Origin of the sequence: Clostridium sp. CMCC3677 (genome assembly GCF_023845585.1) — a bacterium.
GTDB lineage: Bacteria > Bacillota > Clostridia > Clostridiales > Clostridiaceae > Clostridium > Clostridium aquiflavi.
In genome coordinates, this window is record NZ_JAMQHS010000003.1 from 115,343 (window position 1) to 173,013 (window position 57,671).

General features: G+C 28.0%; 59 protein-coding genes, 1 other RNA gene and 2 riboswitches (2 of these 62 running past the window's edge). Of the genes, 8 read left to right on the forward strand and 52 right to left on the reverse strand.

Annotated features, from left to right (window positions below):
- The 3 genes in view from NG901_RS04345 to NG901_RS04355 are tightly spaced (each overlapping or abutting the next) and all read left to right on the forward strand, a layout consistent with a single transcriptional unit that may run on beyond the window.
- Positions 1–129 carry the final stretch of an ABC transporter permease gene (locus tag NG901_RS04345; protein ID WP_252212523.1) on the forward strand. Its footprint begins 714 nt before the window's first position, so the window shows 129 of its 843 coding nt (coding positions 715–843); the start codon falls outside the window, past its left edge; its stop codon occupies positions 127–129.
- On the forward strand, positions 123–923 hold the full coding sequence (locus NG901_RS04350; protein ID WP_252212524.1) for an ABC transporter permease: 801 nt from the start codon (positions 123–125) through the stop codon (positions 921–923). The genes NG901_RS04345 and NG901_RS04350 overlap by 7 nt, the downstream gene beginning before the upstream one ends.
- Positions 910–1,974: an ABC transporter substrate-binding protein gene (locus NG901_RS04355; protein ID WP_252212525.1), complete on the forward strand. Its 1,065-nt coding sequence runs from the start codon at positions 910–912 to the stop codon at positions 1,972–1,974. The genes NG901_RS04350 and NG901_RS04355 overlap by 14 nt, the downstream gene beginning before the upstream one ends.
- Before the next feature lie 93 nt (positions 1,975–2,067).
- Here NG901_RS04355 and ndk read toward each other — a convergent pair whose 3' ends face one another.
- The 4 genes from ndk to NG901_RS04375 form a co-directional block, all read right to left on the reverse strand.
- The gene (gene ndk / locus NG901_RS04360; protein ID WP_003370585.1) at positions 2,068–2,487 is read right to left on the reverse strand and encodes a nucleoside-diphosphate kinase; all 420 of its coding nucleotides are present in this window, start codon (positions 2,485–2,487) and stop codon (positions 2,068–2,070) included.
- A gap of 258 nt (positions 2,488–2,745) precedes the next feature.
- Positions 2,746–4,173 carry an alanine/glycine:cation symporter family protein gene (locus NG901_RS04365; protein WP_252212526.1) on the reverse strand — a complete coding sequence of 476 codons (1,428 nt, stop codon included), beginning with the start codon at positions 4,171–4,173 and terminating at the stop codon, positions 2,746–2,748.
- A 72-nt stretch (positions 4,174–4,245) separates the two neighbouring features.
- A riboswitch (glycine riboswitch) is annotated at positions 4,246–4,330 on the reverse strand.
- Between the two features lie 2 nt (positions 4,331–4,332).
- Positions 4,333–4,416: riboswitch (glycine riboswitch) on the reverse strand.
- Between the two features lie 258 nt (positions 4,417–4,674).
- Positions 4,675–5,115, reverse strand: a complete 441-nt coding sequence (locus NG901_RS04370; RefSeq protein ID WP_252212527.1) for a GNAT family N-acetyltransferase — start codon at positions 5,113–5,115, stop codon at positions 4,675–4,677.
- 115 nt (positions 5,116–5,230) lie between these two features.
- Positions 5,231–5,968, reverse strand: a complete 738-nt coding sequence (locus NG901_RS04375; RefSeq protein ID WP_252212528.1) for a phosphatase — start codon at positions 5,966–5,968, stop codon at positions 5,231–5,233.
- Positions 5,969–6,179: 211 nt separating this feature from the next.
- On the opposite strand from NG901_RS04375, the gene NG901_RS04380 reads away from it, so the two are divergent.
- On the forward strand, positions 6,180–6,968 hold the full coding sequence (locus NG901_RS04380; RefSeq protein ID WP_252212529.1) for an HAD family hydrolase: 789 nt from the start codon (positions 6,180–6,182) through the stop codon (positions 6,966–6,968).
- Positions 6,969–7,332: 364 nt separating this feature from the next.
- Here NG901_RS04380 and NG901_RS04385 read toward each other — a convergent pair whose 3' ends face one another.
- On the reverse strand, positions 7,333–8,292 hold the full coding sequence (locus NG901_RS04385; RefSeq protein WP_252212530.1) for a D-2-hydroxyacid dehydrogenase: 960 nt from the start codon (positions 8,290–8,292) through the stop codon (positions 7,333–7,335).
- A gap of 211 nt (positions 8,293–8,503) precedes the next feature.
- Between NG901_RS04385 and NG901_RS04390 the strand changes: the two genes are divergently transcribed.
- The gene (locus NG901_RS04390) at positions 8,504–9,367 is read left to right on the forward strand and encodes a 50S ribosomal protein L11 methyltransferase (protein WP_252212531.1); all 864 of its coding nucleotides are present in this window, start codon (positions 8,504–8,506) and stop codon (positions 9,365–9,367) included.
- A 217-nt stretch (positions 9,368–9,584) separates the two neighbouring features.
- Here the strand turns inward: NG901_RS04390 and NG901_RS04395 are convergent, their stop codons facing one another.
- The 36 genes from NG901_RS04395 to NG901_RS04570 form a co-directional block, all read right to left on the reverse strand.
- Positions 9,585–10,292 (reverse strand): response regulator, encoded by a 708-nt coding sequence (locus NG901_RS04395; protein WP_252212532.1) that lies wholly within the window; start codon positions 10,290–10,292, stop codon positions 9,585–9,587.
- The gene (locus NG901_RS04400) at positions 10,285–12,987 is read right to left on the reverse strand and encodes an ATP-binding protein (RefSeq protein WP_252212533.1); all 2,703 of its coding nucleotides are present in this window, start codon (positions 12,985–12,987) and stop codon (positions 10,285–10,287) included. Before NG901_RS04400 ends, NG901_RS04395 begins: the two co-directional genes overlap by 8 nt.
- Before the next feature lie 167 nt (positions 12,988–13,154).
- On the reverse strand, positions 13,155–13,760 hold the full coding sequence (kdpC, locus tag NG901_RS04405) for a potassium-transporting ATPase subunit KdpC (RefSeq protein ID WP_252212534.1): 606 nt from the start codon (positions 13,758–13,760) through the stop codon (positions 13,155–13,157).
- Between the two features lie 17 nt (positions 13,761–13,777).
- On the reverse strand, positions 13,778–15,844 hold the full coding sequence (kdpB, locus tag NG901_RS04410) for a potassium-transporting ATPase subunit KdpB (protein ID WP_252212535.1): 2,067 nt from the start codon (positions 15,842–15,844) through the stop codon (positions 13,778–13,780).
- 15 nt (positions 15,845–15,859) lie between these two features.
- A complete protein-coding gene (kdpA, locus tag NG901_RS04415) occupies positions 15,860–17,599 on the reverse strand; it encodes a potassium-transporting ATPase subunit KdpA (protein ID WP_252212536.1) in 1,740 nt (579 codons plus the stop codon).
- 369 nt (positions 17,600–17,968) lie between these two features.
- Positions 17,969–20,329 carry a glycogen/starch/alpha-glucan phosphorylase gene (locus tag NG901_RS04420; RefSeq protein ID WP_252212537.1) on the reverse strand — a complete coding sequence of 787 codons (2,361 nt, stop codon included), beginning with the start codon at positions 20,327–20,329 and terminating at the stop codon, positions 17,969–17,971.
- Positions 20,329–21,816 carry a 4-alpha-glucanotransferase gene (gene malQ / locus NG901_RS04425; RefSeq protein WP_252212538.1) on the reverse strand — a complete coding sequence of 496 codons (1,488 nt, stop codon included), beginning with the start codon at positions 21,814–21,816 and terminating at the stop codon, positions 20,329–20,331. The genes NG901_RS04420 and malQ overlap by 1 nt, the downstream gene beginning before the upstream one ends.
- 146 nt (positions 21,817–21,962) lie before the next feature.
- Positions 21,963–22,982, reverse strand: coding sequence for a LacI family DNA-binding transcriptional regulator (locus tag NG901_RS04430; protein ID WP_252212539.1), 1,020 nt, complete (start codon positions 22,980–22,982; stop codon positions 21,963–21,965).
- 161 nt (positions 22,983–23,143) lie between these two features.
- Positions 23,144–24,085 carry a PucR family transcriptional regulator gene (locus NG901_RS04435; protein ID WP_252212540.1) on the reverse strand — a complete coding sequence of 314 codons (942 nt, stop codon included), beginning with the start codon at positions 24,083–24,085 and terminating at the stop codon, positions 23,144–23,146.
- Positions 24,086–24,106: 21 nt separating this feature from the next.
- A complete protein-coding gene (locus NG901_RS04440; protein ID WP_252212541.1) occupies positions 24,107–25,216 on the reverse strand; it encodes an ABC transporter ATP-binding protein in 1,110 nt (369 codons plus the stop codon).
- A 152-nt stretch (positions 25,217–25,368) separates the two neighbouring features.
- The gene (locus tag NG901_RS04445; RefSeq protein ID WP_252212542.1) at positions 25,369–26,406 is read right to left on the reverse strand and encodes a hypothetical protein; all 1,038 of its coding nucleotides are present in this window, start codon (positions 26,404–26,406) and stop codon (positions 25,369–25,371) included.
- An 18-nt stretch (positions 26,407–26,424) separates the two neighbouring features.
- The gene (locus tag NG901_RS04450) at positions 26,425–27,471 is read right to left on the reverse strand and encodes a phosphodiester glycosidase family protein (protein ID WP_252212543.1); all 1,047 of its coding nucleotides are present in this window, start codon (positions 27,469–27,471) and stop codon (positions 26,425–26,427) included.
- Positions 27,472–27,720: 249 nt separating this feature from the next.
- Positions 27,721–28,257, reverse strand: coding sequence for a hypothetical protein (locus NG901_RS04455; RefSeq protein ID WP_252212544.1), 537 nt, complete (start codon positions 28,255–28,257; stop codon positions 27,721–27,723).
- Positions 28,258–28,550: 293 nt separating this feature from the next.
- Positions 28,551–29,345: a GH25 family lysozyme gene (locus tag NG901_RS04460; protein WP_252212545.1), complete on the reverse strand. Its 795-nt coding sequence runs from the start codon at positions 29,343–29,345 to the stop codon at positions 28,551–28,553.
- 62 nt (positions 29,346–29,407) lie between these two features.
- The gene (locus tag NG901_RS04465) at positions 29,408–29,608 is read right to left on the reverse strand and encodes a BhlA/UviB family holin-like peptide (RefSeq protein WP_012423645.1); all 201 of its coding nucleotides are present in this window, start codon (positions 29,606–29,608) and stop codon (positions 29,408–29,410) included.
- An 85-nt stretch (positions 29,609–29,693) separates the two neighbouring features.
- Complete coding sequence (locus NG901_RS04470; protein ID WP_252212546.1) at positions 29,694–31,037, reverse strand: Vps62-related protein; 1,344 nt, start codon at positions 31,035–31,037, stop codon at positions 29,694–29,696.
- A 296-nt stretch (positions 31,038–31,333) separates the two neighbouring features.
- Positions 31,334–32,041, reverse strand: coding sequence for a hypothetical protein (locus NG901_RS04475; protein WP_252212547.1), 708 nt, complete (start codon positions 32,039–32,041; stop codon positions 31,334–31,336).
- Between the two features lie 256 nt (positions 32,042–32,297).
- Positions 32,298–32,432 (reverse strand): XkdX family protein, encoded by a 135-nt coding sequence (locus NG901_RS04480; RefSeq protein ID WP_252212548.1) that lies wholly within the window; start codon positions 32,430–32,432, stop codon positions 32,298–32,300.
- Positions 32,425–32,805, reverse strand: coding sequence for a YomQ N-terminal domain-containing protein (locus NG901_RS04485; protein ID WP_252212549.1), 381 nt, complete (start codon positions 32,803–32,805; stop codon positions 32,425–32,427). The genes NG901_RS04480 and NG901_RS04485 overlap by 8 nt, the downstream gene beginning before the upstream one ends.
- Positions 32,806–32,821: 16 nt before the next feature.
- Entirely contained in the window at positions 32,822–33,943 is a 1,122-nt protein-coding gene (locus tag NG901_RS04490; protein WP_252212550.1) for a phage tail-collar fiber domain-containing protein, read from the reverse strand.
- A gap of 55 nt (positions 33,944–33,998) precedes the next feature.
- Positions 33,999–34,145 carry a hypothetical protein gene (locus NG901_RS04495; protein ID WP_252212551.1) on the reverse strand — a complete coding sequence of 49 codons (147 nt, stop codon included), beginning with the start codon at positions 34,143–34,145 and terminating at the stop codon, positions 33,999–34,001.
- A 37-nt stretch (positions 34,146–34,182) separates the two neighbouring features.
- A complete protein-coding gene (locus NG901_RS04500) occupies positions 34,183–34,452 on the reverse strand; it encodes a hypothetical protein (protein WP_252212552.1) in 270 nt (89 codons plus the stop codon).
- A 27-nt stretch (positions 34,453–34,479) separates the two neighbouring features.
- On the reverse strand, positions 34,480–35,640 hold the full coding sequence (locus tag NG901_RS04505; protein WP_252212553.1) for a phage tail protein: 1,161 nt from the start codon (positions 35,638–35,640) through the stop codon (positions 34,480–34,482).
- Between the two features lie 6 nt (positions 35,641–35,646).
- Positions 35,647–36,258: a putative phage tail protein gene (locus NG901_RS04510; RefSeq protein ID WP_252212554.1), complete on the reverse strand. Its 612-nt coding sequence runs from the start codon at positions 36,256–36,258 to the stop codon at positions 35,647–35,649.
- Entirely contained in the window at positions 36,245–37,291 is a 1,047-nt protein-coding gene (locus NG901_RS04515; RefSeq protein WP_252212555.1) for a baseplate J/gp47 family protein, read from the reverse strand. Before NG901_RS04515 ends, NG901_RS04510 begins: the two co-directional genes overlap by 14 nt.
- Positions 37,292–37,293: 2 nt before the next feature.
- The gene (locus NG901_RS04520) at positions 37,294–37,701 is read right to left on the reverse strand and encodes a DUF2634 domain-containing protein (RefSeq protein WP_252212556.1); all 408 of its coding nucleotides are present in this window, start codon (positions 37,699–37,701) and stop codon (positions 37,294–37,296) included.
- Complete coding sequence (locus tag NG901_RS04525) at positions 37,694–38,023, reverse strand: DUF2577 domain-containing protein (protein ID WP_252212557.1); 330 nt, start codon at positions 38,021–38,023, stop codon at positions 37,694–37,696. Before NG901_RS04525 ends, NG901_RS04520 begins: the two co-directional genes overlap by 8 nt.
- A gap of 3 nt (positions 38,024–38,026) precedes the next feature.
- Complete coding sequence (locus NG901_RS04530) at positions 38,027–38,998, reverse strand: XkdQ/YqbQ family protein (protein ID WP_252212558.1); 972 nt, start codon at positions 38,996–38,998, stop codon at positions 38,027–38,029.
- Between the two features lie 11 nt (positions 38,999–39,009).
- The gene (locus NG901_RS04535) at positions 39,010–39,672 is read right to left on the reverse strand and encodes a LysM peptidoglycan-binding domain-containing protein (protein ID WP_252212559.1); all 663 of its coding nucleotides are present in this window, start codon (positions 39,670–39,672) and stop codon (positions 39,010–39,012) included.
- Entirely contained in the window at positions 39,672–41,624 is a 1,953-nt protein-coding gene (locus NG901_RS04540) for a tape measure protein (protein WP_252212560.1), read from the reverse strand. The genes NG901_RS04535 and NG901_RS04540 overlap by 1 nt, the downstream gene beginning before the upstream one ends.
- A 195-nt stretch (positions 41,625–41,819) precedes the next feature.
- A complete protein-coding gene (locus NG901_RS04545; RefSeq protein WP_252212561.1) occupies positions 41,820–42,233 on the reverse strand; it encodes a phage tail assembly chaperone in 414 nt (137 codons plus the stop codon).
- A gap of 349 nt (positions 42,234–42,582) precedes the next feature.
- The gene (locus tag NG901_RS04550; RefSeq protein ID WP_012450094.1) at positions 42,583–43,050 is read right to left on the reverse strand and encodes a phage tail tube protein; all 468 of its coding nucleotides are present in this window, start codon (positions 43,048–43,050) and stop codon (positions 42,583–42,585) included.
- Between the two features lie 18 nt (positions 43,051–43,068).
- On the reverse strand, positions 43,069–44,379 hold the full coding sequence (locus tag NG901_RS04555; protein WP_252212562.1) for a phage tail sheath family protein: 1,311 nt from the start codon (positions 44,377–44,379) through the stop codon (positions 43,069–43,071).
- The gene (locus NG901_RS04560; RefSeq protein WP_252212563.1) at positions 44,380–44,535 is read right to left on the reverse strand and encodes a hypothetical protein; all 156 of its coding nucleotides are present in this window, start codon (positions 44,533–44,535) and stop codon (positions 44,380–44,382) included.
- A complete protein-coding gene (locus NG901_RS04565; RefSeq protein WP_252212564.1) occupies positions 44,525–44,941 on the reverse strand; it encodes a phage tail terminator family protein in 417 nt (138 codons plus the stop codon). The genes NG901_RS04560 and NG901_RS04565 overlap by 11 nt, the downstream gene beginning before the upstream one ends.
- Before the next feature lie 363 nt (positions 44,942–45,304).
- Positions 45,305–45,814, reverse strand: coding sequence for a helix-turn-helix domain-containing protein (locus NG901_RS04570; RefSeq protein ID WP_252212565.1), 510 nt, complete (start codon positions 45,812–45,814; stop codon positions 45,305–45,307).
- A gap of 254 nt (positions 45,815–46,068) precedes the next feature.
- Between NG901_RS04570 and NG901_RS04575 the strand changes: the two genes are divergently transcribed.
- Together NG901_RS04575 and NG901_RS04580 are read left to right on the forward strand one after the other, a co-directional pair.
- On the forward strand, positions 46,069–46,434 hold the full coding sequence (locus NG901_RS04575; protein WP_252212566.1) for a helix-turn-helix domain-containing protein: 366 nt from the start codon (positions 46,069–46,071) through the stop codon (positions 46,432–46,434).
- Positions 46,435–46,439: 5 nt separating this feature from the next.
- Positions 46,440–46,913 (forward strand): ImmA/IrrE family metallo-endopeptidase, encoded by a 474-nt coding sequence (locus NG901_RS04580; RefSeq protein ID WP_252212567.1) that lies wholly within the window; start codon positions 46,440–46,442, stop codon positions 46,911–46,913.
- Between the two features lie 41 nt (positions 46,914–46,954).
- On the opposite strand, the gene rnpB is transcribed toward NG901_RS04580, so the two are convergent.
- The 7 genes from rnpB to NG901_RS04615 form a co-directional block, all read right to left on the reverse strand.
- Positions 46,955–47,299: RNase P RNA component class A (gene rnpB / locus NG901_RS04585), an RNA gene on the reverse strand.
- A 103-nt stretch (positions 47,300–47,402) separates the two neighbouring features.
- On the reverse strand, positions 47,403–47,639 hold the full coding sequence (locus NG901_RS04590; RefSeq protein WP_252212568.1) for a hypothetical protein: 237 nt from the start codon (positions 47,637–47,639) through the stop codon (positions 47,403–47,405).
- A 57-nt stretch (positions 47,640–47,696) separates the two neighbouring features.
- Positions 47,697–48,488 carry a Nif3-like dinuclear metal center hexameric protein gene (locus tag NG901_RS04595; RefSeq protein ID WP_252212569.1) on the reverse strand — a complete coding sequence of 264 codons (792 nt, stop codon included), beginning with the start codon at positions 48,486–48,488 and terminating at the stop codon, positions 47,697–47,699.
- A gap of 34 nt (positions 48,489–48,522) precedes the next feature.
- Positions 48,523–49,209, reverse strand: coding sequence for a tRNA (adenine(22)-N(1))-methyltransferase (locus NG901_RS04600; protein WP_252212570.1), 687 nt, complete (start codon positions 49,207–49,209; stop codon positions 48,523–48,525).
- A gap of 92 nt (positions 49,210–49,301) precedes the next feature.
- Entirely contained in the window at positions 49,302–50,426 is a 1,125-nt protein-coding gene (rpoD, locus tag NG901_RS04605; protein WP_252212571.1) for an RNA polymerase sigma factor RpoD, read from the reverse strand.
- Positions 50,427–50,431: 5 nt separating this feature from the next.
- Positions 50,432–52,210, reverse strand: coding sequence for a DNA primase (dnaG, locus tag NG901_RS04610; protein ID WP_252212573.1), 1,779 nt, complete (start codon positions 52,208–52,210; stop codon positions 50,432–50,434).
- A gap of 250 nt (positions 52,211–52,460) precedes the next feature.
- On the reverse strand, positions 52,461–53,489 hold the full coding sequence (locus NG901_RS04615) for a deoxyguanosinetriphosphate triphosphohydrolase (RefSeq protein ID WP_252212575.1): 1,029 nt from the start codon (positions 53,487–53,489) through the stop codon (positions 52,461–52,463).
- A 186-nt stretch (positions 53,490–53,675) separates the two neighbouring features.
- Between NG901_RS04615 and NG901_RS04620 the strand changes: the two genes are divergently transcribed.
- Entirely contained in the window at positions 53,676–54,743 is a 1,068-nt protein-coding gene (locus tag NG901_RS04620; RefSeq protein ID WP_252212577.1) for a CotS family spore coat protein, read from the forward strand.
- Positions 54,744–55,091: 348 nt separating this feature from the next.
- Here the strand turns inward: NG901_RS04620 and NG901_RS04625 are convergent, their stop codons facing one another.
- The 4 genes in view from NG901_RS04625 to NG901_RS04640 are tightly spaced (at most 22 nt apart) and all read right to left on the reverse strand, a layout consistent with a single transcriptional unit that may run on beyond the window.
- The gene (locus tag NG901_RS04625) at positions 55,092–56,045 is read right to left on the reverse strand and encodes an NrtA/SsuA/CpmA family ABC transporter substrate-binding protein (RefSeq protein ID WP_252212578.1); all 954 of its coding nucleotides are present in this window, start codon (positions 56,043–56,045) and stop codon (positions 55,092–55,094) included.
- A 22-nt stretch (positions 56,046–56,067) separates the two neighbouring features.
- The gene (locus NG901_RS04630) at positions 56,068–56,781 is read right to left on the reverse strand and encodes an ABC transporter ATP-binding protein (protein WP_252212579.1); all 714 of its coding nucleotides are present in this window, start codon (positions 56,779–56,781) and stop codon (positions 56,068–56,070) included.
- Complete coding sequence (locus tag NG901_RS04635) at positions 56,774–57,538, reverse strand: ABC transporter permease (RefSeq protein WP_252212580.1); 765 nt, start codon at positions 57,536–57,538, stop codon at positions 56,774–56,776. Before NG901_RS04635 ends, NG901_RS04630 begins: the two co-directional genes overlap by 8 nt.
- On the reverse strand, positions 57,539–57,671 hold the 3' end of the coding sequence (locus NG901_RS04640) for a hypothetical protein (RefSeq protein WP_252212581.1). It continues 485 nt past the right edge of the window; 133 of the gene's 618 nt are visible here — the last part of the coding sequence; its start codon lies off the right edge, out of view; the stop codon is at positions 57,539–57,541.

A 57,671-nucleotide genomic window follows, 5' to 3' on the forward strand; every position in this document is an offset into this window, starting at 1 on the left:
ACCATGGGTGATTGGAATTTTGGATCTGCCATTTCAATATTAATGATGATAATTATATTAATATTTATGGGTATTACTTCTAGATTCGAAAATGATGACAGCAAAGAAGGTGGTGGACAATTATGGTAAGTAGATTAGAGAATTTTATTAAAAAATCCTATTTAGTTATTATATTTTTATTCTTATATACTCCTATCATCACTTTGATGGTATTTTCATTTAATAAATCAAAAACCATGGGAAGATGGACTGGCTTTACACTTAAATGGTATAAGGAATTATTTGGTAATGAAAGACTTATGTCTGCACTTTATTATACTTTATTAATTGCTGTTATAGCCTCAATTATAGCCACTATAGTTGGTACAATAAGTGCAATTGGTATACATAAAATTAAAGGCAAAAAAAAGTCTCTTATTTTAAATGTTAATTATTTACCTGTTTTAAACCCAGATATAGTTACAGGTATTGCACTTATGTCTATGTTTATATTTATTAATTTAAAATTTGGATTTATTACTATGTTATTAGCGCATATTACATTTGATCTTCCTTATGTAATTCTTTCAGTTCTTCCAAAATTAAAACAGTTACCTGAAAATACTGTAGAAGCTGCGGAAGATTTAGGTGCTACTCCACTATATGCTATTAGAAAAGTTATACTACCTCAAATAAAGCCTGGTATAATTTCAGGATTTCTTATGGCCTTTACAATGTCAATAGATGATTTTGTTATAAGTTTCTTTACAACAGGTCCTGGAGTTACTAATTTATCTATAGAAATTTATTCTATGGCTAGAAGAGGCATTAAGCCAGAAATTAATGCTCTTTCAACATTAATGTTCTTGACTGTTTTGACTTTATTAATAATAGTAAATAAGAAGCAAAATCTTACAAGGGGTGAACAATTTGAAAAAATTTAAAATATTCAGTGCTTTAGCATTAACAAGTTTATTGACTATAAGTCTTTTTTCTGGATGTTCTGATAAAAATGTAGGACAAAATGGTACAGTTTATTTTTATAATTGTGGTGATTATATTGATGAAGATTTATTAGCTAAATTTCAAGATGAAACTGGTATTAAAGTTGAATACTCCACTTATGATACAAACGAAATAATGTATCAAAAATTAAAAAGCAGCCCAGGTAGTTACGATCTAGTAATACCTTCTGATTATATGATTGAAAAAATGACAAAAGAAGATATGATTGAAGAATTAGATTTTAATAACATACCAAATTATAAGTATATAGATGATCGCTATAAAAATTTATCTTATGATCCAAATAACAAATGCTCTGTTCCTTATATGTGGGGTACTATAGGAATAATATATAACCCTGATTTAGTTACAGAACCTGTTAATAGTTGGGATATATTATGGAATGAAAAATATAATAATAAACAAATAATAATGTTTGATTCAATGAGAGATACTCTTGCTATTGGATTAAAGAAACTTGGATATTCTATAAACAGTAGAAATCCTGATGAAATAAATGCTGCTACTGAAGAGTTAGTGAAACAAAAGCAATCAATTTCACCACTTTATTATGTAGATGAAGTTAAAGATAAAATGATAAGTGAAGAGGCTATTATGGCAACTGTTTGGTCTGGAGATGCTGCTTATATAAGATCAGAGAATCCTAAATTAGAGTACGTTATTCCTGAAGAAGGAGCTAATAAATGGTTTGATGGTATGGTTGTTCCCAAAAGTGCTCCAAATAAAGAAAATGCTGAAAAATTAATCAACTTTCTATGCGATCCTGAAAATGCAAAACAAAATGTTGATTACATAGGATATTCAACACCTAATAAAGGTGCTTATGATATGTTAGAAGATCCTGTTAAAGATGACAAAGGCATTTATCCATCAAAAGAAGTTCTAGATAAATGTGAAATTTTTACTGATTTAGGTGATTCATTAAAATTATATGATGATGCTTGGATGAAAATCAAAACAGCTAAATAATAAAAAATCCTTAGATAAATTTTACTTTATCTAAGGATTTCTTTATTATAAGGCACGTTCAAATAAATAACTAGTTAGTATGCTAGTTTATTTTTATATACCTAAATTAACTTCTGGAAACCACAATTTTAATTCTGATTCTGCACTCTCTGCATTATCTGATGCATGAACACAGTTTTCAGTCTTGCTTCTAGCATATCTATGTCTTATAGTTCCTTCTTCAGCATCATCAGGACTTGTTGCCCCATTTATTTTTCTAACCTTATTTATTGCATCTTCTCCAGTTAAAATCATAGCACATAATGGACTTCCAGTTATAAATTCTATTAATTCTTCATAAAAGTTTTTTCCCTTATGTTGTGAATAATGTTGTTCTGCTATCTCTCTTGTTGCTTTCATCATTTTTATTTCAACGACTTTTAAGCCATTAGCTTCATAGCAACTAATAATATTACCTATTATATTTCTTTTTACTCCATCTGGTTTGATTAAGACCATAGTTTTTTCACTCATATTGATACCCTCCTTTTATGCTACATAATTATTATATGCATTATAATAATTATTATATACCTTTTCACAAGGTTTACATACCTTATGTTATAATATACTATAACATATTATAACATAAGGGAGTGTGTTTATGAAAAGGTATTCTATAAAAATTTCTGGTAGAGTTCAAGAGGTGAGTTTAGATATCTTTCTCATTTAATATTTATATAAAACAAAGGAGCTATCTTTCAGATAACTCCTTTAAACATTAAAACTATATTAAGCTACTACTTCTTCAATTGAATCTTTTGCTTTAATTTCTTCAAAGAATTTTTCAGTCTCTTTAATTACAACTTTTCTAAGACCTATTAATGCTATTAAATTAGGGAACGCCATACAACCATTAACTATATCTGCTATTATAAATATTAGTTCCAATGGTAAGAATGGTCCTATAGCAACTAATATTATATAAACTATTCTATATGGCATAATTGATTTAATACCAAATAAATATTGAATACATTTTTCACCATAATAATTCCATCCAAGAATAGTTGTAAATGCAAAGAATATTAATCCTATGTTAACAATATATTTTCCTAAAATTGCAATTGGTAATCCTATTTCAAATGCTGCTGATGTAAGACCAGCCCCTTCTATTGTTGCACCAACTTCAAATATCCCAGTAGATCCACTTGTTATTACTATTGCAAGACCTGTCATTGTACAAACAATTATTGTATCAAAAAAAGTACCTGTCATTGATATTAATCCTTGTTTAGCTGGTGAATTTGTCTTTGCTGCTGCTGCTGCTATTGGTGCACTACCAAGGCCTGATTCATTAGAGAATACACCTCTGGCTATACCATTTCTTATAGCCATTGTAACTGTAATACCTAAAACGCCACCGCCTATAGCTTGTGTATTAAAAGCACTTTCAAATATTAATCTTATTGCACTAGGAACAGCTGTATAATTAAATGCAAGAACTAATAGTGCTCCAATTATATATGCTACAGCCATAAATGGCACAAGAGTTTCTGAAACTTTAGATATTCTCTTTATTCCACCTAAAGTTACTAATGCTACTAACGCTGTTACAATTACTGCTGTTACAATTAACGGTATATTGAAATTAGCTGCTGCTGCTGCTATTGAATTTACTTGACCAAAAGTTCCAATTCCAAAAAATGCAACTCCAACACCAAAGAATGCAAATAATTTTGCAAGCCACTTTAATCCAAGACCATTTTGTATATAATACATTGGTCCTCCACACATTTCTCCATTTTCATCTACTTCTCTATATTTTATAGCAAGTAAACCTTCTGCATACTTTGTTGCCATTCCCAAAAATGCTGCTATCCACATCCAAAGCAATGCTCCAGGTCCTCCAGCTTTTATTGCTGTAGCAACTCCAACTATATTTCCTGTTCCTATAGTAGCTGATAAAGCTGTACATAAAGCTGCGAAACTAGATACATCTCCTTGTGCATCTTCATCTTTAGCTTCTTCATCTTTTCCAAAAACAAATTTTAAAGCCATAGGTAATTTGAATACTTGAAGTAATTTAAGACGAAAAGTTAGGTATAGACCTGTTCCAACTAAAAGAATTAGTAATGGTGGTCCCCAGATAATGCTGTCTATTTTTTCAAAAAAACTTTGAACTCCAGCTGTTGATAATAAGAAATTTGATAATAACATAAAAAAATCCCCCTTAATTTTTGATTATGGAGGAGAATAAGAATTAACTCAAAATGAGTTTAATAATCCTATCCCCTGTCCTTTTACCTGAGAGTTTCAGCAAATAAAATTTGCCTTGCTCCTTCGGTGCTCATATAACTATGAGTCTCTCCAGAGGCTCGTCCAGTAGCGGTCCTAATACCTGAAAGATTTCCCTCTTCGGTGTATTATTATAAATAATAATAACTCTCCCACTACCTTCATCCGAACGTTCTATAAATTTGTTACTTAATTATATATTCATTTTTAAATTAATGCAAGTATTTTTTAACTTTTTAATATATATAATATACATTTAATATATTTAGTGCTATTTTTTTTATTATTTAATTTTTATTTTATAATAATACGAACATTATCATTCTGATTCAAAATAAAGTTTACCATTTCTAATAATTAATTATAAAATAAGATAGGAAAATATCCAATTTCACATTTTCCTATCTTACAAAAAATTTTAGTTTAATTTTGAATTTTTTTTGACATTATGCACAAAGAATTAGTTTCTTTAAAATCATGTTTTAAATAAAAATTCTTTAAATTATTATTTTGAGTTGATAAAAACATAAAATCTACACCCAATTTCTTTACTTTACTTTCAGCACTATTAATTAATTTACTTCCAATGCTTTTTCCTTGAATTCTCTTTGAAACAAATACTTCTTTTATATTAAATTGTCTTCCTTCAAACCACTCTTCGCAATTTCCAAAAAGTGCTCCAAAAATTTCATTATTTTCAGTATACTTAACCCCTATAAAATTAGGAGATTCATATATATCATGCAATCTTCTATATGCACTTTCTATAGTCCAATTATCATTCCATGGTTCTTCATTGAATGCTTCTATAAAAATCTTTGCACATTCTTCTATATCACTCTCATTAATTCTCAATATTTCCATATAAACTTCCCCTTTTTTTCCCAATTATACGAATTAATATATTTAAAATGTTGATATATACAACAAGCAAAATGGCATTGTATATATCAACATTTTGCTAAAACATATATTCGATTTATATTTCTAAATCACTTAACTTTCCTTTTTTCTTTAGTCTTAATATTAATTCTTCTGGAATACTATTAATTATAAGCTCTTCTGGAAAATCTATTTCTTTCAGTATTTCAATTGCTTCTGTAAATTCCCCTATTTTAGTACAAAAATGTGCATCACTATTTAAAACTAATTTAGCACCATATTTTTTACATAATAAAGCTACTTCCTTGCAATTTTTTTTACTTCCAACTCTTGATGTTGTAAAAGAACTATTATTTATTTCAACTAAAACATCATTTTCAAAAGCACATTTTACTACTTTTTCAAAATCTATTGGCACTTGTGGGTTTCCAATATGACCTATTATATCAATTTTTCCACCTTTTATTGCATTTATAAATGCATTTGTATTTTCTTCCTTACTTCCAACCTTATATACTTCTGGTTGTGGATGAATACTACCGATAACTATATCTACCTTATCTAGTGTATAGTCATCCATGTCTAAATTCCCTTCATAATCTCTTATATTAGCTTCTACACCATAAAGCATAGTTACTCCATACATTTCTCTTGGTAGTACTTTATAATTATGAAAATACCAAATATGAGGAGAATTTGGCATTGTTACTCCATGTTCCGTTGTACCTAAAACTTTTATTCCTTTTTCTGAAGCTGCTTTAGCATTCTCCATCAAAGTAGAATACGCATGACCACTAACCAATGTATGCGTATGTACATCTAATGCATATTTCATCAAAATCCCTCTTTTCATCTATTGTTTTTCTATCCATTTATTATCATACTATCATAATTGAAATATAAATTAAACTTTTTAAACATTTACATGTTAAATATTTTATTTTTATACCAAATTATGTTATGATCTAACTTCTTTAAAGGTATTAATATTTATGATATGATGTAACTAATTAAATTAAAAGTACAAGCACTTTAAGGAGGACTTTATGATAAAATTAATCGCAACAGATATGGATGGAACTTTATTAGATGAAAAAGGACATTTACCAGAAAGCTTCACAGAAGTTTTAGATTTAATAACAGAAAAAGATGTTAAATTAGTTATAGCTAGCGGTAGACCATATGCTACATTACAAACAAACTTTGGCCCAATAGCTAATAAACTATCATATATTACTGATAACGGAGCATTAGTATATGATAATAATGAATTAATATTTAAAGATGTTATAGATAGAGATTTAGTACAAGATATAATAAAAACAGCTAGAAAAATAGAAAATACAACTATAGTATTATGCGGAGCAGAATGTGCTTATTTAGAAAATTGTTCTGAAGAATACTTAAAAGAAATACAAAAATATTATGTGAAATATGAAGTTGTTGAAGATATCTCTAAAGTTGAAGATGATATAATCAAAGTTACTGTATGTGATTTAGATCACGCAATTAAAAATTCAAATCCAGTTATAAATCCATTATTCGGAAATGATTTAAACGTGGTTGTAGCTGGTGAAATCTGGCTTGATATAATGAATAAAACAGTAAACAAAGGTACTGCTTTAAGAAAAATAATGGAAGCTGATAATATCTCAAAAGAAGAAACAATGGCATTTGGAGATTACTATAATGATATAGAAATGTTAAATGAAGCTGACTTTAGCTTTGTTATGAAAAATGCTCCAGAAGACATGAAACAACATGCAAAATACATAGCAGAAAGCAATGAAGATTACGGTGTATTAGGAGCTATAATGGAACATGTGGTTCTATAATATCCAAGTGTTAATATATGCATAAATTGAAACTTAAATAATTCCTTGAATAGAAAAGGAATTACATTATGAAAATAGCAATTTTTACAACATTTTTAGCTACCGAAGTAGTTCTTTATGCAGTTTCTAAAAATAAATGTAAGTAATTTTTCTCTGTATATAAAATAAATGGATACCTTGTAAAGTATGTGTTAATATATGTAATAGGCAAATTGGCATTGTAATTGGACTTTGAGAATCCTTAATGAGTATTGTCACATTTACTGCTTGTCTTAATTTTATATTAGGAACAAGCTAAAATGGGACAATACTCATTTTAGCATTCCTAAGTTCAATTACTCAGTCCACTTTGCTTATACATACATTAACACTCTACTCTATTTTTCATTTTACCCTTATTATAAACTCTTATGTTTTCTAATAAATCGTTAAATAATCTATTTCTTGCTTCTTCACTTGCCCATGCTATATGAGGGCTTAAAACTAATTTTTCTTTATTTTTAACACTTAATAATGGATTGTTTTCTGGAATTGGCTCTATTTCAAATACATCTAAGCCTGCACCACCTATTAAGTTTTCATCTATAGCCTTTGCTAAATCTGCATCCACTACTATTGGACCTCTTCCCATATTAATTAGTATGCTATATTCTTTCATTTTCTTAAATGCTTCATGATTCATTAATCCTTTTGTATTTTCATTTAGTGGAGCATGTATAGATATTACATCCGCTTTCTCTAATAATTCTTCAAAAGACACCCTGTCATATTCTGAATTTGAGTTCTTTCCTGAAGTTGAATAGTAAACCACTTTACATCCAAATGCATCTGCAATTTTAGCAACTCTTTTTCCAATAGCTCCAAGTCCAATTATTCCCCATACCTTACCATCAATATCTTTATAAACTTCATCTACATTGGTAAAGATATTAGATCTTGAATATTCTTTAGACTTAACATAATTATCAAAATATGAAATCTTATCATATAAATTAAGTGCCATAGCAAAAGTATGTTGTGCTACTGTATTTGTAGAATATCCAGCTACATTAGTTACTGCTATATTATTTTCTTTAGCATACTTTATATCTATATTATTAAATCCAGTTGCCATTTCACAGATTAATTCTAAATTTTTAGCATTCTTTAAATTATTTTCATTTAATACAACTTTATTAGTTAATACTATATTGGCATTTTCTATTCTTTCTTCCACTTCATTCCTTGAAGTTAAATCATAATATGTTACCTTGCCAAATTCGTTAAGTTTTGAAAAATCTACATTTCCTAATGTTTTTCCATCAAGTACTACTATTTGCTTCATAAAAATAAGACCCCTCTCTATACTTCAATTAATTTTTATTATATCATAAGCTACATTATTTAAAACTATTCTCACTTTAAATTTCCGTATTGTATCATGTATGCCTTAATGTTAAACTTTATCTAAGAATACAAATTTGTAAAACAAATTATCTTTTAAGTTAATATTAACTTAAAAGATATCAACAAATTCAAATACAAGGAGATTTTTTATGTTTATTATTACTTACAAAATACCATATCAAAATGTAGACACTTCTATTGAAAAACTTCAATTCAATGATATTTTTAATGTGTTTTACGAAAGTCCACTAGAAATAACTACAGATGAATTTGGATATGGATTTATAGAAAAAGATGATGTTATTATCGACTTCAAAGTAGCTTTTGATGGTGATGAATGTGCTCTTAATGACTTTACAAACAAAGTTAATTCTATTCTTGAATTAACGCCAGACAATATGGTTGAAGAAAATTATAATTATGAAGAAACACATTTTCCTGCTATACATATAGATGACACTTGGGTAATAGCTTCTCCGGAAGAAGATTTTCCTGAAAAACAAAAAATAAATTTTATATCTCAAGGTGCTTTTGGAACTGGAATGCATGAAACCACTCAAGATATATTAAGATATATTTTATCACAAGATTTCACTGGATTAGATGTATTAGATATAGGTACTGGTTCTGGAATACTTTCATTAGCTACAAGTGTTAAAAATGCTAAAAGAGTATGTGCTTTAGACATTAGAGATGTACATGAAGAAATAGAATTCAACTCATCTTTAAATAACATTACTAATATTGAGACTTTTGTTGGTGATGCTTTAAGTAATGAAGTAGTTATAGATGGCACTTTTCATTGGATATACATAAATATAGGTGGAGAAGAAACTGAAATGTTTATGGATTATATAAATGATCATATAAAAGAAAATGGTAAGCTTTTAGTTTCAGGCTTAGTTGAATGGAGTTTTGATTCTGTTAAAGATAAAGTTGAAGCTAAAGGATATATTATGGAACATAAAATTCAAACAAACGAATGGTGTACAGCAATATTTAATAGAAAATAACTCTCTAATAGGCTATGTTTTAATATCTTGTTGATTATTTATAAATAAAGTGGACTGAGCGGTGGGCTTAAGTATACTAACATAAGTATTGTTAAATTCCAATTACAATGCCACTTAAATTATTGTATATATCAACATCTATTTAAAACATAGCCTATTAATTTAATTACATATCTGCTTATTTCATTATTTATGTTTTTTATTTAAATATATATCCTCAATCCTCTGTAATTCTTAGCATCCTATATCCTATCCCTATATGAGTTTGTATATATTTGGGTTTTGAAGGTTTTTCTTCTATTTTCTTTCTTAAAGTTGCCATAAAAACACGTAATGATGGTGTATCATTAGGTAAAGTATTTCCCCATACCTCTTTTAATATAAAATTATGAGTAAGCACTCTTCCTACATTTTTAGCTAAAAGACATATCAATCTATATTCAATAGGTGTTAAATGAATTTCCTCATCTTTAATAAATACACATCTTGCTGCGTAATCAATCTTTAAATCTCCATTAATAAATAAATTACTGTTTTCGCCTTGTCCACTATTAACATAATTAATTCTTCTTAAGCTCACACGTAATCTTGCTAACAGTTCTTCAACACTAAATGGTTTAGTTAAATAATCATCAGCTCCACAATCAAGTGCTTCAATCTTATCTCTATCTTCACTACGTGCACTAACTACTATAATTGGAACATTCGACCATGTACGTATTCTCTTTATAATTTCTATTCCATCCATATCTGGTAACCCTAAATCTAAGATAACAATGTCAGGTACATATGAAACAGCTTCTCGAATTGCAGCTTCACCATTTTCAGCTACATGATACTTATAGTTTTCAGTCTCTAATGTTATAGTAATTAAATTTCTAACAGCTTTATCATCTTCTACAACTAAAATTTGTGGTTTATTCACTATAAATAACCTCCTCACATTGTAATGTAAAACCAAATATAGTTCCTTTAGGTTCGTTGTCTCTTACATAAACTTCTCCACCATGAGCATTTATTATTGACTTACATAATGATAATCCCAAACCAAGCCCTCTTCTTCCATCTGCACTAGCGCTATTTAATGTAAAAAACATATCAAACAATTTTCCTTTCATTGAATCCTCAATTCCACATCCATCATCACTTATTTCAATCACTACACTTTTGCCTTGCTTTTTTCCAAATATTTTAATATTTGAACCTTTGGGAGTATATTTCACAGCATTATTTACAATATTAATTATTACTTGAATAATTAATCTAGAATCCATTTTAGCCATCAATAATTCATCATCTACTTCAACTTCAATATTATAGTCTGAGCTTTCTCTATTAATATGTTGAAGTGCTTCTTGTATGACTTCATCTATTAATTCTGGTTGTAATTTTATATTCATTGTACCATTTTCAATACGAGTTACAGACAATAAATTTTCTACTAAATTAATAAGCCACATAGAATCATCATAAATATCTGTATACAACCTCTGTTTTCTATCTTCATTTAATATTCTAGAATTTCCCATTAAAATTCCAGCATTCCCAGATATACTTGTAAGAGGTGTACGTAAATCATGTGAAATAGCTCTTAATAAATTAGACCTTAGTTTTTCTTGTTCTGCTTTCATATAAATTTCATTTTTAGTTTCATTTATATATTCTTTTTCTAAAGATAAAGCACTTTCAGCTAAAATTGCTATTAACAAATTCTTTTTAAAAGAATCTAAAGTCTCATCTTTATCTATTGGAATTGCTACTACAGCAAAAGATTTTACATGATTTCTTATAGCCATGTAAAGACATTTTGCCCCTGGTAAAGTATTTGTAGTTGCTCCAGCATGTTTTTTATTTTTAAACACCCATTGTGCAACGGCTCGTTCATCTTCTGTAATAAAGTCTTTTATATTGATTGTCCTATTTTTTTTAAATACTATAGGTTCTAAAAGTACTTCATTATCAGCAGGATATAAAATTACTGATTTATCTAATAACTTTTCTATTTGAATAAGTATCTTATTAAAAATTTCTTCCCTATTTTTAGCCATTTGTAACTTTTGACTAGTTTCCAATAAAACTTCAGTTCTATAAGCTTTTTCAGCAGATTGTTTAGCCTCTATCTTTACTCTAGTAGCTAGTTTACTTGATATTATTGACGAAACAAGCATAACAAAAAAAGTTATTGGATAACTTTTATCATATGCTTGAAATGTAAATCTAGGATTAGTAAAAAGAAAATTAAATACCAATACTCCTAATATTGATACCAGTAATCCACAACTTTTACCTGTTGTAGTTATAGATGTTAACAATACACCCAATATATATATATTTATAATATTTGCTTCACTATATCCTAAGTTATAAAAAATCATCCCTGTTGCTGTGACAGCTCCTAATATTACTGTTGTTTTTATTAAGTCCATTACAGTAAAATGTGGTAAAGTAATTTTTTTAAGTTTCTCATTAGAATTTCTTTTATAAGCTTTTAAATTATCTGGAATAATATATATATCTATGTTTGGCGCAAACTCAGTTAATTTATCAACTAATGTTTTTTTATTATTAAACCAACTTTTTTTATTATTAGATCTACCGATTACAATCTTAGATACACCACTTATCTTAGCATACTGAGATATTTGATTTGCCACATCGTCACCATAAACTGTAGCTATTTTAGCTCCAAGTTGTTCTGCAAGTTTTAAATTCGTCTCTAATATCTTTTTATTTTCTAAGCTAAGATCTTTGCTATTAGAGGTTTCTACAAATAATGCTGTAAATAACCCATGAAATGCAAATGCCATTCGTGCAGCTGTTCTAATTACTTTCGTATTGCTTGGTGAACTTGATAAACAAATTAAAATGTGTTCTTCTGTATAGTACGTACTTTTTATTTCATCTCTTTTATTTTCAATCTTTTTATTAACAGCATCTGCCGTACGTCTAAGAGCTATTTCTCTTAATGCAACCAATTTTTCTTTTGTAAAAAAGTTAATCAATGCCCTGCGTGCTTGATCAGTTTTATATACTTTTCCGTTATCTAATCTAGTAATTAAATCATCTGGCTCAATATCAACTAGTTCAACTTGATTAGCATTGTCAAATACACTATCAGGAATTCTCTCGCGTACTACTATTCCAGTTATAGATGCTACAATATCATTTAAACTTTCTATATGTTGAACATTTATAGTTGTATAAACATCTATTCCATTATTCAACAATTCCTGTATATCTTGATATCTCTTCATATGCCTACATCCATAAGCATTACTATGAGCTAATTCATCTACTAAAATTAGCTTTGGTTTTCTATTAATTGCAGAATCAAGATCAAATTCATTTAAAGTTATTCCTTTATATTTAACTTTTAAATTAGGCAACATTTCTAACCCATCTAAAAGAGCAAGGGTTTCTACTCTAGTATGAGGTTCTATATACCCTGCTACTACATCAATACCTGAATTCTTAGCTATATGAGCTGCCTCAAGCATTGCATATGTTTTACCTACACCAGCTGCATATCCAAAAAATATCTTTAATTTTCCTTGTTTGTTATTTTCATCTAGGGATATTTTCTTTAAAATCTCATCAGGATCTGGACGTTCATCTATCATATATGTCACCTCAAAATATAATCTACTTATAAATAAATTATACTATAGCCAAAATAAATATTTCATAATTATTTTAACTATAGTATAAAGATTGTGTTAATATTTTATTTTATATTCATAAAAAGTTGTTTTTACTGCTTTTTGTATAATATCAATTCTATCAATATCTATTTTAGAATTCCATCAATAGCAAGATTAACTTCTAATACATTTACTGTTTTTTCTCCTAATACACCAAAAAGTTTTCCTGAAGTGTATTTATCAATAATCTTTTCTACATCTTTTACTTCCATATTATTATTTTTAGCAATACGATTTATTTGATATTTAGCAGCCGCAACTGAAATATGCGGATCCAATCCACTTCCTGAGCAAGTGACTAAATCTACTGGTATTGCTTGTGCATCTTGTTCTGGATGATTTGCTTTTATTTTATCAACTCTTTCTTGAACAAGAGCTTCGTATTCTTTACTTGCAGGACTTAAATTAGATGGTGCTGAATAAGCTAATTTCTTTCCATTATCATCAACAAAAGTATCTGTATCAATATTCATAATTCTTCCCCATAAATGTTTTTCATCATTATATTGTTGTGCTAATAATACACTGCCGTATTTTTTACCATTAACTTGTATAATACTTCCATTGGCTTGTTTAGGAAATATTAATTGAGAAATTCCTGTTATAAATATTGTATATATACCTCCACACAAAATAGTAAATATTATAAATATTATTAAAGCTTTAGGAAATACTGCTTTAAATTCCTTCATTACTAATCATCCTTTCTTTATACAATACCAATTGCAGTAATTAAAACATCAATTACTTTTATAGCTATAAATGGTACAATTATTCCCCCTAAGCCATAAACCAAAAGATTTCTTGATAATAACTTACCTGCTGAAACTTCGCGATATTTTACACCTTTAAGTGCTAATGGAATTAAAGCTACAATAATTAATGCATTGTATATTATTGCTGAAAATATTGCACTCTCCGCACTGTGTAAATTCATAATATTTAATGCAGATAATCCTGGATATAATCCAATAAATAATGCTGGGATTATTGCAAAATATTTAGCTAAGTCATTAGCTATACTAAATGTTGTTAAACTGCCGCGTGTCATTAATAATTGTTTACCAATTCTAACTATATCAATTAATTTTGTTGGAGAAGAATCTAAGTCAACCATGTTTCCAGCTTCTTTAGCTGCTTGTGTTCCTGTATTCATAGCAACTGCTACATCTGCTTGTGCAAGTGCTGGGGCGTCATTAGTTCCATCGCCTGTCATTGCAACAAGATGGCCTTTTGCTTGAAAATCACGTATCATTTCTAGCTTACCTTCTGGAGTAGCCTCAGCTAAAAAGTCATCAACACCAGCTTCTGCTGCAATAGCTGCTGCTGTCAATGGATTATCTCCAGTTATCATGATTGTTTTAATACCCATTTTTCTTAAATCTGCAAACTTTTCTTGTACGCCTTGCTTAATAATATCTTTTAAATAAACTACTCCAAGAACTTTATTATCTTTAGCTACAACAAGAGGAGTACCGCCTTTATTTGATATTCTAGCTACAATCTCATCACATTCTTTGCTATAACATCCACCTCTTGAAATTACATAGTCTTTAACTGTTTCTGCTGCTCCCTTACGAATTTCACTATTATTATAATTAACACCACTCATACGAGTTTTAGCTGTGAATGGAATAAATTCCATATTAGATTCTCTAATATTCCTTCCTCTTATTCCAAATTTCTCTTTAGCAAGAACCACTATACTACGTCCCTCTGGAGTTTCATCTGCTAAAGATGAAAGCTGTGCAGCATCTGCTAACTCATTTTCATTAACTCCATTTACTGGTATAAATTCACAAGCTTCACGATTACCTAAAGTGATTGTGCCTGTTTTATCTAACATCAAAATATCAACATCTCCTGCAGCTTCAATAGCACGTCCACTCATTGCTAAAACATTAGCTTGATTTAAACGGCTCATACCTGCAATACCAATAGATGAAAGTAATGCACCTATAGTTGTTGGTGCAAGACATACCAAAAGTGCCACTAGTGATGTAACTGAAATAGGATTTACCACACCAGCCTGATTAGCTGAAAAAACAGAATATGAATATAATGAAACTGTAACCAATAAAAATATAATAGTTAGTGAGATTAATAAAATTTGTAATGCAATTTCATTTGGTGTTTTCTTACGTGCTGCACCTTCAACCATAGAAATCATCTTATCAAGAAAACTTTCTCCAGCTTCACTTGTAACCTGAACAATTAGCCAATCTGAAATTACTGTTGTTCCACCAGTCACAGCACTTCTATCACCACCACTTTCTCTAATAACAGGTGCTGATTCTCCTGTTATTGCACTTTCATCAACTGAAGCTGCTCCATCTATTACTTCTCCATCAGCTGGAACTTGCTCTCCAGCAACAACAATTACTATATCTCCTTTTTTAAGCAGTGCTGATGAAACTTTAGTTATTTCATCTTTCTTTTCTAAAGAAATTATTTTATGCGCTTCCACATCTTTCTTTGCTGCACGTAAAGAATCAGCTTGTGCTTTACCACGCCCTTCTGCTATTGCTTCTGCAAAATTAGCAAACAATACAGTAATCCAAAGAATTATAGTAATACCTAATATAAAACTAGATTTTGAATCTCTAATTCCAACTAATGAAACTGCATATAATACAGTTGTTAATATAGATGAAATATATACTAAAAACATAACTGGATTTTCCATTTGAGTTTTTGGAGAAAGTTTTATAAAAGAATCTTTAACAGCTCTTTTAATCATTTTTTTATTTGCAAAATTACCTTTATTTTCATTCATATTTTGTCACCCCATTTAACCTAACATTTGAAAAAATTCAGCAATTGGTCCAAGTGCCAATGCTGGGAAGAAACTTAATGCACCAATAAGCAATACAACAAAAATTAAAAGTCCTATAAACATAGCATTATGTGTAGGCAATGTACCAACACTTTCTGCAACTTTTTTCTTTTTAACCATGCTTCCTGCTATAGCCAAAGTACCCATCATAGGAACAAAACGTGCAAATAGCATACTTAACCCAATACTTATATTTATAAATGGTGTATTCGCTGTAAAACCAGCAAATGCTGAACCATTATTACCTCCAGCTGAAGTGTAAGCATATAATACTTCTGAAAATCCATGAGCCCCTGAATTATTCAAACTGTTAACAGTCTCAGGTAATATACTTGCAATACCACTACCAATTAAAATAGCTATCGGTGTTGCTAAACAAACTAAAACTGCCATTTTCATTTCAAAAGGCTCTATTTTTTTACCTAAATATTCTGGTGTTCTTCCTACCATAAGTCCTGCCATAAATACTGCAAGTATTGCAAAACCTATCATTCCATAAAGCCCACATCCAACACCTCCAAATACAACTTCTCCAAGTTGCATAAGTAGCATAGGGATCATTCCACCAATTGGAGTATAGCTATCATGCATTGAATTTACTGATCCATTAGACGCAGCAGTAGTAAATGTTGCCCATGTTGAAGAAGTAGCAATACCAAATCTAGCTTCTTTTCCTTCCATATTTCCACCGGCTTGATTAATTGTTGATAAATCAACTTGACCATTTAACGCCATTTGTGGTGTAGCAATTTGTTCATTTATTCCAACAATGCCCATTGCTACAACTAGCATTATACCCATTGCTATAAATATAGCTATTCCTTGTCTTCTATCTTTTATATTTCTCCCAAAAGTAAAACATAATGCTACTGGGATTAATAATAATGAAATCATTTCAAATAAATTAGATAATATAGTTGGATTTTCAATTGGGTGCGCTGAATTAGTCCCCATAAATCCTCCACCATTTGTACCAAGTTGCTTTATTGCTATTTGGCTTGCTGCAGGTCCTAATGGAACAACTTCTTCCGTTACTACGGTTCCATCTTCAAGTGTAATAGGCTCTAATAAAGAAACTGTTTCATATTGTTTAAAATTTTGTACAACACCTTGAGACACTAATGCTAAAGATACTACTATTGAAAGAGGAATTAATATATAAAGTACAGCTCTAGTAATGTCTATCCAAAAATTTCCTATACCTTTTTGCTTAACTCTAATAAATCCTCTAATTAGTGCGAATAATACTGAAATACCAACTGCTGCCGAAACAAAATTTTGTACAGTTAGTCCCATCATTTGTGTGAAATAACTTAATGAACTTTCACCTGAATAACCTTGCCAATTAGTATTAGTAACAAAACTTACCGCATTATTAAATGCAAGATCCCAGCTTGTACCTGAAACTTTTTCTGGATTTAATGGCAAAAAGCCTTGGAAAATGTGTAGTAAAAATAATACTATTAAACTTATAATTGAAAATGCTAAAACAGAAAAAGAATATTTTTTCCAACTCATATCTTCATCTTTATCAATATGAAGCATTTTATAAATAAAATTTTCACATGGTGTTAATATTTTAGATAAAAACACTTTTTCTCCATTCATAATCTTACCTATATAATTCCCCAATGGAATTGCCAATACTACTAATATCAAAATATACAATCCATATTGTAATACTAAATTCATCATTACTTGTCACCTCTTAATAAAATATTTGCTAAATAAATAAAATATATAAGTGAAATTATTCCTATAAGCCCAACCATCACATGCATTTTTATTTCCCCCTTCGTTTTGATAGGACAAGTTTAACATGGAAAAAATTATAGTGGTGTTAGAGTTTACTTGTTTAGAATTAAGATTGTGTTAAGATTTTTATATTGATATTTACACGCACAAAAAGAGGACTCAAATTAATGAATCCTCTTTCATTGGCTTGTAATAAAAATTATTATATACAGCCTTATTTATATTATTTATTTTGCTATGTTCTAATATATGTTTATATATGCAATAGGTAAAGTGGAATATATAAACATTTTACTGGAACATAGGCATTTATTTTATAGGAGTCTCTTTTATATCCCAAATTTCATCACAGTATTGTTTTATAGTTCTATCACTTGAGAATATTCCTGCACTATAAAGATTAGCAAAACATTTTTTAGCCCACTTTTTAGTGTCCTTGTAATCTTTAAATACTTTATCTTGAGCTTCTTTAAAGCTCTCAAAATCTGCTAGAAGATAATATTGATCTCCTTCTTCTAATAATGAATTATATAGGTCTTTAAAATCATCAGTATTACCATCATCAAAAGTTCCATCAATTAGAGTATCTAGAACTCTCTTAATGCTCTTATTCTTCTTATAATAAGTCATTGGATCATACTCTTCTTTAATATCATCTATATCTTCAACTCTTAATCCAAAGATGTAATTATTCTCTTCTCCTGATTCTTGAACTATTTCTATATTAGCTCCATCATAAGTTCCAAATGTAGGAGTAGCATTCAACATGAATTTCATGTTTCCTGTTCCTGATGCTTCTTTTCCAGCTGTAGAAATTTGTTTAGATAAATCTGCTGCTGGGAATAACTTTTGAGCATATGAAACTCTATAATTATGAACAAATACTACTTTTATTTTTCCATTTACATCTTTATCATTATTTACAAGTTCTGCTATTTCATTTATAAATTTAACTATTGCTTTAGCTCTAACATATCCTGGGAAGGCCTTAGCTCCAAAGATAAAACTTACTTTTGGTATATCTAAAGATGGATTTTCTTTTATTCTATAGTATAAATCAAGGATATACATTGCATTTAATAATTGTCTCTTGTATTCATGTAATCTCTTAATTTGAATATCAAATATTGAATTTGGATCTAATTCTATTCCTTCTTCATCTCTAATATATTCTGATAATTGCTTTTTCTTTTGAAGCTTTATATTCATAAGTTCTTCTAAAACTTTATCATCATTTTCAAACTTCTTTAAAGCCTTTAATAAAGATAAGTTCTTAACCCACTCTTCAGTTCCTAATAACTTAGTTATGAATTCTGATAATTCTTGATTACATAATCTTAACCATCTTCTTGGAGTAATTCCATTTGTTTTGTTTTGGAACTTTCCTGGATATAATTTATACCAATCATTTAATTCTTTATCCTTTAATATATCCGTATGCAACTGAGCAACTCCATTTACTGCTTTTGATACAAATATAGCTAAATTAGCCATTCTCATTTGGTCATCAGAAATTATTCTAAGTTTTTCAATTTCTTTTTCTGTATACTTCTTAGCTTTTAATTCTTTTATTAATTCTTTATCAATTTGCTTAGTAATTTCTAATATTCTAGGGAATAATTTTTCTATTAATTCAACATCCCATTTTTCTAATGCTTCTGCTAGTATAGTATGATTTGTATATCCAAAGAATTTATTAGCATATTCTAATGCTTTTTTAAATGTAACCTTTTCTTCATCAACTAATATTCTTATAAATTCTGGTATAGCAAGTGTTGGATGAGTGTCATTTAATTGTACAAAATTATATTCACTTATCTTTTCGAAATCGGTACCGAATTTTTCTATGTGTTTTTTAATAATATCTTTTAATGAAGCGCTTACTAAGAAATATTGTTGACGTAATCTTAATATTTTACCTTCATCGTTTGAGTCATTTGGATATAAAACTCTAGATATATCCTCTGCTCTATTCTTTAATTCTACTGATTCATCATATTTTTGTTCATTAAATAAATAGAAATCAAATTCTTTTATCGGTTCACATTTCCATAATCTTAATGTATTTATATTTTTAGTTCCATAACCTATGATAGGTGTATCATATGGTATAGCTTTAACTTTCATATCTTCAAATTCTACAATTTGAGTTTCGTTATCTTTTCTTATACTCCAAGGATCGCCATACTTTAACCAGCTATCTTCACTTTCAGTTTGAAATCCTTCATCTATATTTTGTTTAAATAGCCCATTATTATATCTAATTCCATAACCATTTAACGGCATATCTATTGTAGCTGCTGATTCCATAAAACAGGCTGCAAGTCTTCCAAGTCCCCCATTACCAAGGCCAGCATCTTCTTCTATTTCTTCTACTTTGTTAATATCTATATTTAATTCTGATAATACTTCTTTTACATCCTCATACAAGCCTAAGTTTATTAAATTATTTCCAAGTGCCCTACCCATTAAATATTCTGCTGAAAAATAATTTGCACTTCTCTTAGAATTATATGCTTTAGTTGTATCATTCCAATCATCCACGATTTCTTCTAATATAGTTAATGAAAGAGCATTAAATATTTGATATTCCTTAGCATCTTCTAACTTTATTCCATATTTTACTTTTAAATATCTATCAATACCTTTTTTTATATTTTCTTTATTCATTATTCTTCGCACCTTCCATATATTTTCGTTATATCATGAATTTTTTCTGCTAGTTCATCTGTAAATACATCTTTTTTAGCTCTCCAACGCCAATTTTGTCCTAGTGTTGAAGGAACATTAATTCTAGATTCATTCCCTAAATTTAAGAAATCTTGTATTAACGCTATTGATAAATAAGCTTTACTACTCCATACCCCTCTTATAAATCCCCAGTTATATCCTTCTTCTTTATTTAATCCCAGATATTTAATAGACGCTTCAATTTCTTCTTCAGTTCCTGTTTTTTCAAGCCATCCTCTAAATGTATTATTATCATGAGTGCCTGTATAAGCTATACAATTTTCTTCATAATTATGAGGTAGGTCTCTGTTTGCAGCATCTCCTACAAATGCAAATTGAAGTACTCTCATTCCTGGAAATCCTGATTCTTCTCTAAATTTTATAACTTCATCAGTTAAAAATCCTAAGTCTTCTGCTATTATTTTTATATCTCCAAGTTCTTTCTTTATGGCATTGAATAATTTCATTCCTGGACCCTTTACCCATTCTCCATTTTCTGCTGTAGGATCCCCATAAGGTATTGACCAATAAGATTCAAACCCTCTAAAATGATCTATTCTTATAACATCATATAATTTTGAACTTTGTTTCATTCTGTCTATCCACCATTTATAATTAGTCTTATCAATATAGTCCCAATTATAAATTGGATTTCCCCATAATTGACCTGTTACAGCAAAATTGTCTGGTGGGCATCCTGAAACTTTTAATGGTACTAACGTTTCTTCATCTAATAAAAATGCTTTTGGATTTGCCCATATATCTGCACTATCTTCAGCTACATATATTGGAATATCTCCTATGATTTCAATACCCAAATCATTTACATATTTCTTTAAATTAGTCCATTGTTCAAAGAATTTATATTGTATAAAGGTCCAAAAGTTTATTTCATCTTTTAATTCTTCTCTATATTTATTTAAAACTTCTTTTTTTCTAAGTTTAATATCTATATCCCATTTTTGCCAACTCTTTAATTCAAATTTTGATTTAAGTGCCATATATAAAGAATAATCATCTAACCACTGATTTTCTTCTTCAAATTCTTTTAAGTCTGTTGGTAAATTACGCTTAAACCTCTCATACGCTTTTCTTAGAACCTTCATTTTTTCTACAAATATTAATCCATAATCAATATCTTCTTCATCTTTTCCAAAGTTTAAATTTAAATAATCTTTACTTTCCAATAACCCATCATCTTCTAATAGTTTAAAATCTATAAAATAAGGATTTCCTGCAAATGCTGAAAAAGATTGATATGGTGAATCTCCATAACTAGTCGGTCCTATAGGAAGTATTTGCCAATATTTTTGATGTGATTCTTTCAAAAAATCTGCAAACTCATATGCCTCTTTCCCAAATGTTCCTATTCCAAATTCCCCCGGCAAAGATGCAATATGCATTATAATTCCACTGCTTCTTCTCATTTTTTTCTCCCCCTTATGCCTTTTTTATCATTTGCTATGTTTTAATAAAGCACTGATATATGAATAAGCAAAGTGGACTCAGTAATTAAACTTAGAACACCACTTTTCATATTGCATATATCAACACATATTTAAAACATAGTCTATTATTTTTTCAATAAGTCCTTACATGATTCTCTTTCGATTAATTTAGTATCTAGTAATATTTGCTTATTTTCCTCAGTTCCATTAATTAATGAAAATAATAATGATATACTCGTTTCAGCCATTAATCTTTTTGGTTGATTTACTGTAGTAAGTCCTGGATTATAATACTTGCTTTCATCCATCCCATCAAAACCAATGATTGAAATATCATCACCAATTTTCAACCCACTATCTACAACTGCCTTTGCTACTCCTGTAGCCATAATATCTGAAAGTGCAAAAATAGCACTTACATCTTTTCTATTTTTTATAAGATTTATAGTTTCGTTATATGCTTTTTCACAAGAATAATCTCCGATTAATTCAAGTTCGTCATCAATTTCAATATTATTGTCTTCTAAAGCACTTCTATATCCCTTAAGTCTCCACCAACTAATTCCCAAATCATTTTCATCACCTAAAATAAGTGCTATTTTTTTATGGCCTTTTTCTATTAAATATTTAGTTGCATCATAAGAAGCTTTAATATTATCTATTCCTATTGAAGAATAATGTTTCTTGCCTTTTTTAGATATAGTATTAACTGATGTTAAAACTATTGGAGTTTCTATATCTGAAAAACTATCTTCTTTTATATCAATAAAGTTTCCACCTAGACAAATAACTCCTTGTAATTTCTTTTCTTTTATAAATCCCATAAGATTTTCTACATCCTGATAAAAGTTGTAATCATTCTGCTCTAATATCATTGTATATCCTGATCTATCTATGATGTTACCTATAACATTTATCATCTGTGAAAAAAATGGATTAAACACTCCTTTTACTAGTACACCTATATTTTTAGTATTGTTTTGCTTTAATATTCGTGCACTATTATTAGGTATGTAATTGTTTTGTTTTATAATTTCCAAAACTCGTTCTCTTGTACTCTCTTTTACATCTGGATGATTATTTATAACTCTTGAAACAGTACTTACCCCTACACCTGCAAGTCTTGCTATATCTCCTATATTCATGATATTCCTCCTAATATATATGTAAAATCTAATAAAAATAATGGTAACGTTTCCGCAATAATTTTATTATACACCCATTTCAATTATTATATCAATAAACTAATAAATTTACCCTATTGAATTCAGAACTCGGTATCGTTACCGGAATATCAAATATGAATTTATATATTACTCTCTTTCCATATGAAAAATGCTATTTTAAATAGTATTGCTTCATTAAAGTTTCTAATATCATAAGACGTACATTTCTTAATCTTATCTAACCTATAAATCAAAGTATTTCTATGTACATATAAATTTTTAGCTGATTCACTCAAATTTAAATCGCAATTAAAAAATACTTCTATTGTATTTATTGTATCATCATCTAATTTATTAAATCCATAATTAAATTTAGATAATATTTTTACTTTCTTTTCTTCACTTAAACTATCTACAATACTTTCAAATAATAGACTTTTTTCATTAAATATTCTATTTGAAATATTGTATTTTTTAGCTAAGTTAATTTTATATATCCCATCTTTATATAATGAACTTATATTATTATAATCTTCTACAGCATAGTAACTTATATAACATCTTTTATATAAATTATTGTGTATAGTTTCAGTTATGCTTGATATATGATCTTCAATATCTTCAAATGTCCCTAATAAAATAATATATTCATTATATTCTAATATAGACACTTCAGTATCTATATATATTGTCTTTAAAATCTCTATAGCTTCACTTATTTTTTCTTCTAAATTAATAGATATTAAATAGACCTCATTTAACTCAATCATAATATCATTTAATTTATCACTTGATACATATTCATTTTTTAATAAAGAAATTATTGTATTTTCTCTAACATTGTGCTCATCTTTGCATCTATTTTCAATACAAAATTTAATAAGCTTTAGTGAGTCTTTAAAATTGCTATAAGTTCTTAATATAAATATTTTATTATTTATATTAAATCTAGCTTCTATTATTTCTTTATCAGTGTAAAGAAAAGGATTAGTTTTAAAAACCATTTTATTATCAATACATAATTCAAAAGGTATTTCACATTTTTTATATAATTCATTTAAATATTCAACTAATCCGTACATCTCTTCACCTCAAAATAAAATTTATATTACTCTTAATTCACTTTCTTTATCAAATACGTGTATTTTTTCACTTTCAACGTATAATTTTATTGAATCTCCAGTTTTTACATTAGTAGTTCCATTTACTCTTGCTGTCATATTATTGTTAGATGCTACAAAGTAAATATAACTTTCAGCTCCCATAAGCTCAACTACTTCTACTTTTCCATTTATAATTGATGATGGATTTTCTTTTACAACTTCCATATTATCATCTAAATGTTCTGGTCTTATTCCAAATGTAACTTCTTTATTCACATAACCTTTGGTTTTTAATTCCTTAGCTTGTTGTTCTGGTAATAATATATTATTTTCTTCGAAGCTACAATATAGATTGCCTTCTTTTTCTATTATTTTACCATCTATGAAGTTCATTTGAGGACTTCCTATAAATCCAGCTACGAAAATATTTACTGGGTTATTATATATGTTTTGTGGAGTATCTACTTGTTGTATTATACCGTCTTTCATTACAACTATTCTAGTTCCCATAGTCATTGCTTCAACTTGGTCATGAGTAACATATATGAAAGTTGTTTGTAATTTATTATAAAGTTTAGATATCTCAGTTCTCATTTGAACTCTTAATTTTGCATCAAGATTTGATAATGGTTCATCCATTAAGAACACTTTAGGTTCTCTAACTATGGCTCTTCCTAATGCAACTCTTTGTCTTTGTCCTCCAGATAAAGCCTTTGGTTTTCTTGTTAATAAATGTTCTATGCCTAATACCTTTGCAGCCTCAGTTACCTTTTCATCAATTTCCTCTTTAGGTACTTTTCTAAGCTTTAATGCAAAAGCCATATTATCATAAACACTCATATGAGGATATAATGCATAGTTTTGAAATACCATTGCTATATCTCTTTCTTTTGGCTCAACATCATTTACTAATTTTCCACCTATATATAATTCACCTTTAGATATTTCTTCTAAACCTGCTATCATTCTTAAAGTTGTTGATTTACCACAACCTGATGGTCCAACAAATACTATAAATTCTTTATCTTCTATTTCTAAATTAAAATCGTTTACTGCTGTTACATCACCTGAATATATTTTATAAATGTGTCTTAATGACAAATCTGCCATGTTAACCCCTCCCATTTAAGTCTAATTAATTGTTTATCATGGTTATATTGTACAATTGTAATCCTTTAAACTCTATATGAAAAACTCACAAAACTAGATTATTTTTTTTGTGAAATGCTACTAAAGTTAAATTTAGTAGCATTTTTACTTTCTTATATACTGTTCTTTATTAGTTTATTACCATTCTTCGATATAACTCCTTTAGAATATGTTTGGATTAACTCACCTTTATACTTAATTGTTTTTTTACTTGTAAGTTCTGTTACGGATTTCTTTTCATTATCATTAATATAAACTTTCCCACTATAATCAACTAATACATCTTCTTTATTTACTGGATTATCTAATTTGAATTCTTTCCAATCTTTATAATTATCAGATGAAATTGCATAATATATTTTTACAACCTTATTATCTACTTCTGAGGCAAAATATACATTATCGTTTATATCTGCTCCTAGTAACTTTGGATTTTTTGTATTAGGTATCAATAAATTATCTGGTTTATCTAATATTGTTACTTGAGTTCCCATCTCCATTATTGCATTAGCTCCTGTAGTCGGGATAACAATATTACCTATCTCTTTATTACTTCTCTTTTTCTCTAATTGATTCATAGTGTTTGCATAATATAAATCACTTTTTTCATTACTCTTTTTAATTTTAATATATAAACTATGGGTTCCTATTGAAAAAGGAATATCTTCTACTTTATCCTCACTATTTTCAATTCTCACTCTTAATTTGTTAAAATCAAAGTCTGCAAGTTCAATTTGTTCCCCATTTTTAGCATTAAATGCTATTGGCTCAAAATAATTTCTTCCTTTTTCTTTTATTTTTTGTATGGCAATTATACGATCTGAATTTGTAACCCATTTGTAAAATACAATATTACTATTAACATTATTTTTAACGTCTTTATATTTATTTTCATCACTATCTAATACTTTTAATCTTCCATCTTGAAGCCCTGCAATATATCTACCATTAGAAGATACTTTTAAATCATCTACATTTTCTTTTAATTCAACTTCTTTTTGTTCATTTTTACTAACTTCACTATCATCAGATTTTTCTATCTTAATATCCATATTTGATGATAAATATATATTTTCAATATATAAAAATATTCCTTGTTGAATTATAAATGCTACAAATGTAAAAATTAATAATTTATTTAAAACTTTCATAATATTTCATCTCCTAACTTACTGTTCAACATAAAATGCTGTAGCAACAGTTCTTTCTCCATCCCACGAATTAGGAGAATTTATTACATCACCTTTATAATACATAGTCGTTGAATATCCACCATCAAGCATACCTGCATTTATGGCTCCACGATTTTTCATTATTTCTTGAACTTCATATATTGTAGCTCCTGGTTTAGATAATTTTCTACCATCTAAAGCTAAAAATAGTACTGTTCCATCTTCTTTTTGTCCAACTGCAGTTCTAGGATTAATTCCATCTACATAATCTTCTTTTTTATGCTGTCTAACTCCATTTATTATTACGTTAGGTTCCCTAAAACACATTGCTTCCTGCACATCAAGTTTTTTTAATTCTGCTAGGGTATGATTTCCTACAATTAATTGACCCTTTTTAGTAAATGCAATTACATTCGCAATAAAATGCTCATCACATTTTGTAGTAGGATATATAACATTTCCATTAGAAATCACAAACCCCTCTGGTTTTCCCCCTGTGCCAGCACGTATTACTCCATCTGAAGATGTATCTGAGAATGCTCCACCATTTATAGCTGCTATTGCATTATGTTCTTCTGCCATTTCGCTTGTCTTCTGACCTAATTTTCCAAGATATTTAGTCATAGCTACTTTAACTTTATGTGGATTTTCTATTTCTAACATATAACCATCATATCTTTCTGTATGTATATCATATTTAGTTACATTATTTCCAGAATCATATTTAACATCTATTTTGTTTAAATCTATAGATGTATTAGTTGGAACACTTTCTTCTTCAATTTCACTTTTTCCCAATATTTTATCTAATGTTTTTTGCGGTATAAAATCATTTACTAAATAGGCATGGCGAGTAGCTAACACTGTTGAAATTAAAGTTTTCCTTGTCTTGTCATATGGACCGTAAATTAATACTAAAGGTGTTGTTATTACTAAAAAAGTAATAACATATATTAATCCCACAAATACCGAAAATGATTTTTTCTTTTTCTTCTCACGCCTCGCTTTTTTTCTTGTTGGTTTTTTTTTAACTTTTTTATTCATAATTTCTCCTTACCTTTAAAAGCGTTAATGCTATACATAAGATTTTATCATATATCTCTTTGTATAAATATTACAAAAAAGTTAAATTGTCAACATATTTTGGAAAAGTATTATATTCTTTCTTAAACTTCCCTATTAAAATTGCTTATAGAATATAAGATAACAAAAGAGTTGATCTAAATTGTTTTTTAATCATTTAGATCAACTCTTTTGTTTATATTAAAATATATTTACATTTATTTTAAAAAACTACTTACTACAACATTTACAGCATTCACATGGAGAATAAGTGAATATTACTTCAAATTTATAATAATTGCATCCATCATATGCTAAGAATGGTAAAACATCTATAGCGCCAGGGTGTAATTGTTTTTTAGGAATAATAACTATTCCTGAATCAAATACAAAATACGTTCCAAGACATCCATATATTTTTTTACATTTTTCATCATAATTATGGCCTAAATATTTAACACTAATTGGTCCACAACATTTTGATGAACTAGCTAAAAAGTATTGAGCCTTTCCTGGACATACATAAATCATCTTATTTTCAGAATTAACATGCATTTCGAAATTGCAATTTGCTGAAAGATCAACATGTTTTCCAAAATGCCATCTTTTTCTCTCTTCTTCATTAGCTATATCTATTTCTTTATTTATTTCCTCAGTTGTCTCCATATCTATATTTAAATTTTTATCTTCTTCTTTATCATTTACATTTAACTTCTCAATTATTTCATCATTTGCGGCTATTTCTTCCTTATAATATAATTTACTCATATTACATCCTCCTTGTGTAATCTAGTTTTAACATTTAATAGATACTTATTCTTTTAGCAAACATTACATTTTTTATTATAGGAATATCACCAAACAAATCTCAAAAGCAAAAGTAACTCTGATTACTATAACTCATGAAATTATAAACTTTATAACTTCATACAATATTATATGCATGATTTTATTACATTGTTATTAATAATAACTATTATAATATCAATCTAATTTTTGTTTGAGAAATAGTATCTAAAAATTGGAGGATTATTTTTGCATTATCATCCTTTATTAAAAATCTATTTTATACAGTAGAACCAACTACCTAATTTAGCTTTTAATTCTTGGCACTTACTCATAGGTAAAATTTGAGTTTCTAACCAAATGCCTTTACTATCGCTTCTAACATAACATCTAATATCATTGAAATAACTTAAAACATATTCTAGATCAACACCCTTAAATTCGTTATTTCCCCTATACCCATTTGGCAAATAATCAGTTATTACATATCCTATTTTCTTATGTTCTACTAATATAGCATCTGTAAAATTATTTATATCTGCATTAGTATCAATTCCTTTTATCTTACCGTTTTCAGTGAATTGATGTCCTGCATAATTTTCTCCCCATATAGTTGTTTTCATAGGATTTTCAACGCCATAATGAGCTATCCAACATTTATATTTAGCTACTCTAGAATCTAAGTTTTCATTTGCAAAATAAGGCGAAGTGTATATGCAAAGTTGTAATTCACATAAACTTTCAAACTTTTTTATAAATTTTAGAGCATAATCCATTACATTAAAATTGCTTATTTCTATATCTAAACAAGGTTTTAAATCATTCTCCTTGTCTTTTATATTATTATAAAAATTTTCTGCCTGAGTTTCTGGCTCAGAAGAACCAACTAAAAAATGATAAAAGCCAGTCTTAATACCGGCTTTTTTAGCTTCATTATAATTTTTATTTAAGTAAGGGTCTTCATAGGTTGTCCCCTCAGTTGCTTTTATATAAGCAACTTCTATATTGTCTTCTTTTACTTTATTAAAATCTATATCTCCATTATGATTACTTACATCTATACCTCGCATACAACCTCACCTTTCATAATTAATAAATAATTTTTAGTTTCATCAATACTCTATTTTTATTTCTAGCTCTCAATCTTATTTTTAATTTCTTTCACATCTTCTTTTATGTCTTCAACAACATTAAACTTTTCTGCTAATGCATCAAGTAAAGTTTGATACTTATTTTCTCTTTCACCAGTTGTCTTAAGAACATATAATAATAAAAAAACAAATAACGCATATCCTAAGCCCTGACTTAAAGCCATTTTCATTATTTCATCCATAAAGTTGCTCCTTTTAATATAATTTTGGATATAAGAAAAGACACCTACATTTAAGTGAGTGCCTTAATAAATTTTAACTATAATTTTATTCCACTACAAGAACTGGTATTTTTATTATAACTGTTCCTGATGGAGGAATATCTCCAACATTAACTATAATACTTTTAGATGTTGAACTTGAATCAATTAGCCCTTGAGTTGTTGTTACTCCATTAGGTATAAATTGAATATGATTAGGAGCACTATCATTAATAACTACTGATTTAGCAGTTTTATCACTTGTGTTAGTAACTTCTATTGTATATGTAAAATTATCTCCCACATATACAGAATCTACATCTGCTGTTTTTACAACTTTTAATTGTGCCTCCGTAACTCCCCTAAATATTATAGATACTTGACCACTAGCATTATTAGTATTATCGCCTTTGGCATAAGCAGTGTTAATTATATACTCTTGTTCCGGATCTATTGGTTCAGGTTCTTTATCTTCTTTTGTAACTGTAACCATACAATTAGCTTTTATATCTGTTCCTTTAATTTGTGATGTTATCGTTGCTTGTCCTTCTTTTATAGCTTTAACATTTCCATTAGAATCTACTGTTGCAACTGTTTCATCTGAGCTTGACCAATTTATATCTACCGCTGAAGGTGTAGTTGTCGCTGTTAATTGTTTTGAATCATTTACTGTTAAATTCATTATTGAATGATCTAATGATATTGATTCATTAGTATTTACTATTAAATCTTTTTTAAAAACATTTAAAACAGGATTATCAGTTGTACTATTTTTATCAAGTGAAGTTATTCCAACAAAAGTATTAGCAGATACACCAGTAAATTCTCCATTAGTATTTTTTATAGGATCTATAGACCATGAACCAAAGTTTGTAGCTGATCCTGTATTAGTATCATCCCAAATAAATTTTCCAGCACAACCCTTTTCCGTATATTCTTCTTTTATACAAACTACGTCTTTTTCTAATGGCTTAGATCCATTAGTTACAATCATTCCCATAGCAACATATCCTTCTGGAGCTATAGGTTCCCAAAAATATCCATTCATATTTGCACCAGAACCTTTATCATTCCATATTACTTTATAATCTATTGGATAAACTGTTATACCATCAGTAAATTTAACTGTAAGTACTTTTAGCACATCACTATTTGGATCATTATAATTTTCTTGACCATAGTATCCAACAGGTACATATCCCGTATCAGTTGTTAGTCTATAGAAAGCTCCATCATACTTTCCACCACTACCACGATCATTCCAAGCTAAACTAAATTTTGTTGCTTCTTTTAATTCAAGTTTTGGAAGAGTTTCAGCATTAGCAATAGTTTTATTTTGAAATGCTCCAACTCCCATAATGGTTAATGTCATTACAAACATGATAAGTATTCTTTTATAACAATTTTTCATTATATATTATTTCTCCCTTATTTCCATTATTGAACGCGTCCATAAAATATTTTAACTTTATATATGGTAAAAACCAACAATAATCGTAATACAAATTCCTTTATATATAAGAAATTTAGTAAATTTTTACTTTTTATCATATAGTTGATTTTAAGCTGTTATTTTTAGACAATAAAAAAAAGACTATCGCTAATCCTGATCTATTGCCTTATTTAATTTTGTTTTTACATCATATATTGCTATTGTGCAGTATTAATAATATAAGGTTGAAATAAAACTATATTTCAACCTTATATTTATCTAGTACTATAAATAGCTGATACTTTTATTGTTACAAATTCAGATAATTCTTTAAGTTCAAGAAATCTCAATCTATTTTTATTTATTAACCCAAATTCTATTTGAGTTGGAACATCCTCAGTCGGAATTATTTCTGCTACTAACTGCCCTTCTTCAGTATTTATTCCTTCACATACTCCTAAAGAACAGCTTCTATACATATATGGACTTGCTGTAAATGGCAATCCATCAATTATTACTCTACATCTCTTGGCTACATTATTAGCTTCAGCTCTAATCTCATCTGTGATTTGTGCAGTAATATATAAATTTATATTTATAATATCACCTTGTTTAACATAAGTACCTGCTCCATTAGTTATAAAATAATATTTATAATCTCCCCATCCATATAATTGTAATTTAGGCGTCCATGATCCCTTCTCATATCCTAAAAGTTCATCTTTATTGAATATGATTTCATTTATTTTATCAGTAGCCTGTTCAATCTTCTTATCTCTTTGATCATCTATATTTTTTATTTCTTCATTAAATCTTTTGCTTACAATATTTCTTACTAATAGTACTAATGCTGCACCTGTTAACGCTATAGCTATCGCTAATATTGCTAAAAATGTAGTAATATTGAATTGAATATTGGTATTAATTAAATCAATCTTATCTGATAAAAAATCTAACTGTTGTTTTATTTCTTCTATAGTCATTGCAGAATCCCCCTTGCATAAGTAAATTCTACAATATTTGCATACTTCTGTAAATAAATTTCAAATAAAATGCAAATATACTCCCAAAATAAATTAAAAGTACAATAAAAGTTTTTATACCTAATTCTAAATTATTCATTTCCAAAAATCTTTTGTAAAATTTATTCATATTTAATTCATTTCCTATTTTAAGCAATAAAAAAAGACCTATTACAGTCATTATTATTGCCTTATTTATTAAATTATTACTAGTTTGCTATTGCGAAACAACTTTACTATTTATAATCTCTTGTTTTTCTTCTTCTGTAATATCTTTACTTCCTACAAATACATTTAAGTTTTCATCTGTATAAAGCCCCATAAGATAAAACTTTTTAATCCATTTATACATTTGCATTACCACCTTTCAACTCTGCTATTTTTAGCATTAAATTTGCTGTCATTTCTTCTAAATCATTTGTTTTTTGTTTCAAAGTTGCATTTTCTAATAAAACATTAGATATTAATATTTCATCTTCACTTGGTTCTTTAGGTTTTGGTTTATTACTTTCTTCCCATTCTTTTATTTCTTCTTCTGTTGCACCTTCAATCCATTCTTCTTTTTCAAAATCCCATTTTGGTTTTACATAATCCCCTGTATACCTATTAACAATTTGTATATCTTCTATAACTTCAAAATATTGGGGTTTATTGTCTATAAATAGTACACACATATCTATTATAAAACCATTTTTATCAATTATTGTTTTATTTTTATAATCCATTCTCATCACCTCTCATTTAATTTACTAGAAACATAATTGGAGATAGCATAAATCCATTTGAGGAAGCTATTGACCTCATATTCGTACCCTTTGTACCAATTGCACCATTAGCACTTACATATATTTTTAAGTAATTATCATCATTCGTACTTTTTGGTAAGAGTACAATATTGATTTCTGACGGTCTAAAACCACTTGGTAAAGTTGCTATAACTTTATCTGATTGCGTTTCTGTTGTAATTCCACTTATAATTCCACATAATTGAACTATTTTTCCCACTTTTCTATATCTGCATGTATACCCTTGTATAGATGAAATCCCATCTGTCAAAGGTAAATCAATCCATCCTGTATTATTCCCACCAATTAAACTCCAATTAGACCAAATACCTTTAAAGCAAGTCCTAATATAAGTATCTGCATCTGTATAATTCAAAGTACCTAATCTATATAATATTTGTTTTATTACTTCCCCATTACCAAAATTCTTTACTTCTAAAAGACCATTTCCAGGTGAATTAGTACATTTAACACTAACATAGTAATTACCTTGTTCAGTTAATGTGTTTAAATCAATGTCATCTTTAAAAGTGTAATTCCCATCATTTATAATTTTGGTTATATTTTTCGTCAAATCTTTCAATTGCGAAATAGTATGATTAACTTTTTTATCTATCTCATCTACTTTGCTCTTTTTTGCCAGCATTATATTAGGATCAACTTCAAAAGAAATACTCTCAGTATTACTAACTGAGAGTATCATTTTTATTATTAATTCCTTTGTACTTCCATTAGATATTGTAGGTTTATAAGTTTCTGGACATTTTGATATTGCCAGTAAATTATCTTCTTCATCAAATGCTCCATATTCTCTAATTGTAAAATCTCCGACTTCTGGTGGAATTATTGCTTCTAGAATTATCCAATTAGGATTCTCTTTATCTATTTGAATATTTCCTATCTTTCCTTCCCAAACTGTATTTATCAAATCTTTTTGATTTTCTATTGGGTTATAATACTTTCCATTTCCATCTCCAACTTTTAGTTTAACGAACTTTACTTCTTCTCCATTAATTGCAAAGTTAGCAACTTTACTTTTTCCTATATTAGTTAATATAGTATAAAACTTTTCAGACATTTATTAAACTCTCCTTTCTATTTATATGTGCTTCCTATTTTATTCCTATTGCGAACTAAACTTCAACTCCTATTTCAACTAAAACTTCTTTTACACATTCTTGCAAGTTTAAAAGCTTAGGAACAGCTTTATATTCATAAACTCCATTCATTATTAATGTTACCCATACCTTTGTGCATCCACTATTTTTATCAAATTTCATTTTATCTACCATCCTTTTTATTTTAAATTTTAATTTCTTAAGCATTTTGACTTTGCATAGACACTAATGTAGTTAATTCTGCATTAGCCATTTCTAAGCTTTCTACTTTTTCTTTAAGTATTTCTACCTCAGATTTTGGTATATCTACTAAAATAGCTTCTTTTTTATCTACGTTTATACTTTTAACCATTTTCCCTGTAGGTATCTCTACTTCTAAGTATTGTACACCACCTTCTTGTGCTCTATAAGAACCTGTTTGTTGTAAAATTATAAAACCTGTATTGTCGTAAATTATTAATGTTTTCATGTATTTCCTCCTTATTTTTATTAAATATTAAGAATAAGCTATATATGTCATAATATTTCTATCATTATTTAAGATACGTCCTAATGTAAAATTAGTTCCTATAATCGTAAAACTTACATCATTATTAATACTCATATTACCGCTACCACCACTCGAATATTGTTTTCCTTCTCCCCCAACAGAATAGCGTACACCATTTACATATATAGCAAGAGAATGAAAATTAGGTTCCCAAAAGTGACCTATGAGAACTGATGGAACAAAACCCAAATTTACAGTTTCTCCTTTTTTGATTGTACCACTTGTGAATAATTTTCCTCCCATTTCCTGTATACTTATATTTGCGATTTTAGAAACTAAACTAGCTAAAGCTTCATTTCCATTTGCACTCACACCCTTATTAGATAAATTAGTTGCTGCTGTATTTTTATCTGTTTGTATTTTATTTGCTATTTCTGCATGTGTATTGCTTCCTGTAACATTTCCTACTTTGCCAGCAATAGCATTTTTACCATCACTGGCTGATTGAAAAGCCGAATTCGCTCTATCCATTGCTAACTTAACTGCATTGGCTGTAGCTGCTTGGGTAATACTTGTGCTATTCGTAGTATTATTAAGCTGTACAATTCCCTTTTTAGTTATAGTAGCATCTGCAATTTTAATATTATCTACTTTGTTCGCAATATCTTTCATTTGTGACTTAATTTCATCAACATTAGCACTAACTTTCTCAACATCACTTTTCTTTGCAACCACTATTGTTGGATCTATTTTTAGTGAAACATTGTCTGTATTACTTACTGAGAGTACCATTTTTATTAATAGTTCTTTTATACTTCCATCACATATTATTGGTTTATAAGTTTCTGGACATTTTGATATTGCTAATAAATTACCCTCCTCATCAAATGCTCCAAATTCTCTAATTGTAAATCCACCTTCATCTGATGGAATTATTGCTTCTATCTCTATCCAATTAGGATTTTCTTTAGTTACCTCAATGTTTCTTATATTGCCTTCCCAAACAGTATTTACAAGCTTTATTTGATCTTCTGTTGGCTCATGGTATTTTCCATTTCCATCTCCAGCTTTTATTTTTGCAAAATTAACCTTACTTCCTAATGCACTGCTATTAGCTATCTTTGCTTTCCCTATATTCGTTAATATTGTATAAAATTTTTCTTTCATTTATATTCACCCCTTTGGATATATAATTAAGCTTTCTAAGCTTCTATTTTGTATAATTTGTATATTGACTTTGTTATTAGATTTAATATCACTAGAACTCCATGGATAACTAGTTAAAATTTCTCCATCCATAGGAGCTATACCAAAATATATAGAACTTTCATTTATAGCTATAAGTTTATATTTTGCTTTTAAATGTGCTGGTTTTACTTCTTCTACTGCTGAATATAACAGCTCTAGCATTTTTGAAAATCCATCTCTTGATTTTAGATATACTTCAAAGCTATAATTCTCATTTTTTTCTTTTACCTCAACATCATTTATAAAACTTTTAGCAATTTGTTTTATTACCTCTTTTGATGTTGTTCCTTCTCCTCTTAACCTTGCTAATACATTTGATCTTCTACTTTCTATTGATTTAGAATCATCTGGAACAATGTTAAGAAAGTCTTCCCAATATTTTATTCCCCATGTTGATGTTTCTACAAAACATTGATTTAGTAAATCTCTTATATTTAAAGTCAGTTTTTCAATTTCATCTTGCTCAAGATCATATATTTTTGCAAATTCTTTAATTTGTGATATAAAAAAAGGTACATAGCTCTTAATTAACACCATCTACCACCACACTTTCCAATATTGGAACGCTATCTTCGCTTAAACTTATATCCTTTTGTTTTCCATTTAAAGTAATTTCTTTATAATCTTCAACTCCATCCACATCTAAAATACAGTTTACTATTCTATTAAATCTTATTATATTAGTTTTTAAACTTATCTTTTTAAAATAAGAGTTAATATTAGAAATAATCATATCTTTTATTGCTTCTAAAACACTACCTTCTTGTAAAATAACCTTTGTAGAAATTTTAATATTAACTTCTTTTATTCCTGTAACTGTAACGGTTGCTCCTATAGGTCTTTTTTCTTCTATAACATCACTTACTTTTTTTATTAAATCTTCCACAGGTGCTCTACCATCAGTATCTGTTATTAACACTTTTACGGTTCCATTTCCATTCCACAATGGCTTTACTTTTGCATCTCCAACTCCATTAACACTTAAAGCCCAATTTAAGTAATCATATTTATTTCCAGATGTTGATGGCGTTCTTACTTTTACCATTAATCTATTAAATAAGCTTTCATTGCTTTCTGTATCAACACCATCTAGTATTGTTTCACCTAAAGCTCCCTTTCCTAATCCTTCAATGTATTCAATAGGAAGTAAATTCCCACTTGGATAATTTCCTTTAGTCCCTATAAGTTCGCATTGCATTTTATATTTTCCCTTTTCAATTCTTTCTGTTGCAATGTAATTAGTCTTATCTATAGAGAATCTAGATTTCAATGGAATATCAATTAACTTCTCTTCTGTATCATAAAACGTTCCTAACTTTATTGCATATGTTGCCATCTTTCTTTCAATTCCATGTTCAACGCATCTTTTATCTAAATATTCATCAGGTATATTAGGTGATGCAAAAGTATATTCTAAAAATCTATCCATATCAGATCTTAGTTTTGATATTTCTTGTGCTGCTGGAGCTAATGCATTATATATTAAACTACTGCCTTCTCTTTTATCCAAATCATTAGGGATTTTATCTAGCATTTCTTTTAATAAGTCTTCTTCTTTTACTTCAAACAAATTTAAATCACCACACTTTCATATAATTTTGAGTAAATAGAAAAGACAGTGAATTTTACTAATACACTGTCTTTCTCATATTCAAATATAAATTCATCTGCATTTTCAATCCTATCATCTTGGGTTAATGCTTCTTTAATTCTACGCTTTAGTTCGCTCTCTGCAATATCTCTGTCCATTTCTATAGTTCTTCTAAATTCACTTCCATAACTATCAGGATATATTAAATAATCATATCTCTCTGTATTTAATATAAAATATATTGTCTGCTTAAGTGCTTCTATCTCATCACAAAATCCAATTATTCTATTTTCTTTGATCTTATAAGTTTTACTAGGATGCTTTTTTTCTTTTATAATATCAATATCTTTTATTATGCCTCCTTGAGGCAATATACTAAAATTATTCATACTTTCCCACCTTATCAAGAATTAAAAATCTACTTCCCTTTTCAATCATTAACAATGCAAGAATGTCTCCTTTTTTTAATCCTTCTCTAATAACTATTGTGCCAAGAGCTGATGATGTTTCTGAATGAGAATGTTTTAAATCTATTTCATATCTATTTAAACTTTCTGGAACAACAAAGAAATCTTTTTGTAATATTCTTTTCTGATCTATCCTAACAGTTAAATTATCATCTATTATAGTTCCAAATTCTATATCTAAAGGATTTCCAGCATTAATTGCATTTACACTTGCTTGTTTTATAATTTCTATCATACTAGCCAAACTTTACACCACCTTTAAATCAAAATCCATTATGTGTCCATCTTTAGAAAACTTATGTGTGGCTTCTTCTATTAAATACATTTCATTTATTCCATATCTTTTTATATCAACCCACACACCAGATCCCCCTCTAAGTTTTGCCTCTAATTTAATGTCAGTACCTAAAACATCTTTAAGTTTTAATGACTTCTTCTCTTTATTTTTTAATGTTAAATGAGCTTTGAGTATTTCGTCTATTTGTGCCTTATTCACTTTATCATCAATGCTTTTAAAAAATTGAAGTTTACCCCATTTATACATGTTATTTTTATCTTCAGTAGTGTATACTTCTTCCTCTTCTGAATCCTCACTTTTTCTAACAAGCTTTATAGCATTATAACTATCTTCGATTGAATTACTCCAATCATATTTTCCTAAATTAGTATTTTCAGATATTATTAATTCCTGTCTCATATTATTTATATCTTTAAGATTAATACTTCCAAAATCATCATATAAAACAAAAGTTCTTTTAGTTGAACCTAATGTTTTTTCCAATGCTTTATAAATAATATCTACTAATTTTTTATCTTTTTCGTTAAATCTAGGAATTACATAACCAGTATCTTCTATAATACCTTTTGTCAATCCTAGATTATAAAGTATCCTTTCAACTACATCACTTGCTTTTAGGTTAACATCTGAAAAAGTATCATTATACATTAAATATTTAATTTGATCATAAGCTATTAATTTTATTTCTTCTCCTTCATTACCACTATGTTTGAACACATAACCATAGAAAATATTAACCCCATCAACTTTAAATCTTATTATGTCACCATTTGATACACCTAATGTTTCATTCGTTAACAATGTCACTTCTAAGCTTGAAGGACTTCCTTTTCTTTTTGTTTTCCATGTTACTTGTTTTATAAGATTGCTAAGATTATAGATATTACTTTTTTTATCATCAATTAATAATTCTATATTCATGTTAACCTCCTTTATGGAATATTAATAACTTGTCCAGGATATATTAAACCTGGATTTGATATATTATTAAGTTCTGCAATTTCTTTATACCTGTTTCCATCGCCTAAATATTTTTTTGCAATGTGCCATAAGCTTTCACCTTTAACTACTTTATGGCTATTAACTTTTACTTTATCATCAGGTCTAAGTGTAGTATTATAATTTTCAACAATGATACCATTTTTTGTTTCCATTACAACTGCTCTTGTAGCATAATAAGGTTTATATCTTTTTAACTCTATTGAATAATATATATCTCCTACTTCTCCACCTTTTTCGGTAAATTTAAGATTTTCAATAGAAAATAAATCATTTATTGCAAATTCTGAACCTATAAATATAAATCTTACTTTTTCTGCATTTTGACGCCATTCATTTAGTCTATTCATATATTCATGTGGTCTAAAAAAATGCTTATCATTCACATAAGGACCATTATTTCTTGGGAAATAGCTTTTAAATGATATTTTAGTTAATTTAGGAATATTTATTACATTAACTTCACCTATATTTATTACATTATGAGTTTTGTTATCTCCACTATCACTTATTTCAATATCTTGTGGAAGAACTGGTAAAACAAATCCTTCTCTGCCTTCATTTACACTTAATCGCATCTTATATCTTTTACTCATTACGCATACAGCCCCTCTGCACTATTAGTCATTTCATTTTCCATATATGATTCTATTCTAGATATAATTGTATCTATATCTGCTTCTTTTCTTATATCTCCTGTGGTTACTTGTACAGTTGGAGTTAATGTTATGAAATTTTGGATACTTTCCAGTTCTGCTAAATCATTCATTAAGTCTAAATTTTCATTTGAAACTTCCACACTATCATTTATCCCTTTAAGTGATTCTGATCCTTCTGATACATTATTACCTAAATTAGTATTGTCTATTGCTGAGGTTAAAGCATCACTGCCTCCACCCATATCACTTGGAATACCACTTGAATTATTTCCACCTTGATTTAATAGAGAATTATTAAAATTATTTCCCATGTTATCTTCATTATATGAATTTAAAATAGCATCATTATTTTTAAACTTATCTGAAATACCATTTACAAAATTACTACCGCTACTATAACCTAAATTAAATTGGCCATTTAAATCCTTTGTTTCCATTCTTTGTACACTTACATAATCCTCTGGTGGTTCTGGTATATCCATTTTAAAAGACCCTATTGAAAAATCTCCAATTAAATCTTTTAGAAATGGAATACTTTTAGCTTTTTCTACAATCCAATCTAAAGCTCCACCTATGAATTCAACAATAGAATTCCATATGTTATAAAATAAACGTTGAACAGAATACAATGGATGATTAAATACATTTGCAAAAAATTCAGCTAATGCAGCAACTATATTCCAGACTAAAGCAATGCTATTATATATAAAACCTACAAATCCCATAAAGAGTCCACCTATAAAACCTATTATCTGTTGAAAATTTATTCCAAATAAATTCAAAAAGTATATAAGTAACATTATTGTGCCTATTAAAATCAATATCGGTAAATTAGCTATAACCCATGCAAATGCAAATTGAAATACAAGTGGTATTAATATAGCTAATAAAGCTATTCCTAATGATATCAACATAGGTTGTATTATGTCCCAATTGCTTGTAACTACATCTCCAACCCAACATATTAAAGTCGCTATCAAACCAATTCCCATACATATACCACTTATTATTCCCTGAAAAGCTCCATCGGAAAACATTTCATTTAACATTTGCATTGCTGGATTGATAGCATTCAATAACCCTAATCCAATCGTACCTAAACTACTATCAAAGTTTTCTTTAAGATTCTCAAATTGTGAGGATGCTGAATTGTTAAATTCATCTAGCATTGAAGAATCTAAGCCTTTTTTATTTAATAACACATCAAATTTTGAAGTAAAATCATCTAAATCCTTACTTGCTTGTAAAACTCCCATATCTTCGCTACTAAATCCAAACTTATCTTTAAGATCAGATCCATCTCCAGATAGCATACTATTAATAGCTCCACCTGCTCCAGATATTCCTTCTCCTGAATTACCAAGTGATAAACGTTCTGATAAATTGGCTAGTTTATCTAAGCTTTCTGTATTTTTAGTTACTCCCATAAATGATTGTGCATTATTTTTAAGTTCATCAAATGAAAATCCTGATTCATTAGCCTGTTTTTGAAGATGATTAAAATAAGCTGTTCCTGCCTCTTTATTTCCAAGCATTCCTTGTACTGAAATCATTTTGTCTTGCATTTTACTTGCTTCACCTATAACTGCTGATATTCCATTTTTCAATGTTTCTGCATTGAAAAAACTTTTAAATGTTTCTGATGCCTTTGTTGCTAGTGCAGACATACTAGATGTACTTTTATTTACATTTTGATTTAATTTATCTTGTTCATCTGCTGCTTTTTGAACATTTATTTGTAAAACATTTGTTAATGAAATTTCTTGTTGTATTAATTGTATTTGCTGCATTTGTAATGTTTGTTGAAACTTAGGCATTATTGGTTGTTGTAATGCTGGTTGATTTACCATACCATCCATTACCATTAAGCCCGTTTCCATTGATGCCATAATATTACCTCCTCTCCTTTTATCTTTTTCTCTTCATCCTATTTGCTTCTTTCTTTTCCTTTTCTACATGTAAATCTATTGAAGCATATATAAACGCCTTTTCTTGTCTAGATAAATTCATTAATTCATGAGGTAGTATTTTTAATTTATGGAGGGCATAGTGAGCATATGATGCTTCACCATCTCCCTCCTTAATTAGTTTTTTGCTTCTTCAATTAAATCATTAACGCTTTTATCATAGCCATTAACTTCTCCTACTATTGATGACCAATCTGAAAATTCTCCATCTCTCATCTTAGATTTCATTGCACTTAGTAGCTCTTCAGCACCAAGAACTCCCCATGAAGCTTGTAGTTCTGAATTTTTTAAGTCAGGACAAATTGTAGTTTCAATTATTAAATCAGATACATATTTATCTTGATCTGTTTCCATTATTCTTTGACCTTTTATTAATTTAGTTTTTCTATTTTTCTTTCTTATTCTATCCCCCATTTCAGCAGAAATAGGTCTAAATTTCATAAGCTTTTTCTTACCACCTATTGTTACTTCTCTTTCAATTTCTTGTGTATCCTCAAAACTATCCATTAAAAAATCTTCAAAATTATTCATTATTCCATACTCCTTCACTAATCGTTTTTGTTTTTACACTAATATTTAATACTCAAAGCATAAATAAGACTCTGTTTTAGCATACGTTGATATATTCATAAGTAAAGTTGGACTGAGTAATTGAACTTAGGAATACTAAAAATGAGTATAGTCCCATTTTAGCTTGCTCCCAATATAAAATTGTGACTTAAAAGAGGAAACTCGATTCCTATTAAGTCACTGAGTAAGTTCGAGGCGTAAAATATAAAATTTTTACTCTCACTTAACTATTCTCAAAGTCCAATTACAATGCCACTTTACCCATTGAATATATCAACGTATTCTGCTAAAACAGAGTAGATTTATAATATTAACCAATTACTGGTTTTCCGAATTTATCTAATAAATCAACATCTTCATAAGTAAATGCCATTTCTTCTTCTAAAACTTCACTTTCTACATCAAACATAGCCATGCTTACTTTATCAAAGTTACATTTTTTTAATACAATTGTTTGCTTTCCAACTGTAGAAGTTGCATCTTCATTAGTGACTGTCATATCGAAATAAACATCTTTTCCTGTTTTAATATACTTTATCATCATTTCTCTAAATAAAGATGTTACATAATAAATTGTAAGTGTTCCTGTTCCTTTCCAGCCTGTAGCTTTATTTTGTTCAACTCTACTGCCTAAAGTTTTACCTGTTGTTTTAGTTTTTTCTGCATCTGATTCTAACTTTTTAGCATAAAATAATTCCTCATTTCTACCATTTACAGTTATGAACCCCTTTGCTTCTGTTCCACTTAAAGTATCACTAAAATTTAAAAAATTACTCATTTAATATTCCTCCAATCATTATATAAATACAGTCATATATATTTTTTCCATACTATCTACTGGTTGCGCATTAACATTTACAACAATAGAATCATTAGAATTTCCTTTAAGTACCTCAATATCATCTACAACTACATTTTCTAATGCTCCTTGTCCTTGTAATGTTTCTAAAATATTTAATATATCTTTCTTAAATAAGTTTCTTCCATCCTCATTGTTGCTTACTTTGCCAATATAAGATTCTTCCCACTTATATTTAATCTTGTCATTTATTCCATCTAAAACTCTTATAACTCTGTTTTTTCTAAAGTCAGATTTTTTATCCTCTGTAAAAGTCTTTAATGTGTTAATATCTTGTTCAATTAAAACTTGTTGCTTATTATTGATGAAGATTATTTCACCTTTTTTGATTATCTCTTTTATTTCGCTATCTGCATATCTAACATCAACATTGCTTGCACCTTCATATAAAGCATAAGTATTAGAATCAGCATAACCTGAGCTTGCTGTTAACGCTGCTACATATGCTGTTGCTTGTACATTAGTTACATGTACATCATCTTTAAGATACACACCATTCTTTATAGATATAATCCCTTCATAGTCTGCTTCTGCAAAGTTTGGTAAAACAGCTTGAACTTTTCTTCCCTCACATTCTCTTAATCTTTTAATAAACTCTTTTACAACCAACTTAGTGTCTGACTCATCATACGGTATTGCTACAGTATTGAAATCAAATAATTCTAATTCTGCTAAAAAGTCTACATAATCCTTTCCTGTAATAGGTTTATCTTCTCCACCTTCTAGTTTTGCTCCAGCAGATAAAGTTAGTGCACCTGATCCTTTAAAGTCTACAAGTGCATTAGATACTAACTCATCAATATTTTTTACAGTTTGTGTATCTAGTTTTGTATATTCTAGGAATGTGATTACATCAAATTTAGTTTCATCATTTACATTAGTTTGAATTTGAATTCTTATATCATTTCCTTTACTTCCACTCCATTTTGATGTTACTGCTAATTCTCCTAGTTTCTTCGTTGCTTTAACACCTTCATTAAGTCTGTATAATAAAACTGTTTTTGCTTTCTTTAAGCCTTCTTTAAGCATTAGAAGGCTTTCTTCATTTAGTTCTATTCCTATTACTCCTAACAAATCTGTTTCATTATCTATTTTTACTATTGTTTTTTCTGGTCCAAAAGGCAATACTAACGGTAAAGCCATTACCCCTCTTTCATTATTGCTACTATCATTATTCTTTTTACTTTTAAAATTAACATAAGCTCCTGCTCTTATTTTATTTTGTTTTTCCCATGTTCCACCTGCCATTTATTTGACCTCCATATTATAAAATTTGTTTATTACATCTCTTGCATCATTTATGCTATATTCTTCTTTTGTTAATAATGCATTTAAAATGTCCTTTTCATTTCTTGTAAAATGTTTAGATTGTACTAATTGCTCTTTTGAAAATTTACTTTCCAACAATATCTACCCCCATCTTTTGCATATTTACTTCTTCAATTGTTTTTAATATATTAAACTTTACTTGAAACTTAAAATGTAATATTCCATCTGATATTTCATGCTCTTTATTAGATACTCTGTACTTTTTATTATCAACCTCTATATATTCAAGTGTTTTATATAAAGTATCAGCCATATTAAAATAATCTAAATTAATACTTTCTTTATTACTTAAATAATTTACATCAAAATATATAACTTCTTTATATCGTCTATTTAATTCTTTTACTTGTTTTGAAGATAATACTTGCACAAAAAAACAAGGCTTCGTAAAACCTTGCTCCATAGCATCATCATATATATTTATCTCATGAAAATTTTGAGATAACATTTTATTAATTTCAAGCTTTAATTTACTTATCATTCAAATTATCACCTCCCTTCAAGGCTGATTCGTTTTAATAATATAAGATTTTTAAATTTATATATATTTTTAGGTACCTAAAATCATATGTCTTTTTTTACTTTTCCACAATATCATTATCTCATGGTTATTATTTCATTAAAATAACATCTTTTTTTCATCTATTTTTCAAAACGATATTTCATGTGTACAATTTAGCTTTGTTATAATTAAAAGCACCTATATTTTCATACAAGTGCTTTTCCCATATAACTATATTTAAATTGTTGTTTTTGTGTTTTCTTACTTTTCCACAATACCATTATCTCACGTTTATTATTTCATTAAAATAGCATCTTTTTTTCATGTATTTGTCATTGTATTTTAACATACCTTCATTCCTTCTACTCCAAATAAATATATTCCTAACTCTTCTAACATCTCTTTAACCCATCTTCTAACTGTAATAACACCACAATTAAGCTCTTCTGCAACTTCTTCATATGTCTTTTCATCTATAAATAGTTTTTCTAATGCCAAATATTTCTCTACAACACCCTTTTTTCTTTGCTCTTTTTTTAATACCTCTAATGAAGAATCTATATGCGATATCATTATTAATGTTTTCACTTTACTTTGTTTTATACTTAATATATATAATTCATCATATTCTTCTTTTTCTAATTCAATCTTATCAGTATTTGTTATATCATTTATATCACTTATTGAATAAATAATATGAGATTTTAAATCATTATAATGTTTCATTAATAATTTGGTATTATGAAAAACTTTTTTCTTATCTAAATCTTTTTGTTCCTTGTCATATTCTTTTATTGCTGTTTTAACTGCCATTTCTATAATTCCTTCTATATTCATTTCTTGTAATTCCATAATTGTTTACTCCCCTCAATAAAATTTAAACTTTGTTTTAAAACACATCAAAACTCTAATTAATCTATAAATACATCTTATATCCGGTTTCCCGTTTATGCAAATCTAATTTGTTACGTTTTTCCGGTATTTTAGTTTAATTTTTATGCATTTTCTCTCATTTATTCGGTTTTCTGTATACAATTGTTTACTTTTTCCATATTAAGTGATATTATATTTCTGTAAACCGGAATAAATATAAAGGGGTGATTTCTATGAGCTATATAGGTAACTTTTTAAAAAATAAAAGATTTGAAAAAAAATTTACATTAAAAGACCTATCAGATTTGAGTGGTGTTGGACCAAGTACAATTTCAGATATAGAAACTGGTAAGGCCTTAAATCCTCGAATGATAACACTTCAAAAACTAGCTTCTTCTCTTGATATATCCGTAAATGATTTTTTTGAAGAAACAAAAATTGATATTATAGATGAAAATTCAATAAAAAATGTAGATATTGAAAAACAAAAACAAATTGATACAGTTGCAGCACATTTAGAAGATAAACATTTAACTCCAAAAAAAGTCAAATTACTAAAAGATTACATAGATGCTTTATTTGATGATGAAAATTGGTAACTTACATGAGTAATTTAATGACATATGAAGATTTGCTTATATATGCTCAAAATAAGGGGTTAAATATTAAAGAAAAAAAATTAAAATTTAATTTTAAGGGATTATATAAGAATAGCCGAATACTTATTAATTCTGATATTGACACAGATATCGAACGTAAATGTATTCTAATTGAAGAGATAGGACATCATGAAACATCCTTCGGGAATATAATTGACTATAATAATCTTAACAGTAAAAAACAAGAATTGAGAGCTCGGAGATGGGCAAATGAAAAACTTATTGAAATAAAAGATCTAATTTGTGCTTATAATTATGGTGTAAAAAATAAATATGAATTAGCTGATTTTTTTGGGGTAACTGAAGAATTCTTAAATGATACCATTATTAACTACAGAAAAAAATATGGTATTTGCTATAAGATAGATTCTTATTTAATATATTTTGAACCAAACTTAGGAATATTGAAATTAGTTTAAATAAAAAGAACACTAGACGTTAACCTAGTGTTCTTCATATTTGTACGAGACAAGCCGTAAGCGGGGTTCTGTATTAAGCAATCATCTATCTAGGCTCATTGTTGCCAATGAGCTCAAGCGACGCACCCGGAGGCGGGACGGGCAATCCCTTAATGCCTCTCTATTCGGTCTTGCTCCAAGTGGGGTTTACATAGCCGTGATGTCACCATCACGCTGGTGAGCTCTTACCTCGCCTTTCCACCCTTACCTAAGTAAACTTAGGCGGTATATCTCTGTTGCACTATCCTTCAAGTCGCCTTGACTGGACGTTATCCAGCACCCTGCCCTATGGAGCCCCGACTTTCCTCTCCTGGGTCAAGCCCAGCAGCGATTGCACGTTTTGCTCGCAAGATTTATATTATCACACATCTTATAATTTTACAAATAAAAATTTAATAATTTTTTTGGTAATTATTAAGCTAAGTGATAAAGTTACTAAATATTTTTATTTTATACCAAAATAAATAATAATATTAATAAAGTTATTATTAATACACCATAAATATTAACCCCACATAAAAGTAGTGATGCAAGTATCATTGCTCCTACTACAGCTTTAGGACAAAAGTACCAAGGACAAGGACCTTGAAAGAATGGAAACCACCCACCTCTTCTTCTCCCTCCCCTAAAACATCTCCTCATATTTTTGCACATATGTTTAAAACTTTTATTATTGTCATCTCCCATAATACCCACCTATAAATTGCTCTCACAATTAATATATGCAGATATTACTTAATTTAGTTAAATAAAATCATATGGATCTTCACATTTTTCTGAAACTATAAACTTTATTTCTTTAAATTTATTCTTTAAGAATTCTAAACTTTTTATAAATGCTAACCATTCAGTTGAAAAATGTCCCGCATCTATTATATTGATCCCATATTCTTTAAAATCAGAAGCAAAATGATAAGTTGTATCACCAGTTATTATGCAATTTACTCCAAGTTCTTTACACATATAGAAAAAATCTTGACCACTACCATTAATTATTGCTAATTTATTTATATGATTATCACCTTTTACAACTCTCATATTTTTAATATTTAGTTTTTCTTTAAGATTACTTACTATTTCTTCAATATTAATATTTTTTTCTAGTTCTACAATTCTGCCTAGTCCACATTCTTCAAATCCTTTAATATTAGAACTTTCAATTATTTTACTATATTTCAAATCTAATAATTCAAGTAATGCATCATTAATTCCATCCTTAGCAGAATCTAAATTAGTATGACATGAATATAAACTTATATCATTTTTTATTAAATCTATAACTTTATCACCTAATAAATCTCCATTTATTATACTTTTAGGCTTTTTAAATATTAGAGGATGATGAGTTATTATTAAGTCAACTTTATTATCAATAGCTTCTTTTATAACTTTTTTAGTACAGTCTAAAGCTAATAAAACTGTTTTTACTTCTTTATTTTCATCTCCAACCATTAATCCAACATTATCAAAATCCTCTTTTAAAAATTTAGGAGCTTTTTCCTCAATGATATTTGCAATATCTTTTACTAAAACCATATAAATCCCTCCATTGTATTTTTTTCAATAGCTATTATTTTATAAAGTTTTCTAGCATTTTTATTTTATTATGTAGTTCTTCTTTTCTTAATTTAGCAGATTCAGTTTCTTCTTTTATAAAGCTTAAAATTTTATTGTATTTTTCAATTTTAATCTTTATATATTCTTTTATTAACTTATTATTCTCTTTTAACATTATTGGACTTATTTCATAAAATATAGGATCTAATTTGGTGTTTTCTCCCATTTTATATTTCACCTTAAATAATTCATAAAATTGACCTTCATCAAAACATAAGTCTTCATTTAAAATCTCATAATTGTTATTATATAAGTATTCTCTTAATACTTCTGGATTTTGAGCTGGTTGAAGAATTAAATAATCTAATTTTTTAACTTTATTAATATCTTCTTCTAATATATCTCTTATTAGATTTCCACCCATTCCAGCTATTATCACACCTTGTACTTCATTCTTCTTTAAAGGTGAAAGACCTCCCCCTAAACGTAAATCTATTTTATCTATAACTCCATCTAATGAAGCATTAATCTTTGCTTTTTGAAGTGGATCTTTATTTATATCACTTGCAATTACTTTTTTTACCATTTTATTTTTTACTAAGTAAATTGGTATATATCCATGATCAGTTCCTACGTCCATTACAGCATCACATTTATCAACATATTCTAATATCCAATTTAATCTTTTGCTTAAATCCATAATTTATCTCCTCTTCTATTTATCATTATTTAAATTTCAAAAAATTCTATAATTTCTTATACTATAAAAAAGAGCACCTGTAAAGGTGCTTTTTAATCTAGATAATCTTTTAATTTCTTACTTCTTGATGGATGTCTAAGCTTTCTTAATGCTTTAGCTTCAATTTGTCTAATTCTTTCTCTTGTTACATTAAACTCTTTTCCTACTTCTTCAAGGGTTCTAGCTCTTCCATCATCTAGTCCAAACCTTAGTCTTAGAACTTTTTCTTCTCTTGGAGTTAAAGTATCTAATACATTTATTAATTGTTCTTTCAGCATTGTAAATGCTGCTGCTTCTGCTGGAGCTGGAGCTTCATCATCTGGTATAAAGTCACCTAAGTGAGAATCTTCTTCTTCACCAATAGGTGTTTCTAATGATACTGGCTCTTGAGCGATTTTTTGAATTTCACGTACTTTATCTACTGGTAATTCCATTACCTTTGAAATTTCTTCTGGGAAAGGATCTCTACCTAATTCTTGTAATAATTGTCTTTGAACTCTTATTAACTTATTGATAGTTTCTACCATATGAACTGGTATTCTAATAGTTCTAGCTTGATCCGCAATGGCTCTAGTTATTGCCTGTCTAATCCACCATGTTGCATAAGTAGAAAATTTAAAACCCTTTCTATAGTCAAATTTCTCTACTGCTTTTATAAGACCTAAGTTCCCTTCTTGAATTAAGTCTAAGAATAACATACCTCTACCAACATATCTTTTAGCTATACTTACTACTAATCTTAAATTAGCTTCTGCAAGTTTCTTCTTAGCTACTGGATCGCCTTCTTCAATTCTCTTAGCATAATCTATTTCTTGTTCTGATGATAATAAAGGTACTTTACCTATTTCCTTCAAGTACATTCTAACAGGGTCATCTATTGCAATTCCTTCTAAAACTGTTAAATCTATCTCTTCTTCAACTTCTGGTGCATCAGTTGCACCACCGATTACTTCAATTCCCATCATTTCAAGTACTTCATAAATTTTTTCTATTTGCTCTGGACTTAAATCTATATGATCTATTTCATCCATAATTTCTTTATAAGTCAAAGAACCATTTTTCTTACCTTTATCAATCAGACCTTTTACCATGGCCATTTTAGCACTTTTATCTTCTTTTCCTTTTTCGGTCTTATTCTTAACTTTTTGCTCCATACTTTCTTTACCTCCTTCTGCCATGACCATTAACCTCTCTTTCTTTTTTTCAATATTTCTAAATTTGTTAACTTAACTGCAAGTTTTATAGACTCCTCAATCATTCCCTTATCTTCCAATCTTTTTTGTTCATTTTTTAAATCATTGATTTCTAATTGTAGTTTAAAACACTTTACTTCATTTAAATAATCATTGATTAACTTATCTTTGTTACTTAGGTCTAGAATCTCAAGTTCTTTTATCTCAATCCATTCTTTTGAACTTTCAATTTCATCACATCTATTTTCCACATATGATTCTACATTATTAGAATTTTCATTTTTAGCTTCTAATATTAAAGAATATATTCTTTTATGAGAATCTAATATAAAATCCTCTAAGCTCATACTATCTTTAATTTGGTCATAGATTTCTTCGTTTAACATTAATTTAAGTAAAGCTCTTTCCGCTTTTAAATATGCAGGCTCTATATATAATTTTGTTCCAAAATATTCCTTTTTATTCACATAATTATCTTCTTTTTGGTTTTTTGACATTACTTGTGAAAGTAAATCATATAGTGCCTGTTCTTTTATACCAGTATCTTCTGAAATTTTCTTTATATATACATCTTTTTCTACTGGATTTAAGTCTGCTAAAATTTCTGCTACTTTTTCTCCATACCTAATTAAATTATTTCTGTCCTTTAAATTTATGCCTTCTCTTATTCTTTTAATTCTGTATTCAATTAAAGGTAGTGCTTCCCTTGCTAGTTTTAAAAAAGCATCTTTTCCATTACTTCTTACAAACTCATCTGGATCTTTTCCTTGTGGAATTACAAGTACCTTAACTTCAAAACCAGAATTTCTAAGTATCTCAAGACCTCTTAAAGTAGCTGTTTGCCCTGCAATATCTGCATCATATGATATAATAACATTGTTCGTATATCGCTTTAAGAGTTTAGCTTGATTGTTAGTTAGAGCTGTTCCCAATGACGCAACAACATTTGTTACCCCATACTGATGAAGCGTTATTAAGTCCATATACCCTTCAACAATTATCATATAATCCTCTTTAAGCTTGTTTTTGACTGCAAAATTTAATCCATAAAGATTAATTCCTTTTTGAAATATTGTAGTTTCAGGTGAATTTAAATACTTAGGTTTTGAATCATCTAATACTCTTCCTCCAAACCCAATGACTCTACCTTTCACATCAAAAACAGGAAACATAACTCGATTTCTAAATCTGTCATATATATTTCCTTTCTCTTGATTTTTTGAAACCAATCCTGCTTCTATTAAAAAGTCATCTTTATATCCCTTAGTTCTTAAATAAGTAATCAGATCTCTCCAACTATTCTTAGAATATCCAAGTCCAAACTTCTTTATAGTTGCTTCTTTTATTCCTCTGTTAAGAAAATAATCTTTTGCTAAATGTATTTTTTGCAAATTAGTAAAGTAATATCTTCCAGTTTCTACATTAATTTTATATAATATCTCCCTCTTTTTAATAAACTGAGGCGTTTCGTTAGAATGTAGATTTATAGGAATATTAGCTTTATTAGCTAAATACTTTACCGCTTCTACAAATGTAAGATTTTTTTGTTTCATAATAAAGGTTAAAACATTACCAGCTTCTCCACATGCAAAACATTTATATATTTGCTTTTCTTGCGAAACGCTAAATGATGGTGTTTTATCACTATGAAACGGACATAACCCTATATAATTTTTTCCTGTTCTCTTTAATCTTACACTTTCTGATATAATATCCACTATATCAGTTTGTTCTTTTACTTTTTCAATAATTTCTTGTGGAATTTGCAAGGAGACATCTCCCTCCTTACTTAATTTTTCAACAATTATATAATATTCGACATCATACTCACTTTTCCTTCTTAATTATCCAAAAAAATTTTTTTATATTATGTCATTGAATTAATAATTCTTTTTTTTACCTTATAATCCTCTTTTTTCATCACAAAATTTGTTTGCCCAATTTATTGGTATTTTATACTACAAGAATACATTAGATATTCTTGATTCTAGCTTTACCATTATAAATTTATTTAAACAGCTAATATATTACTAATTTAGGAACATACAATCTATTAAACAAAGATAAACAGTAATCATCGCTCATTCCAGCTATATAATCTGCAACACCTCTTTCTAAACCTTCTTTTTCTACTATATCCTTATATAATTCCGGCATTTCTTCCGGTTTATTACTATAGTAATTTAAAAGTTGCCTTAATATAAATTTCGCCTTATCTCTTTCCACCTTTAATGTATCTCCTAAATATATATTTTCAAACATAAATTTTCTAAGTTTAATCATTATTTCTTCAGTTTCTTCATCTAAGGAAACTTTCTTGATTCCATTTTCAATATTATTGTTTGATGTTTTTATAAAATTTTTAATTAATTTTTCCATTCTCTCATCTGAAGAATTACCTAATACTTTTTTTATATCACTTGGAATATCACTTTCTTTTAATAAGCCAGCTCTTATGGAATCATCTATATCATGATTTAAATAAGCAATTTTATCACTATACTTTACTACAGTGCCTTCTAATGTTAATGATTTATTACTTTTCCCACCAAATCCACTATGATTTAGTATTCCATCAAGAACTTCTTTACTTAAATTAAGTCCTTCTCCATCATTCTCCAACTTATTTACAACTCTAACACTTTGCTCATTATGCCTAAAGCCTTCTTCTAAGTATTCATTTAAAACCTCTTCTCCATTATGTGCAAATGCAACATGACCTAAATCATGTCCTAACGCTATAGCTTCAATTAAATTTTCATTTAATCCGATACCAACGCCTATGTTCCTAGCTACTTGTGCAACTTCTAAGGTATGAGTTAATCTGGTTCTATAATGATCACCAAATGTTTTTATATATACCTGAGTTTTATGTTTTAATCTTCTAAATGACTTACTATGAATAATTCTGTCTCTATCAATCATATAGCAAGTTCTAATATCATCATCATCTTCTTGTTTATTCCTTCCTAAAGAGTGAGAGGAAAAAGAGGCTTCCTTAATAAATGTCAAGTTTTCAAAATACTCAATTTTTTCCCTTATATTCATATACTTCACCTCTTCTTATCTATTCTATATATATCATTAAAATCCTTTATAAATTCATAAAATTATTATTTACCAAAACCTTATTAATTATTGTTATACTTTAATTTTTTATTTCCTTTTTTATGTATATTTATAGTTTTTTATTAATATCATAGTAATGAATAAATTTATAAGGAGAAGTATTTTATGGAACCAGAATTAAATTTATTAGAAAAATCAAATCTATCACCTGATATAATAAAAAACACTGTTTTAAAACATTATAATTTACAAAATGCTAAGGTAGACGTAGTTAAATTTAAAGATACTGCTAAACAAAGAGCTGTATATAAAGTAGAAGCTAATAATAAATGCTATTGTTTAAAAAAAGTTTATTATGATTTACCCGATTTACTATATGTATATTCTGCTAATGAATGGGTTTACAGATACGGTATACAAGTTCCAAAATTTATTCCCACTACTGATAATAATAGATTTGTATCTTATTCAGACATGCTATTTATACTAACACCTTGGATTGACGGTGTAAAATGTAATTTTGATGATCTAAACCACGTTATACTTTCTATAAAAAAACTTGCTAATATGCATCTAATTTCAACAGATTTTCAACCTATTCTAGGAAGTTCATATAAGGTAGGTCTTGATGATTACTACATATCAACCTTAAAACATTTTGAACAATTATTAACTATATCTAATCAAGCTTTCAAATATAAGGATGATTTTTCTAAAGAATTTATATCTAATTTTGATGTTAATTTATATCTTGCAAAACTCTCTTTAGATATAGCTTACAATATTGATAATGAAGACTTAAGCACTTCATTATGTCATGGTGATTATGTAAATAAGAATATAATTTTCACTAAAGATTTAGAAACATGCATAATAGATTTTGATAAATGTAAAATCGATTATTGCGCTAAAGACTTAGCTTACTTTATGCGTAGACTTCTTAAACGTGAAAATACAAATTGGAATGTTGATTTAGCTTTATCTATAATAAAAACCTATAATGAAATCTTTAAATTAACACCTTCTGATTTAAGATATTTATTATCCTATATTTGTTTTCCTCAAAAATATTGGAGAATTTCAAGGGATTATTATAGAAATATATCAAAATGCAATAAAACTGCCTTTTTAACACTCTTAAAAAATACAACATCAAAGAGTACTACTCAATATAACTTTGCATTAGAATTACTGATGAATATAAAAAATGAATTTAATATACTTTTGGTATAAAAAAGTGGCTGTACCACTTTTACTTCGTGGTTAGTATTTTTACTATTCAATATTCCTAAGACCATTGATATTATTAAACTTAAGCAAATAAAAATTTTATAATTTTTTGTACAATAAAAAACACGCAATGGAATTTACCATTACGTGCTTTTTATATTTTATTTCAACATATAATTTATCTTTTACTATTATCTACTATTTTTAACCTGAGCTTGTACTACTGCTATCATATACAATGAATTTCTGTATTTAATATATCTGAATTACCTTTTCCTAAATCATCAATACCACTTTTCAGAAGGTTTTTTATTTATCTCTTTGATTTACTCATAATCAAAATATCTTGAACTATTTATATAGTAATTCTTTAACATCAACTTTAGTTTCTTGAAGTCCATTTTGTATTAAAAATTCTTGTGTTTCTTCTAATGATTTCATATCAGCATCTGTTATTTCTAAAGAAAAATCATACCATGCATACATTTCTTTTGTTTCTTCAACTGTTAAACCAACCTCATTTGCAACCTTTTCCATTGCTTCTTCATAATTTGATTTTATATAATTTAATGTTTCTTCTTCTACTTTTAAAAATCTTTTAACTATTTCTGGGTTTTTTTCCGCAAATTCTTTGCTTACTGCTGTTACAATAATTCCATCAACTAATCCTTCACCATTAGCTATAACTCTACTACCTGAATTTATTGCCTTTAGTGCAGTTGGTCCTGCAATCAAGGCAGCATCTATACTTCCATCTTCTAACGCTGTAGCTGCATCTGCAATTCCCATATTAATAAATTCTACATCATCAATACTACATCCTTCACTTTGTAAAGATGCAATTAATACTTGATGTAATATTGTTCCCTTAGGTCCAGCTACCTTTTTACCTACTAAATCTTTTACTGACGTAATAGCTTCATTTTTAGCCAAAATCATAAATCCTTTTGGAGATCTACTATATGTGTTTAATATTTCTAGTTCAACGCCATTTGATGCTGCAATTAATGCAGATGTGCCACCTAGAGCATGTAAAAAGTCCAATTCTCCTGCTGCTAAAGCTTGAGTTTGATCTGGTCCTGATGTTATTTCATGAAAATTAACTGTAATACCATCATCAGCAAATTCATTACTAAATAGATTATCATTTTTTTGAAGAATAGATGGTACATTTAGTGGTGCTTTTACATATGTAAGATTTATCTCTTTTAATTCATTATTTGTTTTTGTAGTTTTACACCCAATTATACTTGTTGTAACCAATGTTAATGTTAATACTGTAGTTAATATCTTTTTTAAATTCATTTTTTATCTCCTGTTCTTTCTATTATTTATATCTTAATATTTTTAAAATTTCTTTTTTCAATTTAATATTTTCTAAAGCATCATTATTTTGTTGCTTTACATTAAATTGTTTAAGATTCATGTCACTTGTAAACACAATAATATTTGTACCTATAGTTAAAGCTTCATCTATGTCGTGAGTTACAAAAATAACTCCCTTATTAGTAGCCTTATGAATTGCTATTACCTCATTTTGCATATCCATTCGTGTAAAATAATCTAATGCCGAAAAAGGTTCATCCATTAATAAAAAATCTGGTTCAAATGAAAGTGCTCGTGCAATACTTACCCTTTGTGCCATTCCCCCTGATAATTCATTAGGGTATGAATTTCTAAACTTCTCTAACCGCATCATGGAAAGATATAACTCTATATCTTTCTTGGAAGATTTTCTATGAAAATTTATATTTTCACTAACATTTAACCATGGCATAAGTCGACTTTCTTGAAATACCAATCCAACCTTAGGTTTTATTTTTTTATCTCCTTTAATAAATTCAATATTTCCATTACTTAATTCCTCTAACCCTGCAATAATTCTTAATAATGTAGTTTTTCCACAACCACTTGCACCAAGTATTACAGTAATATCTTCTGAATATATATCTAATGAAATATCTTCTAATACTACATGTTCCTGTCCATTTATTTCATATATCTTATTAACATTTTTTAATTTATATTTTGAGCTATTCATATGCTTCCACCGTCTTCCCTTTGCTTACTTTTTTAACAAGCTTAGCAAATAAAAAGTCACAAATTACACCTAATACTCCAATTACTATAATCCCTACTATTACAATATCAGTTCTAGACATTTCTTTACCATCTGAAATAAGATAACCAAGACCTGATGATGCTGCAATTAATTCTGCACCAATAATAGCCCTAAAGCTATAACCTAATGATAACTTTAATCCAACCACTATATCTAATAATGCATTAGGAATGATTATTCTTGTTATTATTTGTAATCTATTTATTTCAAATGCTTTTCCAACTTCTATTAATTTAGGATCACAATTACGAATTCCCTTTAATGTGCTTGTGAATATTGGGAAAAATGCTGCTAAAACAATAATTATTATTTTAGTGCTTTCTCCTATTCCAAACCATAAAATTAGCATTGGTATCATTGCTAAAGGTGGAACATTTCTTAAAAAGTTTAATATTACCTTCCAATACTCATATATATTGTTATTCATTCCAAATGCTATTCCCAATGGAATTCCAATTACTGCACTAATTCCAAATCCAATAAATACACGTCTCATGCTAGTATAAATATGTATAAAAATACTTCCATTCTGAATCATATTTATGAATGTATTAAATACTTTTTGGGGTGTTGGTAATATATAACTACTCCAAATTCCTATATCACAAACAATCTGCCAGGCAGCTAATAAGATTATAAAAATTAAATATCCTTTTATATGTTTCCATATCTTCATTTATAGACCATCTCCATTATTACATCCATCTTTACAATATAACATTTCTATAATATCATATTTCTTTTGATTTTTTTTAATAGCTGAAATTATCATATCTTCATTTGATAATTTCAATACGTTTTCAAATGTA

Coding starts and splice junctions, on each gene's coding strand:
- NG901_RS04475 (WP_252212547.1), bottom strand. CDS start 32,041: ATGACTATAGAAGAAATAAAACAACAGTTAGATTTTTTATCAGATAAG.
- NG901_RS04365 (WP_252212526.1), bottom strand. CDS start 4,173: ATGTTATTATCAAATTTCTTATTATCAACAGCTGGAGTTCAAAGTTTT.
- NG901_RS04450 (WP_252212543.1), bottom strand. CDS start 27,471: ATGAATAAAAAAGTTAAAAAAAAACCAACAAGAAAAAAAGCGAGGCGT.
- NG901_RS04465 (WP_012423645.1), bottom strand. CDS start 29,608: ATGGATGAAATAATGAAAATGGCTTTAAGTCAGGGCTTAGGATATGCG.
- kdpC (WP_252212534.1), bottom strand. CDS start 13,760: ATGAAGGAATTTAAAGCAGTATTTCCTAAAGCTTTAATAATATTTATA.
- NG901_RS04590 (WP_252212568.1), bottom strand. CDS start 47,639: ATGGGAGATGACAATAATAAAAGTTTTAAACATATGTGCAAAAATATG.
- NG901_RS04520 (WP_252212556.1), bottom strand. CDS start 37,701: ATGAATAATTTTAGTATATTGCCTCAAGGAGGCATAATAAAAGATATT.
- NG901_RS04420 (WP_252212537.1), bottom strand. CDS start 20,329: ATGAATAAAGAAAATATAAAAAAAGGTATTGATAGATATTTAAAAGTA.
- NG901_RS04565 (WP_252212564.1), bottom strand. CDS start 44,941: ATGATAAGTAAATTAAAGCTTGAAATTAATAAAATGTTATCTCAAAAT.
- NG901_RS04625 (WP_252212578.1), bottom strand. CDS start 56,045: ATGAATTTAAAAAAGATATTAACTACAGTATTAACATTAACATTGGTT.
- NG901_RS04470 (WP_252212546.1), bottom strand. CDS start 31,037: ATGAAAAATTGTTATAAAAGAATACTTATCATGTTTGTAATGACATTA.
- NG901_RS04460 (WP_252212545.1), bottom strand. CDS start 29,345: ATGCGAGGTATAGATGTAAGTAATCATAATGGAGATATAGATTTTAAT.
- NG901_RS04555 (WP_252212562.1), bottom strand. CDS start 44,379: ATGGCAGGTGGAACATGGGAAAAACAAAATAAAATAAGAGCAGGAGCT.
- NG901_RS04455 (WP_252212544.1), bottom strand. CDS start 28,257: ATGAGTAAATTATATTATAAGGAAGAAATAGCCGCAAATGATGAAATA.
- NG901_RS04630 (WP_252212579.1), bottom strand. CDS start 56,781: ATGAATAGCTCAAAATATAAATTAAAAAATGTTAATAAGATATATGAA.
- NG901_RS04510 (WP_252212554.1), bottom strand. CDS start 36,258: ATGGTGTTAATTAAGAGCTATGTACCTTTTTTTATATCACAAATTAAA.
- NG901_RS04580 (WP_252212567.1), top strand. CDS start 46,440: ATGAGTAATTTAATGACATATGAAGATTTGCTTATATATGCTCAAAAT.
- NG901_RS04570 (WP_252212565.1), bottom strand. CDS start 45,814: ATGGAATTACAAGAAATGAATATAGAAGGAATTATAGAAATGGCAGTT.
- NG901_RS04505 (WP_252212553.1), bottom strand. CDS start 35,640: ATGAAAGAAAAATTTTATACAATATTAACGAATATAGGGAAAGCAAAG.
- NG901_RS04390 (WP_252212531.1), top strand. CDS start 8,504: ATGTTTATTATTACTTACAAAATACCATATCAAAATGTAGACACTTCT.
- NG901_RS04485 (WP_252212549.1), bottom strand. CDS start 32,805: ATGGATTATAAAAATAAAACAATAATTGATAAAAATGGTTTTATAATA.
- NG901_RS04400 (WP_252212533.1), bottom strand. CDS start 12,987: ATGATAGATGAACGTCCAGATCCTGATGAGATTTTAAAGAAAATATCC.
- kdpB (WP_252212535.1), bottom strand. CDS start 15,844: ATGAATGAAAATAAAGGTAATTTTGCAAATAAAAAAATGATTAAAAGA.
- NG901_RS04615 (WP_252212575.1), bottom strand. CDS start 53,489: ATGAATATAAGGGAAAAAATTGAGTATTTTGAAAACTTGACATTTATT.
- NG901_RS04385 (WP_252212530.1), bottom strand. CDS start 8,292: ATGAAGCAAATAGTAGTACTTGATGGAAAAACATTAGGAAATGTAGAT.
- NG901_RS04575 (WP_252212566.1), top strand. CDS start 46,069: ATGAGCTATATAGGTAACTTTTTAAAAAATAAAAGATTTGAAAAAAAA.
- NG901_RS04595 (WP_252212569.1), bottom strand. CDS start 48,488: ATGGTTTTAGTAAAAGATATTGCAAATATCATTGAGGAAAAAGCTCCT.
- NG901_RS04535 (WP_252212559.1), bottom strand. CDS start 39,672: ATGAGTAAAAGATATAAGATGCGATTAAGTGTAAATGAAGGCAGAGAA.
- NG901_RS04550 (WP_012450094.1), bottom strand. CDS start 43,050: ATGAGTAATTTTTTAAATTTTAGTGATACTTTAAGTGGAACAGAAGCA.
- NG901_RS04350 (WP_252212524.1), top strand. CDS start 123: ATGGTAAGTAGATTAGAGAATTTTATTAAAAAATCCTATTTAGTTATT.
- NG901_RS04500 (WP_252212552.1), bottom strand. CDS start 34,452: ATGAAAACATTAATAATTTACGACAATACAGGTTTTATAATTTTACAA.
- NG901_RS04540 (WP_252212560.1), bottom strand. CDS start 41,624: ATGGCATCAATGGAAACGGGCTTAATGGTAATGGATGGTATGGTAAAT.
- NG901_RS04480 (WP_252212548.1), bottom strand. CDS start 32,432: ATGTATAAATGGATTAAAAAGTTTTATCTTATGGGGCTTTATACAGAT.
- NG901_RS04430 (WP_252212539.1), bottom strand. CDS start 22,982: ATGAATATAGGAGATATAGCAAGACTTGCAGGTGTAGGGGTAAGTACT.
- NG901_RS04440 (WP_252212541.1), bottom strand. CDS start 25,216: ATGGCAGATTTGTCATTAAGACACATTTATAAAATATATTCAGGTGAT.
- NG901_RS04530 (WP_252212558.1), bottom strand. CDS start 38,998: ATGAATATAGAATTATTAATTGATGATAAAAAAAGTAATATCTATAAT.
- kdpA (WP_252212536.1), bottom strand. CDS start 17,599: ATGATGAATTTAGTATTACAATATGGATTGTATATTTTGATATTAGTA.
- NG901_RS04495 (WP_252212551.1), bottom strand. CDS start 34,145: ATGAAATTTGATAAAAATAGTGGATGCACAAAGGTATGGGTAACATTA.
- NG901_RS04370 (WP_252212527.1), bottom strand. CDS start 5,115: ATGGAAATATTGAGAATTAATGAGAGTGATATAGAAGAATGTGCAAAG.
- NG901_RS04545 (WP_252212561.1), bottom strand. CDS start 42,233: ATGAATAATTTTGAAGATTTTTTAATGGATAGTTTTGAGGATACACAA.
- NG901_RS04435 (WP_252212540.1), bottom strand. CDS start 24,085: ATGTACGGATTAGTTGAATATTTAAATGAATTATATAAAAAATGTGAA.
- malQ (WP_252212538.1), bottom strand. CDS start 21,816: ATGAGAAGAAGCAGTGGAATTATAATGCATATTGCATCTTTGCCGGGG.
- rpoD (WP_252212571.1), bottom strand. CDS start 50,426: ATGGCAGAAGGAGGTAAAGAAAGTATGGAGCAAAAAGTTAAGAATAAG.
- NG901_RS04490 (WP_252212550.1), bottom strand. CDS start 33,943: ATGTCTGAAAAGTTTTATACTATATTAACTAATATAGGAAAAAGTAAA.
- NG901_RS04445 (WP_252212542.1), bottom strand. CDS start 26,406: ATGAAAGTTTTAAATAAATTATTAATTTTTACATTTGTAGCATTTATA.
- NG901_RS04635 (WP_252212580.1), bottom strand. CDS start 57,538: ATGAAGATATGGAAACATATAAAAGGATATTTAATTTTTATAATCTTA.
- ndk (WP_003370585.1), bottom strand. CDS start 2,487: ATGAGTGAAAAAACTATGGTCTTAATCAAACCAGATGGAGTAAAAAGA.
- NG901_RS04375 (WP_252212528.1), bottom strand. CDS start 5,968: ATGAAATATGCATTAGATGTACATACGCATACATTGGTTAGTGGTCAT.
- NG901_RS04620 (WP_252212577.1), top strand. CDS start 53,676: ATGGAACCAGAATTAAATTTATTAGAAAAATCAAATCTATCACCTGAT.
- NG901_RS04380 (WP_252212529.1), top strand. CDS start 6,180: ATGATAAAATTAATCGCAACAGATATGGATGGAACTTTATTAGATGAA.
- NG901_RS04600 (WP_252212570.1), bottom strand. CDS start 49,209: ATGGATTTAAGCAAAAGATTAAATTGGATATTAGAATATGTTGATAAA.